The sequence below is a fragment of the Micromonospora sp. NPDC023888 genome (assembly GCF_040639415.1).
Lineage (GTDB): Bacteria > Actinomycetota > Actinomycetes > Mycobacteriales > Micromonosporaceae > Micromonospora.
The window spans coordinates 1-56,043 of the sequence record NZ_JBEZZW010000030.1; the positions used below are offsets into that span (position 1 = coordinate 1).

At 72.1% G+C, this 56,043-nt stretch carries 53 protein-coding genes and 1 riboswitch (1 of these 54 only partly in view); of the genes, 28 read left to right on the forward strand and 25 right to left on the reverse strand.

Going from position 1 to position 56,043, the window contains the following annotated elements:
* The first annotated feature begins 229 nt into the window (after positions 1-229).
* A complete protein-coding gene (locus AB0F61_RS24190; RefSeq protein WP_357813497.1) occupies positions 230-649 on the forward strand; it encodes a protein-tyrosine phosphatase family protein in 420 nt (139 codons plus the stop codon).
* A 10-nt stretch (positions 650-659) separates the two neighbouring features.
* On the opposite strand, the gene AB0F61_RS24195 is transcribed toward AB0F61_RS24190, so the two are convergent.
* Positions 660-2,942, reverse strand: a complete 2,283-nt coding sequence (locus AB0F61_RS24195) for an excinuclease ABC subunit UvrA (RefSeq protein WP_357813500.1) — start codon at positions 2,940-2,942, stop codon at positions 660-662.
* A 166-nt stretch (positions 2,943-3,108) separates the two neighbouring features.
* Here AB0F61_RS24195 and AB0F61_RS24200 point away from each other — a divergent pair, with 166 nt between their 5' ends.
* The 3 genes from AB0F61_RS24200 to AB0F61_RS24210 all read left to right on the forward strand — a co-directional run bounded on the left by AB0F61_RS24200 (position 3,109) and on the right by AB0F61_RS24210 (position 6,000).
* Positions 3,109-3,837: a MerR family transcriptional regulator gene (locus AB0F61_RS24200; protein ID WP_357813503.1), complete on the forward strand. Its 729-nt coding sequence runs from the start codon at positions 3,109-3,111 to the stop codon at positions 3,835-3,837.
* Between the two features lie 53 nt (positions 3,838-3,890).
* Positions 3,891-5,102 carry a D-alanyl-D-alanine carboxypeptidase gene (locus AB0F61_RS24205; protein WP_357813506.1) on the forward strand — a complete coding sequence of 404 codons (1,212 nt, stop codon included), beginning with the start codon at positions 3,891-3,893 and terminating at the stop codon, positions 5,100-5,102.
* 70 nt (positions 5,103-5,172) lie between these two features.
* Positions 5,173-6,000, forward strand: a complete 828-nt coding sequence (locus AB0F61_RS24210) for a peptidylprolyl isomerase (RefSeq protein ID WP_357813509.1) — start codon at positions 5,173-5,175, stop codon at positions 5,998-6,000.
* Positions 6,001-6,135: 135 nt separating this feature from the next.
* Here AB0F61_RS24210 and AB0F61_RS24215 read toward each other — a convergent pair whose 3' ends face one another.
* Positions 6,136-7,170, reverse strand: a complete 1,035-nt coding sequence (locus AB0F61_RS24215) for a LacI family DNA-binding transcriptional regulator (RefSeq protein ID WP_357813512.1) — start codon at positions 7,168-7,170, stop codon at positions 6,136-6,138.
* A gap of 184 nt (positions 7,171-7,354) precedes the next feature.
* On the opposite strand from AB0F61_RS24215, the gene AB0F61_RS24220 reads away from it, so the two are divergent.
* The 3 genes from AB0F61_RS24220 (at position 7,355) to AB0F61_RS24230 (ending at position 9,809) form a co-directional block, all read left to right on the forward strand.
* Positions 7,355-8,323 carry an acetylxylan esterase gene (locus AB0F61_RS24220; RefSeq protein ID WP_357813515.1) on the forward strand — a complete coding sequence of 323 codons (969 nt, stop codon included), beginning with the start codon at positions 7,355-7,357 and terminating at the stop codon, positions 8,321-8,323.
* 80 nt (positions 8,324-8,403) lie between these two features.
* Positions 8,404-9,252 (forward strand): M15 family metallopeptidase, encoded by an 849-nt coding sequence (locus tag AB0F61_RS24225; RefSeq protein ID WP_357813518.1) that lies wholly within the window; start codon positions 8,404-8,406, stop codon positions 9,250-9,252.
* A gap of 50 nt (positions 9,253-9,302) precedes the next feature.
* On the forward strand, positions 9,303-9,809 hold the full coding sequence (locus tag AB0F61_RS24230) for a DinB family protein (RefSeq protein WP_357813521.1): 507 nt from the start codon (positions 9,303-9,305) through the stop codon (positions 9,807-9,809).
* Positions 9,810-9,885: 76 nt separating this feature from the next.
* Here the strand turns inward: AB0F61_RS24230 and AB0F61_RS24235 are convergent, their stop codons facing one another.
* Complete coding sequence (locus AB0F61_RS24235) at positions 9,886-11,604, reverse strand: cellulose binding domain-containing protein (protein WP_357813524.1); 1,719 nt, start codon at positions 11,602-11,604, stop codon at positions 9,886-9,888.
* 381 nt (positions 11,605-11,985) lie between these two features.
* Positions 11,986-13,173: a spore photoproduct lyase family protein gene (locus AB0F61_RS24240; RefSeq protein WP_357813527.1), complete on the reverse strand. Its 1,188-nt coding sequence runs from the start codon at positions 13,171-13,173 to the stop codon at positions 11,986-11,988.
* A gap of 160 nt (positions 13,174-13,333) precedes the next feature.
* Here AB0F61_RS24240 and AB0F61_RS24245 point away from each other — a divergent pair, with 160 nt between their 5' ends.
* Positions 13,334-14,641 carry an RICIN domain-containing protein gene (locus AB0F61_RS24245; RefSeq protein WP_357813530.1) on the forward strand — a complete coding sequence of 436 codons (1,308 nt, stop codon included), beginning with the start codon at positions 13,334-13,336 and terminating at the stop codon, positions 14,639-14,641.
* A gap of 64 nt (positions 14,642-14,705) precedes the next feature.
* A complete protein-coding gene (locus AB0F61_RS24250) occupies positions 14,706-15,254 on the forward strand; it encodes a hypothetical protein (protein ID WP_357813533.1) in 549 nt (182 codons plus the stop codon).
* A 147-nt stretch (positions 15,255-15,401) separates the two neighbouring features.
* Here AB0F61_RS24250 and AB0F61_RS24255 read toward each other — a convergent pair whose 3' ends face one another.
* Complete coding sequence (locus AB0F61_RS24255) at positions 15,402-16,805, reverse strand: glycosyltransferase family 39 protein (protein ID WP_357813536.1); 1,404 nt, start codon at positions 16,803-16,805, stop codon at positions 15,402-15,404.
* 350 nt (positions 16,806-17,155) lie between these two features.
* Between AB0F61_RS24255 and AB0F61_RS24260 the strand changes: the two genes are divergently transcribed.
* The 3 genes from AB0F61_RS24260 to AB0F61_RS24270 all read left to right on the forward strand — a co-directional run bounded on the left by AB0F61_RS24260 (position 17,156) and on the right by AB0F61_RS24270 (position 20,690).
* Positions 17,156-19,153: a translation factor GTPase family protein gene (locus tag AB0F61_RS24260; protein WP_357813539.1), complete on the forward strand. Its 1,998-nt coding sequence runs from the start codon at positions 17,156-17,158 to the stop codon at positions 19,151-19,153.
* Positions 19,154-19,238: 85 nt separating this feature from the next.
* Positions 19,239-19,364, forward strand: coding sequence for a hypothetical protein (locus tag AB0F61_RS24265; RefSeq protein ID WP_357813542.1), 126 nt, complete (start codon positions 19,239-19,241; stop codon positions 19,362-19,364).
* A gap of 126 nt (positions 19,365-19,490) precedes the next feature.
* Positions 19,491-20,690, forward strand: a complete 1,200-nt coding sequence (locus AB0F61_RS24270) for an RtcB family protein (RefSeq protein ID WP_357813544.1) — start codon at positions 19,491-19,493, stop codon at positions 20,688-20,690.
* Between the two features lie 41 nt (positions 20,691-20,731).
* On the opposite strand, the gene AB0F61_RS24275 is transcribed toward AB0F61_RS24270, so the two are convergent.
* The 6 genes from AB0F61_RS24275 to AB0F61_RS24300 form a co-directional block, all read right to left on the reverse strand.
* On the reverse strand, positions 20,732-21,523 hold the full coding sequence (locus tag AB0F61_RS24275) for a maleylpyruvate isomerase family mycothiol-dependent enzyme (protein WP_357813548.1): 792 nt from the start codon (positions 21,521-21,523) through the stop codon (positions 20,732-20,734).
* A gap of 109 nt (positions 21,524-21,632) precedes the next feature.
* Complete coding sequence (locus AB0F61_RS24280) at positions 21,633-23,126, reverse strand: MFS transporter (protein WP_357813551.1); 1,494 nt, start codon at positions 23,124-23,126, stop codon at positions 21,633-21,635.
* A gap of 33 nt (positions 23,127-23,159) precedes the next feature.
* Positions 23,160-23,789 carry a TetR/AcrR family transcriptional regulator gene (locus tag AB0F61_RS24285; RefSeq protein WP_357813554.1) on the reverse strand — a complete coding sequence of 210 codons (630 nt, stop codon included), beginning with the start codon at positions 23,787-23,789 and terminating at the stop codon, positions 23,160-23,162.
* A 141-nt stretch (positions 23,790-23,930) separates the two neighbouring features.
* The gene (locus AB0F61_RS24290; protein ID WP_357813557.1) at positions 23,931-24,839 is read right to left on the reverse strand and encodes a Gmad2 immunoglobulin-like domain-containing protein; all 909 of its coding nucleotides are present in this window, start codon (positions 24,837-24,839) and stop codon (positions 23,931-23,933) included.
* The gene (locus tag AB0F61_RS24295; protein WP_357813560.1) at positions 24,836-26,284 is read right to left on the reverse strand and encodes a HAMP domain-containing sensor histidine kinase; all 1,449 of its coding nucleotides are present in this window, start codon (positions 26,282-26,284) and stop codon (positions 24,836-24,838) included. Before AB0F61_RS24295 ends, AB0F61_RS24290 begins: the two co-directional genes overlap by 4 nt.
* 14 nt (positions 26,285-26,298) lie before the next feature.
* On the reverse strand, positions 26,299-26,979 hold the full coding sequence (locus tag AB0F61_RS24300; protein WP_357813563.1) for a response regulator transcription factor: 681 nt from the start codon (positions 26,977-26,979) through the stop codon (positions 26,299-26,301).
* Between the two features lie 166 nt (positions 26,980-27,145).
* On the opposite strand from AB0F61_RS24300, the gene AB0F61_RS24305 reads away from it, so the two are divergent.
* From AB0F61_RS24305 to AB0F61_RS24325, 5 genes are all read left to right on the forward strand, one after another.
* Entirely contained in the window at positions 27,146-27,472 is a 327-nt protein-coding gene (locus AB0F61_RS24305) for an L-rhamnose mutarotase (RefSeq protein ID WP_357813566.1), read from the forward strand.
* A gap of 247 nt (positions 27,473-27,719) precedes the next feature.
* Positions 27,720-28,133 carry a DUF6069 family protein gene (locus tag AB0F61_RS24310; protein WP_357813569.1) on the forward strand — a complete coding sequence of 138 codons (414 nt, stop codon included), beginning with the start codon at positions 27,720-27,722 and terminating at the stop codon, positions 28,131-28,133.
* Positions 28,134-28,172: 39 nt separating this feature from the next.
* Positions 28,173-28,526 (forward strand): YciI family protein, encoded by a 354-nt coding sequence (locus tag AB0F61_RS24315; protein WP_357813572.1) that lies wholly within the window; start codon positions 28,173-28,175, stop codon positions 28,524-28,526.
* A gap of 20 nt (positions 28,527-28,546) precedes the next feature.
* Complete coding sequence (locus AB0F61_RS24320) at positions 28,547-29,746, forward strand: RNA polymerase sigma factor (RefSeq protein ID WP_357813574.1); 1,200 nt, start codon at positions 28,547-28,549, stop codon at positions 29,744-29,746.
* Entirely contained in the window at positions 29,743-30,321 is a 579-nt protein-coding gene (locus tag AB0F61_RS24325) for a dihydrofolate reductase family protein (RefSeq protein ID WP_357813576.1), read from the forward strand. The genes AB0F61_RS24320 and AB0F61_RS24325 overlap by 4 nt, the downstream gene beginning before the upstream one ends.
* Positions 30,322-30,348: 27 nt before the next feature.
* Here the strand turns inward: AB0F61_RS24325 and AB0F61_RS24330 are convergent, their stop codons facing one another.
* The gene (locus tag AB0F61_RS24330; protein ID WP_357813579.1) at positions 30,349-30,912 is read right to left on the reverse strand and encodes a hypothetical protein; all 564 of its coding nucleotides are present in this window, start codon (positions 30,910-30,912) and stop codon (positions 30,349-30,351) included.
* Between the two features lie 232 nt (positions 30,913-31,144).
* Between AB0F61_RS24330 and AB0F61_RS24335 the strand changes: the two genes are divergently transcribed.
* The gene (locus AB0F61_RS24335) at positions 31,145-31,798 is read left to right on the forward strand and encodes a hypothetical protein (protein WP_357813582.1); all 654 of its coding nucleotides are present in this window, start codon (positions 31,145-31,147) and stop codon (positions 31,796-31,798) included.
* A gap of 18 nt (positions 31,799-31,816) precedes the next feature.
* Here the strand turns inward: AB0F61_RS24335 and AB0F61_RS24340 are convergent, their stop codons facing one another.
* A complete protein-coding gene (locus AB0F61_RS24340) occupies positions 31,817-32,650 on the reverse strand; it encodes a DUF3152 domain-containing protein (RefSeq protein WP_357813584.1) in 834 nt (277 codons plus the stop codon).
* Positions 32,651-32,788: 138 nt separating this feature from the next.
* On the opposite strand from AB0F61_RS24340, the gene AB0F61_RS24345 reads away from it, so the two are divergent.
* Both AB0F61_RS24345 and AB0F61_RS24350 read left to right on the forward strand, forming a co-directional pair.
* Entirely contained in the window at positions 32,789-33,289 is a 501-nt protein-coding gene (locus AB0F61_RS24345) for a SigE family RNA polymerase sigma factor (protein WP_357813586.1), read from the forward strand.
* Positions 33,286-34,041: a hypothetical protein gene (locus AB0F61_RS24350; protein WP_357813589.1), complete on the forward strand. Its 756-nt coding sequence runs from the start codon at positions 33,286-33,288 to the stop codon at positions 34,039-34,041. The genes AB0F61_RS24345 and AB0F61_RS24350 overlap by 4 nt, the downstream gene beginning before the upstream one ends.
* A 40-nt stretch (positions 34,042-34,081) precedes the next feature.
* Here the strand turns inward: AB0F61_RS24350 and AB0F61_RS24355 are convergent, their stop codons facing one another.
* Positions 34,082-36,847, reverse strand: a complete 2,766-nt coding sequence (locus AB0F61_RS24355; RefSeq protein WP_357813591.1) for an ATP-binding protein — start codon at positions 36,845-36,847, stop codon at positions 34,082-34,084.
* A 203-nt stretch (positions 36,848-37,050) separates the two neighbouring features.
* Here AB0F61_RS24355 and AB0F61_RS24360 point away from each other — a divergent pair, with 203 nt between their 5' ends.
* Positions 37,051-38,502, forward strand: a complete 1,452-nt coding sequence (locus tag AB0F61_RS24360; protein ID WP_357813594.1) for a M28 family peptidase — start codon at positions 37,051-37,053, stop codon at positions 38,500-38,502.
* Between the two features lie 60 nt (positions 38,503-38,562).
* Here the strand turns inward: AB0F61_RS24360 and AB0F61_RS24365 are convergent, their stop codons facing one another.
* Positions 38,563-39,261 (reverse strand): SDR family oxidoreductase, encoded by a 699-nt coding sequence (locus AB0F61_RS24365; RefSeq protein WP_357813596.1) that lies wholly within the window; start codon positions 39,259-39,261, stop codon positions 38,563-38,565.
* 162 nt (positions 39,262-39,423) lie between these two features.
* Between AB0F61_RS24365 and htpG the strand changes: the two genes are divergently transcribed.
* Positions 39,424-41,340 carry a molecular chaperone HtpG gene (gene htpG / locus AB0F61_RS24370; protein ID WP_357813598.1) on the forward strand — a complete coding sequence of 639 codons (1,917 nt, stop codon included), beginning with the start codon at positions 39,424-39,426 and terminating at the stop codon, positions 41,338-41,340.
* A 59-nt stretch (positions 41,341-41,399) separates the two neighbouring features.
* Here the strand turns inward: htpG and AB0F61_RS24375 are convergent, their stop codons facing one another.
* Positions 41,400-42,053, reverse strand: a complete 654-nt coding sequence (locus AB0F61_RS24375) for a response regulator transcription factor (RefSeq protein ID WP_357813726.1) — start codon at positions 42,051-42,053, stop codon at positions 41,400-41,402.
* 52 nt (positions 42,054-42,105) lie between these two features.
* Positions 42,106-43,266 carry a histidine kinase gene (locus AB0F61_RS24380; RefSeq protein ID WP_357813602.1) on the reverse strand — a complete coding sequence of 387 codons (1,161 nt, stop codon included), beginning with the start codon at positions 43,264-43,266 and terminating at the stop codon, positions 42,106-42,108.
* A 109-nt stretch (positions 43,267-43,375) separates the two neighbouring features.
* Here AB0F61_RS24380 and AB0F61_RS24385 point away from each other — a divergent pair, with 109 nt between their 5' ends.
* Positions 43,376-44,821 carry a nitrilase-related carbon-nitrogen hydrolase gene (locus AB0F61_RS24385; protein ID WP_357813605.1) on the forward strand — a complete coding sequence of 482 codons (1,446 nt, stop codon included), beginning with the start codon at positions 43,376-43,378 and terminating at the stop codon, positions 44,819-44,821.
* On the opposite strand, the gene AB0F61_RS24390 is transcribed toward AB0F61_RS24385, so the two are convergent.
* Positions 44,766-45,119 (reverse strand): nitroreductase family protein, encoded by a 354-nt coding sequence (locus tag AB0F61_RS24390; protein ID WP_357813608.1) that lies wholly within the window; start codon positions 45,117-45,119, stop codon positions 44,766-44,768. The two genes, AB0F61_RS24385 and AB0F61_RS24390, sit on opposite strands and share 56 nt — an antisense overlap.
* On the opposite strand from AB0F61_RS24390, the gene AB0F61_RS24395 reads away from it, so the two are divergent.
* Positions 45,105-45,503, forward strand: coding sequence for a ThuA domain-containing protein (locus tag AB0F61_RS24395; protein WP_357813729.1), 399 nt, complete (start codon positions 45,105-45,107; stop codon positions 45,501-45,503). The genes AB0F61_RS24390 and AB0F61_RS24395 overlap by 15 nt on opposite strands.
* A 154-nt stretch (positions 45,504-45,657) precedes the next feature.
* Positions 45,658-45,829, forward strand: a riboswitch (cyclic di-AMP (ydaO/yuaA leader).
* Positions 45,830-46,501, forward strand: a complete 672-nt coding sequence (locus AB0F61_RS24400; protein ID WP_357813610.1) for a transglycosylase family protein — start codon at positions 45,830-45,832, stop codon at positions 46,499-46,501.
* Between the two features lie 96 nt (positions 46,502-46,597).
* On the opposite strand, the gene AB0F61_RS24405 is transcribed toward AB0F61_RS24400, so the two are convergent.
* The 3 genes from AB0F61_RS24405 to AB0F61_RS24415 all read right to left on the reverse strand — a co-directional run bounded on the left by AB0F61_RS24405 (position 46,598) and on the right by AB0F61_RS24415 (position 48,764).
* Complete coding sequence (locus AB0F61_RS24405) at positions 46,598-46,957, reverse strand: hypothetical protein (protein WP_357813612.1); 360 nt, start codon at positions 46,955-46,957, stop codon at positions 46,598-46,600.
* A gap of 123 nt (positions 46,958-47,080) precedes the next feature.
* Positions 47,081-48,268 (reverse strand): DNA polymerase IV, encoded by a 1,188-nt coding sequence (gene dinB / locus AB0F61_RS24410; RefSeq protein WP_357813615.1) that lies wholly within the window; start codon positions 48,266-48,268, stop codon positions 47,081-47,083.
* A 58-nt stretch (positions 48,269-48,326) separates the two neighbouring features.
* Entirely contained in the window at positions 48,327-48,764 is a 438-nt protein-coding gene (locus AB0F61_RS24415) for a VOC family protein (protein ID WP_357813732.1), read from the reverse strand.
* A 95-nt stretch (positions 48,765-48,859) separates the two neighbouring features.
* Here AB0F61_RS24415 and AB0F61_RS24420 point away from each other — a divergent pair, with 95 nt between their 5' ends.
* Entirely contained in the window at positions 48,860-49,834 is a 975-nt protein-coding gene (locus AB0F61_RS24420) for a YafY family protein (RefSeq protein WP_357813618.1), read from the forward strand.
* Here AB0F61_RS24420 and AB0F61_RS24425 read toward each other — a convergent pair.
* The 4 genes from AB0F61_RS24425 to AB0F61_RS24440 form a co-directional block, all read right to left on the reverse strand.
* Positions 49,729-50,316 carry a GNAT family N-acetyltransferase gene (locus AB0F61_RS24425; protein ID WP_357813620.1) on the reverse strand — a complete coding sequence of 196 codons (588 nt, stop codon included), beginning with the start codon at positions 50,314-50,316 and terminating at the stop codon, positions 49,729-49,731. The genes AB0F61_RS24420 and AB0F61_RS24425 overlap by 106 nt on opposite strands.
* Complete coding sequence (locus tag AB0F61_RS24430; RefSeq protein WP_357813623.1) at positions 50,313-50,837, reverse strand: N-acetyltransferase; 525 nt, start codon at positions 50,835-50,837, stop codon at positions 50,313-50,315. The genes AB0F61_RS24425 and AB0F61_RS24430 overlap by 4 nt, the downstream gene beginning before the upstream one ends.
* A gap of 202 nt (positions 50,838-51,039) precedes the next feature.
* Entirely contained in the window at positions 51,040-52,614 is a 1,575-nt protein-coding gene (locus AB0F61_RS24435) for an FMN-binding glutamate synthase family protein (RefSeq protein WP_357813626.1), read from the reverse strand.
* Positions 52,615-52,697: 83 nt separating this feature from the next.
* Entirely contained in the window at positions 52,698-53,828 is a 1,131-nt protein-coding gene (locus tag AB0F61_RS24440; protein ID WP_357813628.1) for an N-acetylmuramoyl-L-alanine amidase, read from the reverse strand.
* A 211-nt stretch (positions 53,829-54,039) separates the two neighbouring features.
* Here AB0F61_RS24440 and AB0F61_RS24445 point away from each other — a divergent pair, with 211 nt between their 5' ends.
* Both AB0F61_RS24445 and AB0F61_RS24450 read left to right on the forward strand, forming a co-directional pair.
* Positions 54,040-55,155, forward strand: a complete 1,116-nt coding sequence (locus AB0F61_RS24445) for a hypothetical protein (RefSeq protein ID WP_357813631.1) — start codon at positions 54,040-54,042, stop codon at positions 55,153-55,155.
* 226 nt (positions 55,156-55,381) lie between these two features.
* Positions 55,382-56,043, forward strand: the start of a protein-coding gene (locus tag AB0F61_RS24450) for an MFS transporter (protein WP_357813633.1). It continues 679 nt past the right edge of the window; the window shows 662 of its 1,341 coding nt (coding positions 1-662); it begins with the start codon at positions 55,382-55,384; the stop codon falls past the right edge of the window.

Sequence of the window (56,043 nt, forward strand, 5' to 3'; positions counted from 1 at the left end):
TGGGGAACAACGCGCGGGCCTGGCTGGTTGTGGAGGGTGTCGGTGTGACTCAGTGTCCCCGGGCCTCACCTAATATCGCCTTCGCGGAATACCGTTCGGCTGGAGCCGCGTAGCGCCACTCGCCGAGAGGCGACCTGCACACCGACACCAGCGTCGCCCCCGGTCCACAAGGCCGGGGGCGGCGCTGTCTGTACCCACCGGTGGGGCCGGGAGCGGCACAATTGCTCGGGTGACTGGTTCTCAGCCCTGGTCGGAGCAGCCTGGTTTGCTCGTACTCCCCAGCGGGATGACGGTGCGCGGGCGTCGCGTCGCCGCGGTGACCTCGCCCGCCGACTTCGCCCTGCTGTTGGCGCCCGGCCCGGCTCCGGCGTGGCCGCACCGGCGGATCCGGTGGCCGGATTTCTGGGTGCCGACCGATCGGGCGGATGCGCTCGATGCCCTGCGGGCGGCGTTGCGGCGTGCCCACGACGGTGCGCGCGTCGAGGTGGCCTGTCGGGGTGGGGTGGGGCGTACCGGGACTGCGCTTGCCGCGTTGGCGATCCTCGACGGCTTGCCGGCCGAGCGGGCGGTGTCGTGGGTCCGGGAGGGTTACCACCCGAAGGCGGTGGAAACGCCCTGGCAGCGGCGCTGGCTGCGCCGCGTCGCCTGAGCGCCACCGCCTACCCCTGTCGGGTCACCGCCGGTTCGTTGACGTACTCGCGCAGGTGGGTGGCAGTGAGCGTGTCACCGTGGGCGACCAGGTCGGCGGGCGTGCCGGTGAAGACGATCCGGCCGCCGTCGTGGCCGGCGCCCGGACCGAGGTCGATGAGCCAGTCCGCGTGGGCCATGACCGCCTGGTGATGCTCGATGACGATCACCGTGTTGCCGGCGTCGACCATCCGGTCGAGCAGGGCCAGCAGTTGGTCCACGTCGGCCAGGTGCAGGCCGGTGGTGGGTTCGTCAAGCACGTACGTGGTGGTCTTCTCCGCCAGGTGGATGGCGAGTTTGAGTCGTTGCCGTTCCCCGCCCGACAGGGTGGTCAACGGTTGGCCGAGGCTGAGGTAGCCCAGCCCGACGTCGACCAGCCGACCGAGAATGGGGTGCGGAAAGAAGGCGTACGCCTCGGTGACCGACATGGCCAGCACCTCGCTGATGTTCTTGCCGCGCAGCGTGTACGTGAGCACCTCGTCGGTGAAGCGTCGCCCCTCGCACCGTTCGCAGACGCTTGCGACGCCGGCCATCATCGCCAGGTCCGTGTAGATCAGCCCGATCCCCTTGCAGGCCGGGCAGGCGCCCTCGGAGTTGGCGCTGAACAGGGCCGCCTTGACCCCGTTGGCCTTGGCGAAGGCGGTACGGATCGGGTCGAGCAGGCCGCTGTAGGTGGCCGGGTTGCTGCGTCGTGACCCGCGGATGGGGGACTGGTCCACGATGACCACTCCGGATCGGCCGCGCAGCGAACCGTGGATCAGTGAGCTCTTGCCGGAACCGGCCACGCCGGTGACCACGGTGAGCACGCCGAGCGGGATGTCCACGTCGACGTCGCGCAGGTTGTGCAGGTCGGCCTGGCGGATGGTGAGCTGCCCGGTCGGTGGGCGTACCGCCTCGCGCACTGTCACCCGGTGGTCCAGGTGCCGGCCGGTGAGGGTGTCGGAGCGGCGCAGCGCGGGCACGTCGCCGGTGAAGCAGATCCGGCCGCCGTCGGTGCCGGCCCCCGGCCCGAGGTCGACCACGTGGTCGGCGATCGCGATGGTTTCCGGCTTGTGCTCGACCACGAGCACCGTGTTGCCCTTGTCGCGCAGCCGCAGCAGCAGGTCGTTCATCCGGGCGATGTCGTGCGGGTGCAGGCCGACTGTGGGTTCGTCGAAGACGTACGTGACGTCGGACAGGCTGGAGCCGAGGTGCCGGACCATCTTGACCCGTTGCGCCTCACCGCCGGACAGGGTGGCCGACTCCCGGTCCAGGCTGAGGTAGCCCAACCCGATCTCGACAAGGGACTCCAGCAGGTCCCGCAGGTTGACGATGAGTGGTGCGACCGCCGGGTCGTCGATGCCCCGGACGAACGTCGCCAGGTCGCTGATCTGCATCGCCGAGCAGTCGGCGATGGTGCGTCCGGCGATCCGCGACGACAGGGCCGCCGCGTTGAGCCGGGTGCCGCCGCAGTCGCCGCAGGTGGTGAAGGTGACCGCCCGGTCGACGAAGGCGCGGATGTGCGGTTGCATCGACTCGCGGTCCTTGGCGAGGTAGAGCCGCTTGACCTTGACGGCCAGACCCTCGTACGTCCAGTTGTTGCTGCCCACCTTGATCTTCGTGGACGGTTTGTGGAGGAAGTCCTCCCACTGTTGGGGGGTGAAGTCCTGGAGTTTGACGTCCGGGTCGAACAGGCCGGAGCCGACGATCGTCTGCCAGTACCAGGAGTCGACAGCGAAGTTGGGCACGGTGATGGCGCCGTCGTTGAGGGAGCGCTCGACGTCCACCAACTCGTTGATGTCGAGGTCGGAGACGCGGCCCAGCCCTTCGCAGGTGAGGCACATCCCCTCGGGCAGGTTGAAGCTGAACGCCCCGGCGCCGCCGATCGACGGCTCGCCGAGCCGGCTGAACAGGATCCGCAGCATGGCGTACGCGTCGGTGGCGGTGCCGACGGTGGAGCGGGAGTTGACGCCCATCCGCTCCTGGTCGACGACGATGGCCGCGCTGAGGTTGCGCAGCGAGTCGACGTCCGGCCGGTTGAGGTTGGGCATGAACGACTGGAGGAACGCGCTGTAGGTCTCGTTGATCATGCGCTGGGACTCGGCGGCGATGGTGCCGAAGACAAGCGACGACTTGCCCGATCCGGAGACGCCGGTGAAGACGGTCAACCGGCGTTTGGGGATGTCGACCGAGACGCTCGCGAGATTGTTCTCCCGCGCTCCGCGTACCTCGATCATGTCGTGGCTGTCGGCGGCGGACCATGCTGGCTGCGACATGCGAACCCTTCACGGAGTCGTGGCGGGACTCCTGCCCCGCCGATGCTGGCGGGTTCCATTGTCTCATTCATCCCCATGTAGAGACTTTTCGCGAGTTTCCAGCGTTGCCTGGGGTGGGACCTCCGGTTAAGTCTCAAATCACGTCGTAAGCGGTACGGTGGCTCGCGTGGACGTCGCCCCGCAGGATCGGCTCCGCGCCGTGGACCTGGCCGCCACCGTCGGGATCTCGGTGCAGCAGGTGCGCAACTACGTCGAGCAGGGTGTGCTGCCGCCGGCCCGGCGTACCCCGAGCGGCTACCGGATCTTCACGACGGAGCACGCCCGGGCGCTGACCGTGGCGCGGCGGCTGGCCGAGGGACACGGCTGGAGCCGTACCCGGGAGATCATGGCGGCGGTGCACAGGGGCGACGTGCCGGCGGCCCTCGCGGCGCTCGACGGCGGCCACGCCGAGTTGGACCGGGAACGCGCCGAGATCCGCCGGGTGCTCGGCGCCTTCGAGACCGTGCTGGCCAGCCCACCGGCGGCCCGGCCCGCGCCGCGCCGCGCCGTCCGCATCGGCGAGGTCGCCGCCCTGGTCGGGGTGCGAACCTCCCAGCTACGGCTGTGGGAGCAGCGCGAACTGCTGCGGCCCGGCCGCACCCCGGGCACCAACTACCGGGTGTACGACGAGGCGGAACTACGGGCCGCGCAGGTCATCACGCTGCTCCGCCGGGGCGCGTACCCGTTCGAGATCATCGAGGCGGTGCTGGGGGAACTGCGGACCACCGGCAGCCCGCAGCGGGTCCGCGCCGAACTTGCCCGCCGCGAGCAGGACCTGCACATCCGCAGCCTGCGCCGGCTACGGGGCAGCGCCGCCCTGCACGACTACCTGCACGGTCGCGGCGAGGCGGACTGACCGACCGGCGCATCCCGTCCCGCCGTGCGATCTTGTTGACTAGGGTCGGGCACATGAGGACTGCGCTGCTGGCGGCCACGGTGTCCGCCGCCCTGCTCGCTCCCGTGCCCGTCGCCGCCGCGGGAGTGTCCGCCGGGCCAACCGTGCGCTGCCCGCGGGCGCCGGCCCCGGCGATGTCCCGCCCGCCCCGGCCCTCGCCCCCGCCCGCTGTGCCCGAGCAGCGGGTGGTCGGCGGCCCGGCGTTGGACACGACCGGCCTGGTCGTGCCGGCCGACGCCGCCGCGCCACCGGCGATCACCGCCACGTCGTGGCTGGTCGCCGACCTGGACAGCGGCCAGGTGCTCGGCGGTTGCGGCCCCCACGAGTACGGCACCCCGGCCAGCGTGCAGAAACTCCTGCTGGCGGCCACGATGCTGCCCCGGTTGGACCCGAAGCAGACGGTCACCGTCACCGAGGACGACATGAACATCGAGCCCGGCTCCTCCGCCGTGGGTCTGGTCGAAGGCGGTCGCTACACGATCGAGACGGTCTGGCTGGGTCTGCTGCTCAACTCGGGGAACGAGGCCGCGAACGTGCTGGCCCGGCTGGGTGGCGGGGCGGACGGCGCGGCCGGCGGCGTCCGCGCCATGAACGAGCAGGCGCACCGGCTCGGCGCGCTGCAGACACACGCGGTCACCCCGTCGGGGCTGGACGGCAGGGGGCAGTTCACGAGCGCGTACGACCTGGCGCTGATCGCCAGGGCCTGTTTCGCCGAGCCGACCTTCCGCCGGTACGCGCTCACCGAGCAGGCGGAGATTCCCACCCAGCCGGCGCAGTACACGAAGGGTTTCCAGATCCAGAACGAGAACCAGCTCATCTACCGGTACCCGGGTGCGCTCGGCGGCAAGACCGGCTTCACCGATCTGGCCCGGCACACCTACGTGGGTGCGGCGGAACGCGGCGGGCGACGGCTGGTGGTGACCCTGCTGGGTGCCGAATCGGCGCCGCTGCGGGGCTGGCAGCAGGGTGCGGCCCTGCTGGACTGGGGCTTCACGCTGCCGCGGGACGCCTCCGTCGGCCGGCTGGTCGAAGCGGGGGAGTTGACCGCCACCGCGTCGGCGGCGCCGTCCGTGCTGGCCGGGCCCGGTGCGCCCCGGCCGGCGGCGGCAAGTGGGCCCGCGCGTACCGGCTCGGGGTGGTTGTGGTCGGTGACCGCGGTGAGCGGCGCGGGGGTGCTCGCGCTGTTGGGCGGGCTGTTGTGGCGGCGTCGCCGTCGGCTGCCCTGACGGATCGACATCGGGCGCCGACGTCCATAGACTCCGGTCTTTCTGGCACCACGAGTCCAGGAGGATCACAGTGTCGAGTGAACTCGAACCGCGCCCCGGCGGGGCGGCACCCCGCCGGCCGGTGCGCGCCCTGTCCCGCCTCGCGGGGGTGACCGCGCTCGCCGGGGCGCTCGTCGTCGGGGCGTCCGCCAGCGCGGTCGCCGCGCCAGCCGACCTCAGCAGCGCCTCCACCGCCGCTGACGCCGCCACCCGACCGCCGCGCACCACCCACGGCCCGTGCGCGTACACCGAGACACCCGACGAGCCCGCGGCCCGGCCGGTGCCGCTGCCGCCCGACCCGCGGCGCACCCCGGCCCGGGGCAGCGTCCGGGTGACCCTGACGACCAACCACGGACCGATCGGGTTGACGCTGGACCGGACCGCCGCGCCGTGCACCGTACAGAGCTTTCTGCACCTGGTCGGCAAGCGTTTCTACGACCGCACCCCGTGCCACCGGCTCACCGCGTACCCCACGCTGAGCGTGCTGCAGTGCGGTGACCCGTCCGGCACCGGGGAGGGCGGCCCGGGGTACCGGTACCGCGACGAACTGCCGACCGGCCTGCCGCCGGCGCCCACCGACCCGACCGGGGAACGACGGGTGTACGCAAGGGGTGTGCTGGCCATGGCCAATGCGGGGCCGGACACCAACGGGAGCCAGTTCTTCCTGGTCTACGCCAACTCGGCGCTGCGCCCCAACTACACGATCTTCGGCGAGGTCGACGCGGCCGGGCTGGCCACCCTGGACCGGATCGCCGCCGGGGGAGTGGCGCCGACCGCCGAGGACCCGGCGCCGGTCGACGGCGCGCCCGCGCTGCCGGTGACCATTCGAAAGGCCATCCGCGCGCACCACCACCACTGATCAGGCGGCGCGGTGGGCGGCCCTCGGTCGCTCACCGCGGCGGCGGGAACGCAATCCCGGGGGCCACCCGGCAGCCCGAAATTTCCGGGAGCGGATCGGAAGTGGTCCGACCGGTCTCCGACCCAGTTCCGACCGTCACGACGGGCCGGACGACCCGGACGGTGGGGCGGTGCTGTCCCGGACGACCAGTTCCGTGGCGAGTTCCACCCGCGGTGAGTCGATGCCCTCGCCCTGGGCCAGGCGCAGCACGGTCCGTGCCGCCAACCGTCCCATCTCGACCAACGGTTGCCGCACCGTGGTCAGCGGTGGCGACGCCCAGCGGGCCTCGGGCAGGTCGTCGAAGCCGACGACGCTGACGTCGTCCGGCACCCGCAGCCCGCGGCGCCGGATGGCCTCGTAGACGCCGAAGGCCATCTGGTCACTCGCGGCGAAGATGCCGGTCGGCGGGTCTTCGAGGTCGAGCAGCGCGGTCGCGCCGGCGAACCCGGAGGCGTGGTAGAAGTCGCCCGGGTAGATCAGCGCGTCGTCCACCGGCACCCCGGCGCTCTCCAACCCGGCCCGGTAACCGTCGAGCCGCGCCCGGCTGCACAACAGGTGCGTCGGCCCGGCCACCAGGCCGATGCGCCGGTGCCCGATCGCGAGCAGGTGTTCGGTCGCGGCCATCCCGCCGGCCCAGTTGGTGGCACCGATCGTCGGGACGTCCATGGCCGGCACGCCGGCCGGGTCGACGACCACCACCGGCACGTTGAGGCGGCGCAGTTGCGCGTGCAGCGGCGGGCTCAGGTGCGAGGTCACGAAGATGACGCCGTCGGTGGCCCGGGTGCGCAGGTTCTGCAGCCACTGCCGGGCCGCTGTGGGTTGCCGGTGGATCGCGGAGACCACGGTGCCGACACCCGCGCCGTGCCCGACATCCTCCACGCCCCTGATGATTTCCACGGCCCAGGGGCTGTCCAGGTCGTTGAAGACCAGGTCGACGAGGCCGGCGCGGCGCACGCTGCGGCTGGTGCGTCGCCGGTAGCCGTGGTGGCGCAGCAACTCCTCGACTCGCTCCCGGGTGTCCGGGGCGACATCGGAGCGACCATTGAGTACCCGTGACACGGTCGGCACCGACACCCCGGCTTCCCGTGCGATCGCGGTGATGGTCACCCTGCGTCCGTCGTCCGCGCCCACCCGCGTCTCCTTCACCGAGCCGGAAGAACGACCACGAGACGTCGTCAACCGAGGATCCCGGAACGGTGTGCCCGTTCCACGCGTCATCTTGCCTCACCGACGGGGGTTGACGACATGCCAGGTCGGTTCTAGCGTTCGGCGAAGTTGCGGAATCTTTCCGGAAATTCGTCGGACCGAGGACGGCATGTACACCGATCTACCTGAGGAACAGCTGCGGGACTACCGCGGCGTCGTCCAGGAACCGGCGGACTTCGACGATTTCTGGGCCGAGACCCTGGCCGAGGCGCGGCGCGCCGGCTGGCCGGTGCGGGCCGAGCCGGTCGCGACCGAGCTGGACACCATCGACGTGTTCGACGTCACCTTCGCGGGTTTCGCCGGCCAGTCCGTGCGGGGCTGGCTGCGGGTGCCTCGCGGTGCCGCCAGGGCGTTGCCGACGGTGGTCCAGTTCGCCGGCTACGGCGGCGGGCGGGGGCACCCGCTGGAGAACCTGCTCTGGGCCGCGGCCGGCTTCGCGCACCTGCAGATGGACACCCGGGGGCAGGGCTCGGGATGGAGTCGAGGCGACACCCCGGACCTCGGCGCGGCCGGCCCGGAGGCGCCCGGCGTCACCACCCGGGGCATCGCCGACCCGAAGACCTACTACTACCGGCGGTTGATCACCGACGCGGTCCGGGCGGTGGACGCCGTCCGGACCCTGCCGCTTGTCGACCCGACCCGGGTGGCGGTGCTCGGGCACAGCCAGGGCGGCGGATTGGCGCTCGCGGCCGGCGCGTTGGCACCCGGGGTGCGGGCGGTGGTCGCGTTCGTGCCGTTCCTCTGCGACATCCCGCGCGCGGTGGTGACCACCGCCGCCCGCCCCTACCGGGAGATCCGCGACTACCTGGCGATCCACCGGAGCGCCGAGGAGCGGGTGCTGACCACCCTCGCGTACGTCGACGGGGTCAACTTCGCCCGGCGCTGCCGCCGCCCGGCGCGGTACTCGGTGGCGTTGATGGACGAGATCGTGCCGCCGTCGACGGTCTACGCGGCGGTGAACGCGCACGCCGGGCCGACCGAGTTGGCGGTGTGGCGTTACAACGGCCACGAGGCCGGCGGGATCGACGACGACGAGTCGGCGCTGGTCTTCCTGCGCGCGCACCTGACCGAGAGCTGACCAGGCCCGCGACGTCGGGCGGCTGACCCGGAACGGGCGCATCCGGCCCGCGGTGCCGGCCCGGCTGATAGACAGGAGGGGTGGGTCACCGGGTCGCCGTCGTGCTCGCGGTCGCCGCGCTGCTCGGCGGTTGCTCGCGGCCGGAGGCCCGCCCCCCGCCGGTCGCGCCGCAGTCGACGCCGGTGAGTCCGACGCCCCGGCCCACCCCCGCGACGTCCAGCACCGGCACGAGCCGGCTGCCGGGGTTCGTGGTGCTCACCGACCTCGACCCGCGCATCCACGCCGACATCCGCTACGCCACGGCGCACAACTTCGTGGGCCGCCCGATCACCGGCTACCCGGAGCCGCTGTGTCTGCTCACCCGGCGGGCCGCCGAGTCGCTGCGCCGGGTGCAGGACGCCGCGCTGGCCGGTGGACACAGCCTCAAGGTGTACGACTGCTACCGCCCGCAGCCGGCGGTCGACGACTTCGTCGCCTGGTCGAAGCGCCCCGGCGAGCAGCAGACCAAGGCGGAGTTCTACCCGGACGTGGCCAAGAACCGGCTCTTCGCCGACGGCTACATCGGGACGCCCACCGCGCACAGCCGGGGCAGCACCATGGACCTGACGCTCGTGGACGATCCCGCCGCCAGCCAGCCCGCGTACCGGGCCGGGCAGCCGCTTGTCGCCTGCACCGGGCCCCGGGGGCGGCGCTTCGCCGACAACAGCATCGACATGGGTACGGGCTTCGACTGTTTCGACTCCCGGGCGCACACCGCCGACCCCCGCATCACGGCGACGGCGCGGGACAATCGGCGGTTGTTGCAGCGGCTCATGACCGACGCCGGCTTCGTCAACTACGACCGTGAGTGGTGGCACTACAGCCTCCGCGACGAGCCGTACCCGGACACGTTCTTCGCCGCGCCGGTCGCCCGCTCGTCGGTCGGCTGACGCGCCGCCCGATCGCACCGCCAACGGCACGATCAGGCACGATCACTCCCATGAGCATCGAACGGATCGGCCCTCCGGTGACCGGTGACGAGCGGGAGACCCTGCGCGCCTTCCTCGACTTCCACCGCGCGACGTTGGCCCTCAAGTGCGAGGGTCTCTCCGACGAGGACCTGCGCCGGCAGTCGATGCCGCCTTCCACGCTGTCCCTGCTGGGCCTGGTGCGGCACATGGCCGAGGTGGAACGCGCCTGGTTCCGGCGGGTCATCGACGGCGCGGACGTCCCGTTGGTCTGGTCCGAGACGGGCGACTTCCAGCAGGCGTACGACGCCAGCTCGGCCACCCGGGCCGAAGCCTTCGACGCCTGGCAGCGCGAGGTCGAGCACGCCCGCCAGATCGAGCGGGCGGCGGCGTCGCTCGACGTGACCGGCCGCAACGTCCGCTCCGGCGAGACGGTGTCGCTGCGGCTGGTGATGCTGCACCTGATCCACGAGTACGCCCGGCACAACGGTCACGCCGACCTGCTGCGCGAGGGCATCGACGGCACCGTCGGCGTCTAGTGGCCGTCGTGCCGGTGGGTCGTGTGGGTGCGGATGCGCGATCCACACCCACACGCCCGGCTGGGCGGCGAGGCCCTCAGAGGGTGAACACCACCGTGGAGATGCTGCGGGCGCCGACGTTGACGGTGGCCTGACCGCCGTTGACGCTCGTCGGTTGGCTTGCCGCGTTGGCGTTCTGCGAGGTGAGGTAGTGCTCGGCCCGGGTGACGTTCTGCGGTGCCTGGATCACGGCGTTGTTGACCGCGCTGTTCGAGCGGTTGAGGATCACCAGGGTGATCTTGCCGTCACCCTGGTAGGCGGTCACCTCCAGCGGTGAGGCCTTGGAGCTCTTCGTCAGCGCGACCCGCTGGTAGCCGGGGCGGACGTACTTGGCGTACTGCGAGAACGCGTACCCGCGCTTGAGCGGAGCGCCCGCGACGGTGCCGAACGCCGACTCGCCGTCGCCGATGAAGGAGTAGTAGCGCTTGCCGTACCACCAGATGTAGGCGTTCCAGTTGGCCTCCATCGACTTGTGCACGGTGCGCATGATGTCGTCCAGGGTCTCGTTCCACACCGCGGCGTTGGCGGGGTTGCCCCAGATGTTGGAGCCGCCACCGTCGGCGGCGTGCAGGTTCCACTCGGTCATCCACACCGGCTTGTTGTACTGCTCCGCCAGGGAGTACGGCCGCAGCCGGCCCGACTCCTCGGTGCCGTAGAGGTGCCCGCCGATGTAGCCGATGTTGTTGCGGGCGGTCGCGTCGTTCAGGGTCGGATCGGTGAAGCCGTAGTTGAGGTTGACCGCCTCGGCGACCATCAGCTTGGTGTTCTGCACTCTCGTGCCCTGGTCGCGGACGAAGGTGCGCAGCTCGGTGCCGCTCCAGTCCATCGAGTCGTAGTCCGGGTGCCAGTCGGGCTCGTTCTGCACCGAGGTGACGTCGATGGTCACGCCCTGGCCCCGCATGTACTGGACGTAGCTGTTCAGGTGGTTGGCGTAGTCGTCGTAGTAGTCGGTCTTCAGCTTGCCGCCGTTGACCCGGCTGTTGTTGGTCTTCCACGCCGCAGGCGCTGTCCAGGGCGAGGCGAGGATCTTGACGTTCGACCCGTACGACTTTGCCGTCTTCAGCGAGTTCACGTGCGTCGCCCACTCGCTGGACTCCGGTGACAGACCGGTCCGCACGATGGACAGCCCCAACTGGTTGGCACCCATCCCGACAAGCGTCTGCGTGTCGGTCGTCGACCAGGCGCTGCCCCAGATCGACTGCGCGGCCCCGAACCCGTCGACGGTCTGGTATTTGGTGGCGCTGTTCACCGTGATGTCCGCCGGCCCGTTCGGCGGCGGAGTGGTCGGTGGTGGGGTCGTCGGTGGTGGCGTGGTCGGCGGTGGGGTGGTCGGCGCGGGGTCGCCGGTGCAGGCCACCCCGTTGAGCGTGAAGCTGCTCGGAGCGGGGTTGCTGCCGGTCCAGGAGCCGTTGAAACCGAACGAGACAGTGCCGTTGGTGGCGATGGCCCCGTTGTAACTGACGTTCTTGGCGGTGACCGCGGCGCCGCTCTGGGTGAGTGTCGTGTTCCAGGCCTGTGTGACGGTCTGTCCGGCGCTGTAGGACCAGGCCAGCGTCCAGCTGCTAACCGGATCGCCGAGATTGGTGATGGCGACGTTGGCGCCGAAGCCGCCCTGCCACTGCGACGACACGCTGTAGTCCACCGAGCAACCAGCGGCTGCCGCGCCGGCCGGCATCGCCACGGCGACCGCGGTCGACGCCAACAGCATCGCGCCGGCCGACACCGACGCGGCCTTGATGACTCTGGGTCTCCTCATAGGTCATTCTCCTGAGATCGGGGGGCCACCATGGTGGCCGATCAGCGGTGCGGCACATTGTTAGCGTTAACAGGTGCCGCCCGTCGCACCCGACAACGAATCGCCTCAATGCCCGTTGGCGGCCGTGCTCCCGACGGCCCGCCCGGTACGCCCACATCGACTTTGATAGATGGGCGTGGCTCCGTCAAGCCGCGACGGCGATGTTCGCGAAAGTTTTCCGAAACCAGCCAGGACGGCTCAACCGGTCAGCCGACAGGGCCGTCGCCGAGGTCGGCACGTCGGTCGCGGTCGGACCCCGGCACGTCGAACGCTGATCCTCGCCAGGTGCGGTCGTGAACATTTCCGAAAGTGCCGGCCGGGCTGGTGGCGGCCCGCCACACCTCAGGTCCAGTAGAGGATCCGGCAGGCCGGCACCCGCGAGGCGAGTTCGGCGGTGAACCAGCCGCGCAGCTCGGCCATGGTGTCGCGCGGGTAGACGTACTTCACCGCGCCGAACCTGCCGTGTTTACGGCTGCGCGACTCCTCGTCCATCTCCAGCCGGGTGCGCGGGTACCAGCCGAGGAGCACCTCCTTGCTGCCCGGGGTGAACCGGTGGGTGATCAGCTCGGCGGTCAGGTCCAGCTCCGGCACCCCGTCGACCGCCGCGCGGATCTGGTCGAGCAACTCGCCGTAACGGTCCCGCCAGTCGGGCAGCGCGATGATCGGAGCGATGGTCAGCCCGACCGGGTAGCCGTCGAGCGCGAGCCGGCGCAGCGCGGCCAGCCGCTCCGGTACCCGGGCGGTGCCGCCCTCGAACCGTTCGCTCACCGGGGCGCAGTTGACGCTGAGCCGGACCCGGGTACGGCCGGCGTGCGGCAGCCCGACGAAGGTGTCCACGTCGGCGTACTTGGTGGTCCAGCGCAGTTGTACCGGCGCGTCCCACCCGGCGAAGTGCTGCACCGCCTGCCGCCAGCTCCCGGTCAGGTGCTCCAACGCGAGGGGGTCGGTGTAGCAGGACGCCTCGAAGGTGGTGCCCTCGTCGGCGCGTCGCGCGTTGCGGCTGGTCACCGTCCCGCGCCCGGCGTACCCGGCAAGCCCGGCCAGGATGTCGTCGAGGTCCGCGTACACCCGGGTCACCGGCGGGCCGGACAGTGAGCCGGCGAGGTAGCAGTACTGGCAGTGCGCCGGGCAGCCTTCGGCCAGGTCGACCCGCCAGTCGGCGCTTGGCGCGATGGGTTGCAGGGTGCGCCGCGAGGGTGGGCTGACCACGATCGCCATGGTGGCCTTGGCTCGGGCGTAGGTCTCCCGGTCGGTCTCTCCGCGTACTCCGGTGAGCCGGTTGGAGCGCAGGCGTTCGACCTCGATGCCCTGTGCCTGCACCCGTTCGACGATCCGCTGGCCGTGCGGGTGCTCCAGCGCGGCCGGGGTGGCGACCACCCGGCGCGGGGTCCAGCGGCGGGCCGGTCGGGCCGCGGGTGCGAGCCCGGCGAGGTCGCGGGTCGGCACCCACTCGCCGCTGGCGTCGTGCGGCGCGGCGGGCACGTCGACGGCGAGGGGCTGGTCGACGTCGACGGCATCCGGGCTGGTCATCGGGCCGGGGTACCCGTTGTCGCCGGAATCCCACCCGATCGGCCGACCCATGATTGACGTCACCGGTGCCAGCGCATAACCTTTCGTCTATCTGTAAACATTGTGAACAGATGGTTCAGGTCGACGCGGCGGCGCGCGTCCCCACCGAAGGGACGATCAGGTGATCACAGAACTCTCCTCCCGTACCAGACGAATCCTGTCGTTGCTCGTCGCCCTCGTGGTCGCGTTGACCGCAGGCCTCACGGTCAACGCCTCGCGTTCCGCGCAGGCGGCGCCGACGTTCAAGGTCCTGGCCTTCTACAACGGCACCTGGGACGCCGCGCACATCGACTTCGTCAAGGACGCCCGCGCCTGGTTCCCGCAGGCCGCCGCCCAGTACGGCTTCTCCTGGGAGTCCACGAACAACTGGAGTCTGCTGAACACCGCCAACCTGGCCCAGTACAAGGTCATCATGTTCCTGGACGACGCACCGCCCACCGCGCAGCGCGCCGCGTTCCAGCAGTACATGCAGAACGGCGGGGCGTGGCTGGGCTTCCACGTCAGCGCGTGGACCGACAACCCGTCGAGCTGGAGCTGGTACTACAACACCTTCCTCGGCACCGGCTCGTTCCAGACCAACACCTGGGGGCCGACCCGGGTCACCATGCGCGCCGACAACCGCACCCACCCGGCCACCCGGAACCTCCCGGCGACGTTCCCGTCGTCGATCAGCGAGTGGTACTCCTGGAGCAACGACCTGCGGCAGAACCCCAACATCGACATCCTCGCCTCGATCGACGCGTCCAGCTTCCCGGTCGGCACCGACCCCAACCAGTCCTGGTACGGCGGGTACTACCCGCTGGTGTGGAGCAACCGGCAGTACAAGATGCTCTACGCCAACTTCGGCCACAACGCCATGAACTACAGCACCAACACCGGGCTGTCGTCGACGTTCGACAGCGCGCAGCAGAACCAGCTACTGATCGACGGACTGCACTGGCTCGCCGGCGCCGGCACCGTCCCCCCGACCACGCCTCCGCCGACCGACGGCATCTCGCCGACCGCCTGGCACACCGCTGTCAACCGGGCCAGCGGAAAGTGCGTGGACGCCCGCGCCGCCGCCAGCGCGAACGGCACCGCCATCCAGCAGTACGCCTGCAACAGCAGCGCGGCGCAGCAGTACCAGTTCGCGCCGACCAGCGGCGGTTACCTGCGGGTCAACAACCGCACCAACAGCGCGCAGGTGCTCGACGTGACCGACCGGTCGACAGCCGACTCGGCGCCGATCCAGCTCTGGTCCTACAGCGGCGGCAACAACCAGCAGTGGCGTGCCGAATCGGAGGGCGGTGGCTACTACCGCCTGGTCAACCGGCTCAGCGGCAAGTGCCTCGACGTGCCGGGAGCGTCCACCGCGGACAGCGTCCAACTCATCCAGTACACCTGCAACGGCACCGCGGCGCAGTCGTTCCGGCTGGTGCCGCAACCCTGAGGGGGAAGTCCACTCCCTCGCCGGAGGGAGGTGCCGCTCACGCCCGTTTCCTAGCGTGAGCGGCATGACTTCAGGCGATCAGCTAGCTGTGGCATGGCGGCGTGCCCACGCCCCCGTGGCGGGAGTGCCCCGATGGGCCCGAATCGCCGCCTACGCCATCCCGTTCACCGTGCTGCCGTCGGGCCTCTGGCGGCTTCCGGTCGCGTTCCGCGACGGCATCGGGTTCGACGGGCGGGTGTACATCGTCTGCCTCTCGATCGTGGCGGAGCTGATCGCGTTCACCGCCGTCGGGCTCGTCGCCGGCTGGGGAGAGCGGTTCCCGCGCTGGGTTCCCGGGCTGGGTGGCCGCCGGGTGCCGACGCCGGCCGCCCTCATTCCCGCGACGCTCGGCGCGACGGTCCTGACCGTCCTGTGGACCAGCGCCTTCGCCCGGATATTCGCCGGGGTCACCATGGCCGGTACGCCGCTCCCGGCGGACTTTCCCACCCAGCGCGGCGCCTGGGAGGCCGCCATCTTCTACGCCTGCTACCTGCCGCTGCTGCTGTGGGGACCACTGCTCGCCGTGGTGGCCTACGCCTATCACCGGCGACGCCGGGGCAGCTACGACACCTGAGCGGCCCGACCGAACCGGGCGGCGATGGCACCTACGACGGCGCGCGGCGCTGTGGAACCGCCCCACCCGCTGGGCAGCTCCACAGCGCCGCGAGGGTGACATCCGCCCTGTTCAGGCCCCGGCGAACGCGCCCGCGAGCCGGGGACCTCACGTCGTGCGCTCCAGGAGGGTGATGCTCAGCAGCGGGTACCGCCAGCGCTGCGCCTCCCGGTAGCCGGCGCTGATCCGGTCCCGCTTGCCGGGCGCCATGTCCGACAGCGGGTCGGCCGAGGGGTCGGCCCCGACGACCCAGATGCGCGGTGGTGTGCCGAGGCAGGTGGCGTCCGGGCACTCCGTTGCCAGGAACCTGCCGTCGCTGCGCTGCGGGGCGACGCGCAGCACGTCCGGGGGGCGTGGGGCGGGCAGGTAGCGCTCGTAGATGTCCCGTGGTGACCAGGGGATGCTCGGGTGGCTGTCCGGGAACACCACGACGTCGCCGGGTCGGTAGCGGGAACCGATGACCGACGCGATGCGGTACGAGTCCTGGCTGTGACCGGCGTGGGCGCGAATGGTGACGTGTGCGGGAAGGGCCAGGACGGCCGCCAGGCTGACCGCGCCGATTGCCGACGACCGTCCGACGCGGACCAGGGCGGACGCGGCGAGGACGGCCAGCGCCGGCAGCACGACAAGCACGTAGCGGGCCACCCAGACGTGCAGCTGGGTGCCGGCGAGCAACAGCAGTGCCATCGGGACGAACGCCGCGCCGGCCAGGCAGACGTACGCCGGGGCACGCCGTACACCGAGAACCGCGAGGACGAGAACGAGCCCGCCGACGGCCGCGGAGTGGAAGAGCCGCTCCGGGAACGCCTGCAGGGCGGTCAGGTTGACAAGCGCGATCCAGGACACCTGCTCGGTCTGCCCCCAACCCCAGACGGACAGCGCGAGCGCCGGCAGCGCCCCCACGCCGGCCGCCGTCACCCACCGCCGTACGGTCGGCCAGCCGTCGGCTCGGCGGGGGAGCTGGCACCAGCCGACCGCGACGGCGTGACCCGCGAGCATCAGCAGACCGTTGAGCGGATGCAGCAGCCCCACGACGCCGACGGCGGCGGCGTACCCGGCGAGGTGACGGCGCGCGGGCTCCGCCAGCAGCCGGATCAGGCACCACACGGCGACAGCGGCACCGAGGATCACCAGGGCGTAGGACCGGGCTTCCTGGGCGTAGCGCGACGTCACCGGCAGGATCGCGAAGAGCAGCCCCGCCAGCAGGCCGGTCCCGGCGCCGCCGAGTCGACGCCCGAGCGCGGTCACCACCACCGTGGCGACGGCGCAGGCGACGACCGAGGGCAGCCGCAACGCGGCCGTGGACGTGCCGGCCACCGCGGTGTACACCTTCATCAGGGCGTAGTAGGGGGTCAGGACCGCGTCCACCGAACCGGCGAGTTGCCACAGCTGCGACCAGCTCAACCGGACCGCGCCCCAGGTGGCCAGCTCGTCGGCCCACAGCGCCGGGCCGGTCAGCCGCCACCGGCCCAGCACCACCGCGACAAGCGCGGGGACCACCCAACTCGCCACCGACCAGCCGGACCGGGTGTCGCTCGGTTCCCGATCCGCGCCCGACCGAGGCAGGTCCGGCGGGGTGGCGACGGTGCCGGCGTGGTGCGACGGCCGGGTGGCGGTGATGGTGGTTCTCCCTGAACAGGGGCGGAAGTGCCCGCGCGAACCTAGCCGCGGCAGGTGAGCACACGGCGTCGCGGAGCCGGACAGCAGGTGAACGGCAGCGCGCCGGGTAAATCGGTTGCCCGACCCGCGACGGCCTGCTGAACTGCCCGAAACCGCCACCAACAGTCAGGGAGCACCAATGCGCGCTGCGTCGATGTCCAACCAGAAGGGATCTGTCGCCTACCTGAAGGACCTGACGCTGCGTGAAAACCCTGAACCTCGGCATCCTGGCTCACGTCGATGCCGGTAAGACCAGCCTGACCGAACGGCTGTTGCACGACGTTGGCGTGACCGACCGGCTCGGCAGTGTCGACGAGGGCAGCACCCGCACGGACTCCCTGGCCCTGGAGCGGCAACGCGGGATCACCATCCGCTCGGCTGTCGTCTCCTTCGTGCTGGACGACGTGACAGTCAACCTGATCGACACGCCCGGCCACCCGGACTTCATCGCCGAGGTCGAGCGGGTGCTCGGTGTGCTCGACGGCGCAGTGCTGGTGATCTCCGCGGTGGAGGGGATACAGCCGCAGACCCGGGTGCTGATGCGGACCCTGCGCCGGCTGCGCATCCCGACGCTGATCTTCGTCAACAAGGTCGACCGGGCCGGGGCGGACCCCGAGCGGGTCGTGCGGGCCGTCGCGGAGAAGCTCGCTCCGGCAGTGGTGGCGATGGGCTCGGTGGCGATGCCGGGGACTCGTGGCGCCCACTGCTCGCCGTACGGCCCCGCCGACGTGGCCTTCACCGACCGGCTGCTCGACGTGCTCGCGGAGCAGGACGACGGGCTGCTCGCCGACTGGGTGGCGGACACGTCCGCGGTGCCGTACTCGCGACTGCGCCGTGCGCTGGCGACGCGGACCGGCTCGGCGCTGGTACAGCCCGTGTACGCCGGCTCGGCGATCACCGGCGCCGGCGTGGACGCGCTGATCGCCGGAATCACCGAACTGCTGCCGACCGCCCAGGGTGACGTCGACGCCCCGGTCTCCGGCACCGTGTTCGCCATCGAGCGGGGCCCGGCGGGGGAGCGCATCGCCCTGGTGCGGCTCTTCGCCGGCACGATCCGGGTCCGCGACCGGGTCCGCGTCGGCGCGACCGACGCCGCGCTGGTCACGGCCATACGTGTCGCCACCATGGGCGCCGACGTGGTGGCGTCGTCGGTCGGTGCCGGCCACATCGCCCGACTGTGGGGTTTGACGGACGCGCGGATCGGCGACCCGGTCGGCGTACCCCCGCGACGTGCCGGCGCGGACCGCCACTTCGCGCCACCCACGCTGGAGACGGTGGTGGTGCCGGAGCGCCCCGTCGACCGGGTCGCGCTACACGCGGCGCTGAGCCAGCTCGCCGAGCAGGACCCGCTGATCAACCTGCGGCAGGACGACCGGCAACACGAGATCAGCGTGTCGCTCTACGGCGAGGTGCAGAAGGAGGTCATCCAGGCCACCCTGGCCGACGACTTCGGCGTGCGGGTGACGTTCCGCGAGACCAGCGTGGTGCACGTGGAGCGGGTGTGCGGCGTCGGCGGGGCGGTCGAGGTGATCGCCGTGGCGCCCAACCCCTTCCTGGCCACCGTCGGGCTGCGGATCGCGCCGGCGCCGACCGGCGCCGGGGTGAGTTTCCACCTCGGCGTCGAGCTGGGTTCGATGCCACCGGCCTTCTTCGCCGCCGTGGAGGAGTCGGTGCGCCGGACCCTGCGCCAGGGTCTGCGCGGGTGGGAGGTCCCCGACTGCGAGGTGACGATGACCCACGCCGGCTACTGGGCGCGGCAGAGCCATTCCCACGGCAGCTTCGACAAGAGCATGTCCAGCACGGCAGGGGATTTCCGCAGTCTCACTCCGTTGGTGCTGATGGCCGCGCTCACCCGGGCCGGCACCCGGGTCCACGAGCCGGTGCACCGCTTCCGGCTGGAGGTGCCCGGTGACGTCCTCGGCACGCTGCTGCCCGCGCTCACCCGACTGGACGCGGTGCCGACCGACACCATCGGGCGGGGCACGTCGTACCTGGTGCGGGGCGAGATCCCGGCGGGCCTGGTGCACGAGCTGGAGCGTCGTCTGCCCGCGCTGACCCGGGGTGAGGGCGTGTTGGAGACCGAGTTCGACAGGTACCGCCCGGTGTCTGGTCCCGCCCCCACCCGGGCCCGCTGGGACCACAACCCGTTGGATCGCAAGGAGTATCTGCTGGCGGTCGCCCGCCGGGTCGGCGGTCAGTGACGGCGATATCCATTGCGGACGCGCGGGGATCCTCCTACTGTCGTCGACGCAAGGTCAACCGAGCACACCCCGGAGGGAGTACGCCGTGCCACGACGCATCCGCACCGATGCTGCCTGGCGTCTGCTCCCTGCCGGCGCGGCTCTGCTCGGCACCACCAAAACCTGTGTGTATCGGGCGCTGCGGCGCAACGAGCCGGGGTGGCGCGACTGACGCGACGCTGACGCGTCCGCCGGCCGCCCATCCCACCGGGATCGGGCGGCCGTTTCGTATCCGCCCACCGCCGCTGGCGACCAAATCTGATCAATGACGGTCACCGCACGACATAAGGAGCCCACTATGGGATTCACCCCTCTCGCCGGCACCCGGGCACCGGTCCGGGTCTGGACCGACCCGTACGCCATCGAGCCGCAGGCCGCCAAGCAACTGCGCAACATCGGCGCGCTGCCCTGGGTGCAGGGCGTCGCCGTCATGCCCGACGTGCACTTCGGCAAGGGCGCCACGGTCGGCTCGGTGATCGCGATGCGGCAGGCCGTCTCACCGGCGGCGGTCGGCGTCGACATCGGCTGCGGAATGTCGGCGGTGCGCACCTCGCTGACCGCCACGGACCTGCCGGACGACCTGGCCGGGCTGCGCTCGGCGATCGAGGCCACCATCCCGGTCGGCTTCGCCCAGCGGCAGGAGGCGGTCAACCCGCGCCGGGTCCGTGGCCTGGAGCAGGCTGGCTGGGACGACTTCTGGAGTCGGTTCGCCAGCCTGGACCGGCGGGTGGCGCAGCTGGAGACCCGGGCACAGCGGCAGCTCGGGACGCTCGGCGGCGGCAACCACTTCATCGAGGTCTGCCTGGAGCAGGGCGGCGCCGACGAGGGCCGGGTGTGGCTGATGCTGCACTCCGGGTCGCGCAACATCGGCAAGGAGCTGGCCGAGCGGCACATCGGGGTGGCCCGAGGGCTGCCGCACAACGCCGACCTGCCCGACCGGGACCTGGCGGTGTTCCTCGCCGGCACGCCGGAGATGGACGCCTACCGGCGGGACCTGTGGTGGGCGCAGGAGTACGCGCGGCGCAACCGGGCCGTCATGCTGGCCCTGCTCTGCGGTGTGGTGCGCGAACACTTCCCGCAGGTCGGCTACGACGAGCCGATCTCCTGTCACCACAACTACGTCGCCGAGGAGAGCTACGACGGGATGGACGTGCTCGTCACCCGCAAGGGCGCGATCCGGGCCGGCCGGGGCGACCTGGGCATCATCCCCGGCTCGATGGGCACCGGGTCGTACATCGTGCGGGGCCGGGGTAACCCGGACGCGTACTGCTCGGCCTCGCACGGGGCCGGGCGGCGGATGTCGCGGGCGCAGGCCAAGCGGACGTTCAGCACGGAGGACCTGGCCACCCAGACCGCCGGGGTGGAGTGCCGCAAGGACGCCGGGGTGGTCGACGAGATCCCCGGCGCGTACAAGGACATCACCGAGGTGATGGCCCAGCAGGAGGACCTGGTCGAGGTGGTCGCGCACCTCAAGCAGGTGGTCTGCGTGAAGGGTTGAGAGGCCGCGCGGGTCGGGTCACCGGCCCGCGCGGCACCGTCTCAGAAGCCGACGAAGACCCGGCGCAGGTCGTCGAGGGTCACCGGGCCGGTCACCCGTACCCCGTCCGGGGTGTGCTGGGGGCCCAGCCGTCCGGTGGCCAGCCGCAGCCACGCCTCCGCGGGGGCGGTGAACTCGCCGTCGGGCTGCTCCGGCGCGTCGACGACCTCGACCTTCTCGCCCAGCCGCAGCCCGAACGTCCGCTCGGGCGCGTGCAGTCGGACCGCCAGGGTGGCCTCCCGCCCGGCCAGCTCCTGCGGTCGGCTGGTCCAGGCCAGCATGCCGCCGATCTGGTCGAGCAGCAGCGCCACCGCCCCCGGCGTCACCGCCGCGAACGGGTTGAACGCCACCTCGGTGTCCCACTGGTGCAGGGCGAACTCGCTGAGTCGGAACCGGGCCGCGGTGGCCACGTCGACCGGCTCCGGCAGGAAGCCGAGGTCGATCCGCAGCGTGGCCCGGGTCTCGGCGTCCAACGCCTCGTACGCCTCGACCAGCCGTTCGTTGGCGGCGAGGAACCCGGCGGCGTGCTCGGCCGGGGACATCGCGTCCCACCGCGCCCAGACGCCACGGTTGAAGTCCCCGTCCGGGCCGGGCGCGCCGGTGCGGGCGGCGGTGAGCGTCGCCAGGTTGATCTCGGCGCCGCTGCCCAGGTGGCTCAGCACCTGGGACACCTGCCACTCGCTGGCCCCCGACGGCCGGAGCAGGTCGTCTTCCTTGAGGTCCCGGACGAGCGCGGCAAGTTCCTCGTGGCCCGCGCGTAGAGCCGTGATGATCTGGTCAGCAGGGGTCGACATGGATCTCCTCAAACGGACTTTCGACGATGGTCGGGACGTTACCGGAGATGGCCGCCGGCCGGCCCACCCCACGCTCGGGATGATCCGGCCGACGGCCGCGTCGATCAGCTCAGCCCATGTGCACGGTGCCGCCGGTCGGGACGTCCTCCTTGCGCACCTTCACCAGGACCAGGGTGGCCAGGCCGGCGAGCACGATCAGCGCCGCGCCCCAGGCGAACGCCACCCGGTAACCGTGCACGAGCGCCTCGACCTGGGTGACCGGGTTCGGCGCCCGGCCGACCAGGTAGGCGGCGACCGCGCTGGTGTAGAAGGTGTTCAGCAGCGCGGTGCCCAGCGAGCCACCGATCTGCTGGGTGGCGTTGAGCGTCGCGCTTGCCGCGCCGGCGTCGTGCTCCGGCACCCCGACCAGGGCGAGGCTGGACAGCGGGACGAAGGTGAAGCCCAGCCCCAGGCCCAGGATGACCTGGGCGGGCAGCAGGTGGGTGAGGAACGAGGTGTCCGCGTCGATCTGGGTCAGCACCAGCATGCCCAGGGCGGCGAGCACGGCACCGGCGACCATCAGCGGCTTGGCACCCAGTCGCGGCATCAGCTGGCTGGCGCCACCCGCGGCGATGAGCACACCGACGGTGACCGGCAGCGACGCGAGACCCGCCTCCAGGGGCTTGTACTGCAGGACCACCTGGAAGTAGAAGGTCAGGAAGAGGAACGCCCCGAACAGGCCGGCGCCGACCAGCGTCGAGGTGAGGAACGCCCCGCCCCGGTTGCGGTCCAGCACGATCCGCAGCGGCAGCAGCGGGTGGCTGGAGCGCAGCTCGATCACCACGAAGGCGGCGAGCAGCACCACGCCCGCGGCGATGAAACCGAGCGTCGCGGTGGCGTCCCAGCCGTCCTCGGCGGCCTTGGTGAAGCCGTACACCAGGGAGACCAGGCCGGCGGTCACCACGATCGCGCCCGGCACGTCGTAGCGGGTGTTGCCGTGCGCCCGGCTCTCCGGCACCAGTGGGAGCGCGAACGCGATGGCGATGGCGGCGACCGGGATGTTGACGAGCAGGCACCAGCGCCAGTCGGCGTACTCGGTGAGCACCCCGCCGAGCAGCAGACCGACCGCCGACCCGCCGCCGGCGATCGCGCCGTACACCGCGAACGCCTTGGCCCGCTCGGTGGCCTCGGTGAACAGCACGGTGAGCAGCGCCAGCGCGGCCGGGGCGAGCAGCGCGCCGAAGGCGCCCTGCAACGCGCGGGCGGCGAAGAGCATCCCACCGGTGGTGGCCAGGCCGCCCAGCGCGGAGGCGAGCGCGAAGCCGGTCATGCCGACGATGAACGTGCGCTTGCGGCCCCAGTAGTCGGCGATCCGGCCGCCCAGCAGCAGCAGCCCGCCGAAGGCCAGCGTGTAGGCGGTGATCACCCACTGTCGGTTCGCGTCGGTGATGCCCAGGTCGACCTGCGCCTGCGGCAGTGCGATGTTCACGATGGTGGCGTCCAGGACGACCATCAGCTGCGAGACCGCGATGACCGCCAGCGCGATCCAGCGCCGCGGGTGCGGCGCGCTTGTCGACGTCCCGGCGCCGGGTGCGCCAGGTGCGGTCGAGGTGGTTCCGGGCATGGTGAAGCCTTCCGTGTTGCGGATGTCGGTGAGTCAGGCCTGAGACGGGCGGTCGGGCTGGTAGCGGAGTACCGGGATCAGCACCTGGTCGACGACCTGGGTGAGGAACGCGTCATCGGCGGGTAGGCCGTGCGCGACGATGCGGGACAAGGTGAGCGCCGGCGCGAGGTCGTGGAACAGCTCCCGTTCGCCGGCCTCCGGCGGGATCTCCCCGCGGGCGGCGGCACGCACCAGGATGGCGGTGCTGGCCACCCGCCCGGCCGGCAGCACCTGGTGGCGCACCAGGCGTTCCAACTCGGGGTTGGTCCGCATGGCGAAGGTCAGCGCCTGCATCAGGTCGCAATCGGCCACGCAGATCGCGGCAGTGGCGCGCAGTAGCTCGACCAGGTCACCGCGCAGGCTGCCGGTGTCGGGCGGGTTGTGCACACCCACGTGCCGGTCGCGCAGGGCGGCGACGACCAGTTCGGCCTTGCCGTCCCAGCGCCGGTAGATGGTGGCCTTGCTGACGTGGGCACGGGCGGCGACGCCGTCGATGGTCATCCGGTCGAAGCCGACCTCGCGCAGCAGGTCGATGACCACGGCGAACAGGTCGCTGTCGGTGCACCGGGGGACCCGGGCCGCCGGGACCCCGGCACCCGCTCCCACCTGCTGACCACCAAGCATCCCCGTAACCCCCCCCGCGAAACGATGTCGTACCGACACTAGTTCCGGAATGGTGAAGGTGCAGGGTTTCGTGAGTTGCGTCGCACCGCGTAGGCGAAACGATTACGTTTCCGTCAGGGGTCCGGCGGGTGAACCTGGTGGTCAGCCGACGGGTGCCAGGACCACCGGCACGGCCATCGTGTTGATCCGGGTGCCGTCGCGGGCGGACACCTCGTACACCTCGACGGTGCCCTGCTGCTCCCGGACGGTGCGCCAGGCGACCACCACCCGGTACCCGCCCCGGCAGCCGCTGCCGCAACCGGCAGTGCCGAACCCGGCGGCCACCTCCCGGCCGGCCGCGTCCAGCACGCGGACGCTCACCGTGGCCTCGAACACGTCGGCGGTACCGGTGACGACGAGCGGGGCCGAGACGCGGTCACCCGGGGCCGGGCCGCTGACCACGATCGGCGGCAGCAGGTCCGCGTAGTCCGTCCGGTCCACGGCTGCGGCGCCGTCGACGCGGACCTGCCGCACGGTGGGGAACTGGGTGAGCGTCCAGACCACCTGCGCCTCGCGCAGCCGCCGGGTGGCCGGGCCGCCGGCGGACGGCACCCGCAGCGTCGCCACGCCGTCGACGATGTGGGTGACCTCGACGCCGGCCGGAAGCAGGGTGCTCATCCCGGTGGCGGCCTCGGCCGGGCTCGGCCCGGCGGCCAGTTCGGTAAGGGCCAGCCGGGACGTCGCGACAGTGGCCGGCCGGGTGCGCCGGGTCGGCACGAGCAGCCCGGCGCGGACGAACCACAGCTCGACCGCCACGGTGTCCCGGGCGGTGGCGCTGGCCGGCGCGGGCGGGGGTGTCGTGGCCGCCGGTGGTGGTTCCGTCGGCGGATCCGGATCCGGGCGTTTGGTCGGTGCGGCACTCGGCGGTGCGCCGCTCGACCCGGTGGCGCTCGACGGCGCGGCGGTGGGCGCCGGACCGAGCACGCCGGAGCGCGGGGCGCCGCAACCGCCGATCAGCAACACGGCGACGAGCACCGGCGCGGTCACCCCGGCGGCACCGTGCCGGCTCATCGCGCGCCGTCCGCCGCCGTCGCGGCCCCGGTCTGCCGCCGCACGCCGTCGTCGCGCTGCGGCTCGACCCGGGCGGACGCCGGCAGCTCCAACCGGAAACAGGTGCCGGAGTCAGACCCGCTGCGAACGCTCAGCACCCCGCCGAGCAGCGCCGTGTGCTCCCACGCGATGGCCAGCCCGAGGCCACTGCCCGGCGCGGAGCGGGACGGGTCGACCTTGTGGAACCTGTCGAACACCCGGGACAGGTGCGCCGCCGGGATGCCCGGCCCGTGGTCGCTGACCTCGAAGACGACAAACGGCCCCGAACCGCTCACCGAGGCCCGGATCTCTCCGCCGCCGTGCTCGATCGCATTGCTGACCAGGTTGGCCAGCACCCGCTCCAGCCGACGTGGGTCGGTGCGCAGCGCGACCGGATCTCCGTCGACAAGCACCCGGTCCGACCAGCCGCGGGTGGCGACGATCCCGCCCAGCAGCGCCAACGCGTCGACCGGCCCGACGGCCAACTGCTCCCGCCCGGCGTCCAACCGGGAGATCTCCATCAGGTCCTCGACCAGCCGGCGCAGCCGGACCACGTCGCCGACCAGCAACCGGGCGGCCGGCCGGGCCTCGTCGGGCACCTGGTCGAGGTGCTCGCGTAGCAGCGACGCAGCGGCCACCAGTGCGGTCACCGGGGTACGCAGCTCGTGCGCGACGTCGGCGGTGAACCGCCGCTCGCGGGCCTGCGCGGCCGACAGCGCGTCGATCTTCGACTCCAGGGCCGCGGCCATCTCGTTGAACGACGCGGCCCAGGCGCTGAACTCGTCGCGCCCGCGGACCGGCAGGCGGGTGGCGAGCAGGCCCTCGGTGAGCGCCTGGGCGGCCCGACTGGCTCGACCCACCGGCTCCAACGTACGCCGGGCCAGCGCGTGACCCACCCCGGCCGCGAGCAGCACCACGAGGACCCAGCCAGCCAGCAGCGCGGTGCGAAGCTGGCCCAGGTCGGCGGCGACGTCGTCCTCCACGGTGAGCACGTACAGCTCGGCGGTCGAGCCGGGAATCCGGCCGCCGACCACCAGCAGCCGAGGGCGTTGCGTCGGCGCGCCGCGCTGGTAGCCGAGCTGCCCGCCCGCGACGGTGGCCCGCAACCGGGTGCCCAGCACCGGGGCGTACGCGGGGTGCGAGGCGCGGGGCGTGCCGTCGACGAGCACCACGTGCCGACCGCTGGCCTCGAAGCTGGTGAGCAGTTCCGTGCGGCGCTGCTCGGTCAGCGGGACGAACTGCCCGGCGAGGACGAGCTGGTAGCGGGCGTCGGCGGCCGCCTCGTGCAGGGACGCGTCCCACCAGGACTGTCGCAGCAGCAGCCCGGTCCCACCGGCGAGCAGCCCCGCCGATACCCCGGCGACCAGGACGAACGCGATGGTCAGCCGGCGCCGCAGGCGGCCCGGGGTCACCGCGCGTCCGGCCATCGCAGTCCCTCCCGTCAGCCCGTGGACAACTTGTAGCCGGCACCGCGCACGGTCCGGACCAGCCGTGGCTGCGCGGGGTCGTCCTCGATCTTGGCGCGCAGCCGCTGCACCGCCACGTCGACAAGTCGGGAGTCGCCGAGGAAGCCGTGGTTCCAGACCAGGTCCAGCAGCAGCTCCCGGGTGAAGACCTGACCCGGTCGGCGGGCCAGCTCCAGCAACAGGCGGAACTCGGTGGTGGTCAGCGCCACCTCCCGACCGTGCCGACGGACCACGAAGCCGCCCGGGTCGATCTCCAGGCCGCCGACCTCGATGACGCTCGACGCGACCGGCGCGCTCACCCGGCGCAGCACCGAGCGGACCCGGGCCACCAACTCGGGCAGGTCGAAGGGCTTGCGCAGGTAGTCGTCCGCGCCGCACTCCAACCCGACCACCACGTCGATCGTGTCGGTGCGTGCGGTCAGCATCAGGATCGGCACCTGGCTGGTGCGCCGGATCTCCCGACAGACCTCCAGGCCGTCCAGGCCGGGCAGCATGACGTCGAGCACGATCAGGTCGACCGGGTGGGCTCGCCACGCCGCGAGGGCGTGCCGCCCGTCGACGGCGGTGTCGACCCGGAAGCCGGCGCGGCGCAGACCGAGGGCGGTGACCTCCCGGATGGAGGCGTCGTCCTCGACCACCAGCACGCGGCCCTCCATCACCCGAGGGTAGACCCGGGGCCACGGTGCGTAGTCCTGGCAGAACGGTCGACATCGGCGGCCGGCTGGCCCCCTTCCCGGCACCGTCCAACCGCTACGGTCAGGTGCCTTCGGCACCCCTGAACCAGCTCACACGAAAGGGCACGACGTGAAACGTCATGGCTGCGTGATCCGACTCCGCCCGGAGCAGCGGGAGACCTACCTGCGGTTACACGCCGCCGTCTGGCCGAGCGTCGAGAAGACGCTGCGCGAGGCGAACTTCCGCAACTACACCATCTTCCTGCACGACGACCTGCTCTTCGGCTACTACGAGTACGTCGGCGACGACTATGAGGCCGACTTACGGCTGATCGCCGCGGACCCGCAGACGCAGGAGTGGTGGAAGCTGACCGATCCGTGTCAGGAGTCGATCGCCGAGCCCGGCTCGGGGGACTGGTGGGCCCCGATGCGCGAGGTCTGGCACCTGGCCGACGAGGCACCTGACCGAGCCTAGATCCGGGCGGTGAACGGGCCTTCCGTCCGATCGCCAACCAGCGCGGAGACAGCCCGGCGTACGGGTCCGGTCACGGTGCCGGACGCCGGGTTTCTTCGGCTGGCGCGTCCCGCGACTGCCTGGTCTGACGCCGGAGTCGAAAATCTTCGACAAAATGTGGGCGTGCCTGTCGATTGGGGTCGGTTCAGTTCGTAGCCCTGGTGAGAGCCCGGCACCGCGACGGGCCACACACCCGATGGAGGGCACGATGACCACCACAGCGACCACCACCCCCGCCGGCACGTCGACAATCGGCGCGCTGATCCGTACCGGGGCCGTCGCCACGGTCGCCGCGAGCGCCGCCACCATGGCCGTCGCCGCCGTCGGCCACGCGGCGGGAATCAGCCTCGACGTGGCCGACGCGCCGATTCCGGTGTCGGGGTTCGGCGTGCTGACCGCCACCTTCTCGCTGGTCGGGGTGCTCCTCGCCGCGCTGCTGTCCCGTTTCGCCGGGCGTCCGCGGCGCACGTTCGTCCGCACCACGGTGGCGCTGACGGTCCTGTCGCTGGTGCCGGACGTCATCGTCGACGCCGGGGCCGGCACCAGGGCGCTGCTGATGCTCACCCACCTGGTCGCGGCCACGATCGTGATCCCCGCTCTCGCGCGCCGCCTGGCCGCCTGAACTGCCGTCATCTCAGCATCGAAGCGTTGGAGGACCGTCATGAAGCAGTACCTGCTGTCCGTGCACTCCGTCGAGGGCGCGCCGGAACCGTCCGACGAGGAGACGCAGACCATGTTCGCCGAGACCGACCGGATCAACGACGAGATGCAGGCAGCGGGCGCCTGGGTCTTCGGCGGAGGACTCCGCTCGCCGGACAGCGCCACCGTCGTCCGGATCGAGAACGGCGCCACCACCATGAGCGATGGACCGTTCGTCGAGACGAAGGAGCACATCGCCGGGTTCTGGGTCATCAGGTGCGCCGACCTGGACCAGGCGCTCGCCTGGGCCGAGAAGTGCGCGGCGGCCTGCGGCCCGATCGAGGTGCGCCCCTTCGACGACCTGTCCCAGGGCTGACCGCGATCCGGTACGCCGAGATGGACCTGGCGAGCATCTACCGCGCGGAGTACGGCCGCTGCGTGGCCACCCTGGCCCGCCTCCTGGGTGACATCAACCTCGCCGAGGAGGCGGTCCAGGACGCCTTCACCACGGCGTTGCAGAAGTGGCAGACCCCGCCGCCGAACCCCGGTGCCTGGATCGTCACCACCGCCCGCAACCGGGCCGTCGACCGCCTCCGCCGCGAGTCGACCCGCGAGGCGCGGCACGCCCAGGCTCTGCTGCTGCACCACCAGGACGAGCCCCGAGAGGTGGGACCTGTGAAAGACGACCAGTTGCGACTCATCTTCACCTGCTGCCACCCGGCGCTCGGTCCCGAAGCGCGGACGGCCCTCACGCTCCGCCTGCTCGGCGGCCTCGAAGTGCCGGAGATCGCCCGGGCCTACCTGATCCAGGAGTCGACAGTCGCGCAGCGGATCGTGCGTGCGAAGAAGAAGATCCGGGACGCCGGCATTCCCTACCGGGTACCCGCCGAACACGAGCTGCCGGACCGACTGCCCTACGTGCTCACCGTGCTCTACCTGATGTTCAACGAGGGCTACGCGTCCACCGCCGGACCGCTCATCAGAACGGACCTGTGCGCCGAGGCGATCCGGCTCGCCCGCGAGCTTGCCGCGTTGATGCCCGACGAGCCCGAGGCGCTTGGCCTGCTCGCCCTGCTGCTGCTGACCGAGGCGCGCCGGCCGGCCCGGCTCGACCCGTCCGGCGAGCTGGTGCTGCTGGCCGACCAGGACCGGTCACTGTGGAACCGGGCCCTCATCACCGAGGGGCACGACCTGGTCCGGCGTTGCCTGCGGCGCAACCAGCCGGGCCCGTACCAGATCCAGGCCGCGATCGGCGCGGTGCACACCGACGGCGCCGCCACCGACTGGCCGCAGGTCCTGGCACTGTACGACCAGCTCCTCGTGCTCACACCGAGCCCGGTCGTCGCGCTCAACCGTGCGGTCGCCGTCGCCGAGGTGTACGGCCCGGCGCAGGCCCTCGCCGGGTTGGCGGATCTCGACCTCCCGGGCTACCACCGGCTGCCGGCCACCCGCGCCGAACTGCTGGTCCGGCTCGGCCGCGACGAGGAGGCCCGAGCCGCCTACGACCAGGCCATGGCACTTGCCACAAACGAGACCGAGCGGGCCCATCTGCGGGCCCGTCGTACCGAACTCACCAGTGAACGGAGCACATCATGACCGCCACCTACACCGTCGACGTCTTCTCCAGCCTTGACGGCTTCGGCACCTCCAGCGGCAACTGGGGCGGCTACTGGGGTAAGCAGGGCCCCGAGCTGCTCGCGCACCGCCTTGCCGTCTACGACGACGAGCAGCGCATGGTCTTCGGGGCCCGCACGTACCGGGTGTTCGCGCAGTTGCTGGCGGCCAGTACCGAGGAGTCCGGGATCCTCGACGCCTGGGTCACCCGGATGAGGAGCCTCCCGGCGACGGTGGTGTCGAACACCCTGCGAGGCCCTCTCGACTGGCCGGACGCGACAGTCGTACCCGGTGACGCCGTGGACGTCGTCGCCCGGCTCAAGGAGGAGTCCGACGTGCCCCTGCGATCGCACGGCAGCCTGTCGATGAACCGGGCGCTGATGGCCGCCGGTCTGGTCGACCGCGTCCAGGTGACGATCTTCCCGGTGCTCACCGGTCAGACCGGCACGGAGCCGATCTTCTCGGGGGCGGCCGACTTCGACCTGGAGCTGATCGAGAGCCGGACGCTCGACGGTCGCTCCCAGGAACTCGTCTACCGCCCCACCCTGCACGTCTGAGTCGCGCCGGCAACCGTCGGGGTCCGATCACCACTGGTGGGCCACGTCGAGCACGATCCGGCTGTGGTTGCCCGGTCCGGCCAGCACGAACGTGCGGAACGGCAACCGCGCCCGGACGCCGACGGCGAAGGTGCTGTAGCCCTCGAAGCTGCCGCCGAAGACGACGTCGCGCAGGGTCGGGTAACGCAGCAGGTTCGCGACGTGTTCGCCGACCGCGTACGGCACGGTGCCCTGGTGGGCGTCGTCGTACGCCGGTGCCCGCAGCGAGACCCGCAGCAGCGCGCCTCCGGCGGTGTACGGCGACAGCGCCAGCCCCTCACCCTCGGTCCAGGTCTCGCCGTAGCCGACGGCGTAACCGTCGACCGGGCCGGCGAACTCGAACACCACCCGGTCGTAGCAGTCGTGTCGGCCGGTGCGGACGTCGACCAACGGTGCACTGCTGAGCGCGCCGGCCGACTTCTCCGAGCTGCCCCAGGTGGTGCCGCAGGACGCCGACCCGGTCGTGGTGCCGGCCGCGGCGCTGGCGCCCGCGCCGACGACCAGTCCGGCGAGGACGACCACCAGTGCTGTCAGTGCGCTTCTGATCCTCATCGTGGTTCTCCGTTCGAGAGTCGGGGTCACGGGGCGGCGGAGTTGCCGGTGACCCTCTGCCGTCACCGTCGTCCTGCCTCGGCACTGGCACTTCGCCGTGGCGTAACCGCTGAGTAACAGCCATCGGGTAAGCCCGTATGACGCTCCGCCGCTGTCCGGGTGCCGGCGGTACCCCACGCGATCCCACCATGCGGTACGGTGCGGGACGTATCGACATATCGGAGGTGGATTGATGCCTGCCGTCGTCGTCCTCGCGCTGACCCTCGCCCTCGCGCCCGCGCCGACCCCGTCGACCACCTCGGGGCCGGTCGCTGATCTCCTCGGTGGCGTCGGCCGGATCGTCGACGACCTCCTCGACCTAGGCGGCACGCCGAGCGCGCCGCCAACCGCGACCCCCACGCCGACCTCCACCCCGAGGTCGCCAGCGGTCCCCGACCAGGCCAACCCGGCGCGGCCCACCGCGGCTCCCACCCCGGCCGGGCCGTCGGCCGCGGTCCGCGCCCCGGGCGCTCCGGTGGCCTCCGCTCGCCCCGCCGGTGGCGAGACCACGGGCTCCCGTGCGACAGCCGTGCCCCGCCGAGACGGTCCGGCTCCCGCTCCGGTTGCCCCGCCGACGCTCGCCAACCCGGCCTTCGACGGCTGGCCGCCGGTGTCCTACCTCCTGGTCCTGGCCGTCCTGGTGGTGCTGGCGCTGCTGCTCCTGCGCCGCCGCCGGCCCGCCGCCGTGCCTGCTCAGGACCCCGTTCCGGGGCCGGCTCCCGCTCCGGGGCCGGATCCCGGCCCTCTGCCGGACAATGTCAGCCGGTTGCCGACCAGCCTCAACGCCGTCTACGAGCTGGGCCGGCTGGACGAGCGGCTCGCCCGCGAGCGCGGTCGCCCCACCTGAGGCACGGCCCCGGGCTCACTACGCCGGGTACGCGCCCTCGCGCCGCGGGATGTCGTCGTCGTACGCCCCGACCGGCCCGCTGTAGCGGTCGGTGCCCGTCGGGTACGGCCAGGCGTTCGCGGTGCAGCCGTGCAGGCCCAACGTCTGCTGCTGCATCACCGGCGCCGGCCGGCCCCGCCTGGGGCACCGCTCGTGACCGAACCCCAGTTTGTGCCCCACCTCGTGGTTGACCATGTACTCCCGGTAGGTGGCGAGACTCGCGCCGTAGCCGGGCACCCCCTTCACCCAGCGCGCCACGTTGAGCACCACCCGGCCACCGTTGCGGCACGAGGTGTAGGCGTCGGGCACGTCCTGGCAGAGCGTGTCGCGGGTGCCGGGGGTCGCCAGGTAGATGGTGAAGTCGGTCGGATCGCCGGCGCCCACCCGACGCAGCCGCCACGTCCCGCCGGCCGTCCAGCCGCGGGGGTCGTTCAACGTCGCGGAGATCGCCGTCGCGATGTCGCCCACCGGCAGACCCCGGATGTCGCGTTCCACGGCGATCCGGTAGCGCAGCAACCGACCGCCGGGCGCGCCTGTGGGTGCCGCCTCGGCGGGTGCCGTCGTCCAACGGTTGCCGCCGGTGGCGGGGTAGGTGACGTCGACGACGGGCGCGGAACTGGGCGGCACACCGGCGACTCCGGTCGGCCGACCGGAGGCGGTGACCGCGGCCGGCCCGGCGGGCGGCTGCCCGGCGGCGACGGGATCGGTGCCGGTCCGCCCGGCGGCCGGCAGCCCACACCCGGTGAGCAGCGCCACCACCAGCGGTAACGCCACTGAGGCGGTACGCCACCGGCGGGTAACCTTCGTCGGCATGTCTCTCCCCTCGGGCGCCGATCGGCGGCGGCGCGGAGGAGAAGACGGGTGACCACTGGGAAAAGTTGAGGCGATTTCGGCTCAACCTTTTCGTGGCCTCGCCCGTCCCTAGCGGTGTGGCACGGGGGAGGGTTCAGGGTGGCGCGGGGTGACGCGGAGTTCGTCGAGTTCGCGAGAGCGGCGTCCGCGCGTCTGGTGCATGCCGCGTTCCTCATGACCGGCGACCACCACCAGGCCGAGGACGCCGCGCAGACCGCCCTGGCCCGCACCTATGCGTCCTGGTCGCGGGTCCACGACGACGACGCCTACGGGTACGCCCGCCGCACCCTGGTCAACCACCTGGTCGACGGGTGGCGACGACCGATACGGGAGTACCCGACCGACGAGGTGCCGGAGCAGCGGCACGGCGACGTGGCCGACGAGGTGACCACCCGGCGCTGGTTGATCACCATCCTCGGCGCGCTGAGCCCTCGTGAGCGAGCCATCGTCGTGCTGCGCTACTACTTCGACCTTCCGGAGGCGCAGGTGGCCAGGGAACTCGCCGTATCCGTGGGCACGGTCAAGAGCACCAGCTCGCGAGCCTTGGAGAAGCTGCGCACCGCCGCGCCGCGGACGGCTGACACGGAGGCGCGCCGATGAGCGAGTGGGAACAGCTCCGCGACGCCATGCGGGCGACCGAGCGCCCCGAGACCATGCTCGACCTGGACCTGGTCATGCGCGAGGGGCGGCGGCTACGGATCCGTCGGCGGGTTGCCGGAGCGGGGGCGGCGACGCTCGCGGTCGGGCTGGCCGCCGTCGTCGCGGTGGGGGTCGTCGCCCGGCCGGGCGATCCGCCCGCACCCGAGCGCCCACCGCAGGTCGCCGTCGCTCCGCCATCGGTCGCCGTCTCGCCGACGGTCCCCGACCCGGTGGCGGCCACGCCACCGCCGACGGTGGCCCGCGACGTGCCGCCCCCGAAGCCGCTGGGCCAGGTGATCGACAGTGGGGTGCGACACGGCACCGACCGGCGGGTGTACTACGTCGTCGGGGTGTCCGTGCCCGGTGCGCCGAAGGTGACGACCGGGCTGGCCGCCGGTCGCCAGGCTCCGGACGGCGCACTGACCACCGACATCCTGGTCAACGACGTCGAGGGGTCCGACCGCAGGCCGGGGTTCCACGAGATCGGCTACGACGAGCGCTCCTCGACCGCGCCGGTGCCGACCTTCGGTTACTTCGTCGGCCCCGCCCAGCGGATCATCGGCACTGTCGACGGCCGGCAGGTCGACGCCCGGCTGGCCCGGTGGAGTCTCGACAAGCAGGTGGTGGTGTTCTGGTTCGAGCCGACCCAGTTGGCCCCGGGGGAACGGCTCGACGGCATCATCGCCCGCGACGCCAGCGGCCGCCGACTCTGACGCACCACCTGGTCGCTCAGGCCGGGCCGGTAAACGTTGCTCAGGCCGGGTCGGTCAGCCGGCGCTCGATGGTCACCGTGGTCCCCTCGGCGGTCGAGACCAGCCGCACGTCGCCGTAGGCGTTCATCAGCAACGCGCCGCGTCCCCGGTCCATCGCCGGCCGGCGGTCCCGCCAGGTGCCGAAGTCCCGCACCGAGATCCGGATCAGCCCGCCGCCCATCTGAAGCCGGACCCGCACCTCCGGACGGCTGGGCCGCTGCGCGTGCTCGACCGCGTTGTTCATCGCCTCGGACGCGGCGAGCTGGAGGTCCTCCAACACGTCCGGGTCGACGTCGAGGTCGCCGAGCGTCAGCCGGACGTCCCGACGCATGGCCGCGGCCGAGGTGGGTGCCGACGGGTAGGTCCACCCGACGTCCAGGAGGTCGCCCAGCCGGCTCCGGTCGGTCGGGGCCTGCGTCAGCACCGGCGCGTCCCGCCCGGGCGCGACGGCCGGGGGCGGCGCGACGGTGGTGACCGGCTCGGGCCGCGCCGGCTCGGCAGTCGGTGCGGTGGCGTCGCCGGTCGGGCGGCTGCGGGCCCGCCGAATGCCGGCCCGGACCCGGGCGATCAGCTCCGCCGCGGCGAACGGCTTCACCAGGTAGTCGTCCGCGCCCAGGTTCAGGCCCTCCACGCTGGCCTGCCCGCCGGCCCGGGCGGAGAGCACAAGCACCGGCAGGGCCCGGGTCGCCGGGTCCGCGCGTAGCCGGCGGACCAGGTCGAAACCGTCGAGCACCGGCATCATCACGTCGGTGAGGACCAGGTCCGGCGGTTCGCGGTGGACCTCGTCGAGAGCCTGCCGGCCGTCGGTGACGGCCCGCACCCGCCAGCCCTGCCCGGTGAGCAGCCGGCTGAGGTACGCCCGCATGTCGGCGTTGTCGTCGGCGATGAGGATCCGTGCGCCGGCCAGCTCGTCCACGGCCGGACCGGACACGTCGTCGGGCACTGTCGGGTCGCCGCCCGGCTCGGTGAGCCAGCCCATCGCCTCCTCGACAGTGGCGCGGGCCGCGTCGCCCCGTCCGGCCGGCGACGGCCCGGTCCCCGCCGTGCGGCCCGCCGCCGACCAGGGCAGCGCCACGGTGAACGTGCTGCCGACACCCACGCTGCTCGTCACCCGGACCGTGCCACCCTCCAGTCGGGCCAACTCGTACGCCAGGGCCAGGCCGATGCCCGTACCCTCGTGGCTGCGGGCGCGGGCCCCCCGGACCCGGTGGAAGCGTTCGAAGAGTTTCGGCAGGTCCGCTTCGGCGATGCCGATGCCGGTGTCCGCGACGGTGAGGCGGACCTCCTCGTCGTCGGCTTCCAGGGCCACCCGGATACGGCCGATGAACGTGTACTTCAAGGCGTTGGACAGCAGGTTCGTGACGATGCGTTCCCAGTTGACCGGGTCGACCGCCACCGGCCGGGGCAGCGGCGGGCAGGCCACCTCGAGAGTGAGCCCGGCCCGCTCGACGGCGGACCGGAACACGCCGGCGAGTTCGGTCGTGAGCGCCGCCAGATCGACCACACGGGCGTCGCTGCGGGCCCGCCCGGCCTCCAGGCTGGAGAAGGTGAGCAGGCTGTTGACCAGGGTCAACAGTCGGGTGGCGTTACGCCAGGAGGTTTCCACCCGGTCCCGCTGCACGGCCGGCAGCGGCGCGCTGGCGTCGGTGAGGGCGTCGGTGAGCGGGCCGAGGATCAGGGTCAGGGGGGTGCGGAACTCGTGGCTGACGTTGGCGAAGAAGTCGGTCTTCACCCGGTCCAGTTCGGCGAGCGCCTCGACCCGGCGCCGCTCCTGCTCGTACTCCTGCGCGTTGCGCAGCGCCACGGCGATCTGCTGGGCCAGGAGTTGGTAGAAGGATCGGTACGCCTCGTCCAGCCCTCGGCTGGGGCTGACCCCGGCCAGCAGGACGCCGAGCGGCTGATCCTCGCCGCCCGCGGGCAGCGGCAGCGCCAGCGCGGTCCGGACCGGGTCGCCCCACGGGCCGCCGGGCAGTGACAGCCGGTCGGCGGCGTCGGGCACCGCGGTCGGTCGGCCCCGCGCCGCGTCCGCCAGCCCCCACGCGTCCGCGACCGGGCCGGGCTCGGCCAGCTCGACGCTGTCCGGCAGGGCGCGCGCGTACCCCTGGTCACCGCCGGTGCAGGCGACGCGCCGCAGCATCGTGCCGTCCCGCAGGTAGATGGCGGTGAACGGCACGTCCAGCGGGTGGTTCTCGATCGCGTCGGTCAGCCGGGCGCTGGTGGCGTGTACGTCGACGGTGCGTCCGTCGCCGAGAACGGACAGGTCACGCAGCAGTCGCAGCCGGCGTTCGCCGACCACCTGCTCGGTGACCTCGCTGCACACGGTGAGGATGCCGACGGTGCGGCCGTCGTCGTCGCGGACCGGGGCGTGCGAGACGCTGAAGTACGCCTCCTCGCGGTAGCCGGCCCGCTCCAGCAGCAGCCGCAGGGCGGGAACCCAGCTCGCGACTCCGGTCGCCGTGGCCTGCTCGATGAGCGGGGCGAGGACGTCCCAGCCCTCGGCGAGGGTCACCCGGACGTCGTCGCCGAGCGCGGCCGGGTGTTTGTCGCCGATCAGCGCGGAGTACGCGTCGTTGTAGAGCTGGGAGAAGCTCTCCCCCCAGAGCAGCAGCATGGGGTACCGGGACGAGAGCACCATGCGGACCGCGTCGCGCAGGCTCTGCGGCCAGCCGGTCACCGGCCCGAGTGGGGTGCGGGCCCAGTTCAGCTCTGCCATCAGCCGGCCGGTGTCACCTCCGCCGGTGAACAGGTCGGTGCCGGGTCCTGTCACGCTTGATCCGGCCCCATCGCAAGCCCCCGTTCCGGGCCCAACGACCCCTGCTGGCGTTACCTACCCATCCTGGCACCTCTACTCACCTGTGCCGCCGCCGGTACCTACCGTCGAAGCGGTGGCGGTTCGGGACGAACGACCGATGCTCTCCACATCGACATCTGTAAGTGTCTCGGGTATCTCTCCAACCCCGAGGAGCTCCCATGAGAGGCAGAACGCTGAGCGCGGGTGTCGCGCTCGCCGTGTTCGCCGGGATGACGGTGACGCTGGCCGCCCAGCCGGTGACCGCGTCGCCCACCACCACCGCGACAGTGGCCCGGCCGATCGCCGCGTCCGCCGCCGCGTTGGCCGCACCGGACATCTCCGTCACCAACGTCCAGGCCCACCTGGCCCAGTTCAACTCCATCGCCAGCAGCAACGGTGGCAACCGGCGGGCCGGCTCGGCCGGCTACACCGCCTCACTCAACTACGTCAAGACCAGGTTGCAGTCGGCCGGCTACACCGTCACCGAGCAGTACTGCTCCACCTGCACGTACCCCTCGAACAACCTGATCGCGGAGTGGCCGGGTGGCCCGACCGACCAGGTGGTCATGTTCGGCGCGCACCTGGACGGCGTCTCGGCCGGACCGGGCATCAACGACAACGCCAGCGGCTCGGCGACCCTGCTGGAGAACGCGCTGGTCCTGGCCGCGCAGAACCCGACAATGACGAAGAAGGTGCGGTTCGCCTGGTGGACCGACGAGGAGCAGGGGCTCAACGGCTCCCGGTTCTACGTCAACTCGCTCACCGCCACCCAGCGCGGATACGTCAAGGGCTACTACAACTTCGACATGGTCGGCTCCATCAACGGCGGCTACTTCATCAACCGGGTCACCTCGACCACGGCGGCGCCGCTGAAGGCGTACTGGGACTCGTTGGGTCTGTCGCCGGAGGAGAACGTCGAGGGCCAGGGTCGCTCGGACGACTACTACTTCCAGCAGGCCGGCATCCCCACCTCCGGCTACGCGGCCGGCGCCAGCGCCCGCAAGACCAGCTCCCAGGCGGCCAAGTGGGGCGGCACGGCCAACTCCGCGTACGACCCGTGCTACCACCGGGCCTGCGACACCACCGCCAACGTCAGCGCCACAGTGCTGAACCGGGCGGCCGACGGTGTCGCGTACGCGCTGTGGCAGCTCGCCGTCGGCGGCGGCACCCCGAGCTGCGCCGGCGGTCAGGTGGTCGGAAACGGCGGGTTCGAGAACGGCAGCACGCCGTGGACCGCGTCCTCCGGCGTGATCACCAACGCCAGCGGCCAGCCGCCCCGGACCGGGTCGTACAAGGCGTGGCTCAACGGGTACGGCAGCATTCGCACCGAGAACCTGGCGCAGTCGGTGACCCTGCCGGCCGGCTGCTCCAGCTACACGCTGTCGTTCTGGTTGCACATCGACACCGCCGAGACCACCGGTTCCACGGCGTACGACCGGCTCACCGTGCAGGTGGGTTCGACCACGCTGGCGACGTACTCGAATCTCAACGCCGCCGCCGGCTACGTCCAGCGCAGCCTCAACGTGGCCGGGTTCGCCGGGCAGACGGTGACGCTGCGGTTCACCGGCAGCGAGGACTCGTCGTTGCAGACCAGCTTCGTGCTCGACGATGTGACGTTGCTGGCGAGCTGACCGGGTAGCCGACAAGGGGCCGCCACCGGTTCTCCCGGTGGCGGCCCGTCGCGGCGTGGGTCAGGGGAGCTGTGGGTAGAGCGCGGCGACGCCACCGGCCAGCCCGGCCTGCACCTGGCGGCTGAGGTCGTCGGCGAGGATCTCGTACGCGTCGGCCTCGATGCCGTCCACGCCGATCCGGGCGATCGCCGCCGGGTCGGACTTCGGGCCGGTGATGTCGGCGGCCATGTCGGTGTCCAGGTAGCCGACGTGCAGGCCGGAGACCCGGACGCCCCGGTCGGCGAGTTGGACGCGCAGCACGTTGGTCATCGCCCACTCGGCGGACTTGGCGGCGCTGTAGGCCGCGTGGGTCGGGGAGCCGAACCAGGACAGCACGGAGAGCACGTTGAGGATGGTTCCGCCGCCGTTGCCGGCGATGACCGGCGCGAACGCCCGGATGGTCGACAGGGTGCCGATGTAGTGGGTCTCCAGCTCCAGCCGGACGAGGTCCAGGTCGCCGTCGAGGAGGTCGGTCCGGGTGTCGATGCCGGCGTTGTTGATCAGCAGGTTGACGCCGCCGGCCAGCTTGGCGGCGGCGGCCACCGAGGCGGGGTCGGTGATGTCGAGGCGGACCGGCGTCACACCGGGCAGGTCGACGGTGTCGGGGTTGCGGGCGCCGGCGTAGACGGTGGCGCCCCGGGCGAGGAGTTCGGCGGCCAGGTGTCGGCCGAGGCCACGGTTGGCGCCGGTGACGAGGGCGGTGCTTCCAGCGATCTTCATGGCGGTGACGCTATCCCACCTGACTTCTGTATGCCAAAGTCAGCCATCTCACGCCGGCGACCCGTCCCGATCGGGAATACGACCGGGATGCGGTCACCACGCGGCCGGTGACGGCTCGTATCCTTTCCGCGAACATCCGCACGAGCCGAGAAGGGAGACGGTGTGAGCAATCAGGCCGAGACGTTGGAGTTCCAGGCCGAGGCGCGTCAGCTCCTCCAGTTGGTGGTCCACTCGATCTACTCGAACAAGGACGTCTTCCTGCGGGAACTCATCTCGAACGCGTCCGACGCGCTGGACAAGCTGAGGCTTGCCACGCTCGTCGACAAGGACCTCGTCGCCGACACCGACGACCTGCACGTCGCCCTGGAGGTCGACCGGGACGCCCGCACCCTCACCGTGCGGGACAACGGCATCGGGATGACCCGCGACGAGGTCGTCCAGTTGATCGGCACCATCGCCAAGTCCGGCACCGCCGAGCTGCTGCGCCAACTGCGCGAATCCGCCGACGCCCACGCCTCGCAGGACCTCATCGGCCAGTTCGGCGTCGGCTTCTACGCCGCGTTCATGGTCGCCGACCGGGTCACCCTGCTGACCCGCAAGGCCGGCGAGACCGGCGGCACCCGGTGGGAGTCCACCGGCGAGGGCACGTACTCGATCGAGGCCGTCGACGAGGCGCCGCAGGGCACCACCGTGACCCTGCACCTCAAGCCCGTCGACACCGAGGACAACCTGCACGACTACACCGCCGAGTGGACCATCCGCGAGATCGTCAAGCGGTACTCCGACTTCATCGCCTGGCCGATCCGGATGAGCGTCGAGCGCCCCGGCGCCGACGGCGAGGCCGCCACCCGCGAGGTGCAGACCCTCAACTCCATGAAGGCGCTCTGGGCGCGGCCCCGCGACGAGGTCGACGCCGCCGAGTACAACGAGTTCTACAAGCACGTCAGCCACGACTGGGCCGACCCGCTCGAGGTCGTGCACATGAAGGGCGAGGGCACCTTCGAGTACGAGGCACTGCTCTTCCTGCCCAGCCACGCCCCACTGGACCTGTTCTCCCCGCAGGGCCGCCGAGGCGTCCAGCTCTACGTCAAGCGCGTGTTCATCATGGACGACTGCGAGGCGCTGGTCCCCACCTACCTACGCTTCGTCAAGGGTGTCGTCGACGCGCACGACCTGTCGCTGAACATCTCCCGGGAGATCCTCCAGCAGGACCGGCAGATCCAGATCGTCCGCCGCCGCCTGGTCAAGAAGATCCTGGCGACGGTCAAGGACCTGAAGGCCAACCACGCCGAGCGCTACCGCACCTTCTGGACCGAGTTCGGCGCGGTGGTCAAGGAAGGGCTGATCGACGACACCGACAACCGGGACACCCTGCTGGACATCCTGTCGGTGGCCTCCACCAACGACCCGGCCGAGCCCACCGACCTGGCCGGCTACGTCGCGCGGATGAAGGACGGCCAGAGCGACATCTGGTACGCCACCGGCGAGTCCCGCGCCGCCATCGAGAACTCTCCGCACCTGGAGGCGTTCCGGGCCAAGGGCCACGAGGTGCTGCTGCTCACCGACCAGGTCGACGAGGTGTGGGTCGAGCGGGTCGGCACGTACGACGGCCGGCCGCTGCGCTCGATCGCCAAGGGCGAGATCGACCTGGACACCGACGAGGAGAAGCAGCAGGCCGAGGCCGAGCGCGAGCAGCAGCGACAGGAGTTCGCGGCGCTGCTCGACTGGCTGGGCACCACCCTGACCGACAGTGTCCGGGAGGTCCGCCTGTCGTCGCGGCTGACCACCTCGCCGGCCTGCGTCGTCGGCGACGCCCACGACCTCACCCCGACCCTGGAGAAGATGTACCGGGCGATGGGGCACGAGATCCCCGCGACCAAGCGGATCCTGGAGATCAACCCCGGTCACCCGCTCGTCTCCGGGCTGCGCAAGGCCCACGAGCAGGGCACCGACCCCACCGCCCTGACCGAGACCGCCGAGCTGCTCTACGGCCTGGCGGTGCTCGCCGAGGGCGGCGAGCTGACCGACCCGGCCCGCTTCACCAGGACGCTCGCCGACCGGCTGGCGCGCACCCTGTAACCGGCGCACCCCCTCCGGCCGGCGGGCCTCCCGCGCAGCGGACCCGCCGGCCGGTCACGTCAGTGGCCGGGAATCACCAGACCTGACTCGTAGGCGACCATCACCGCTTGGGCACGGTCGCGCAGGTGCAGTTTGGCCAGCAGGTTGCCGACGTGCGTCTTCACCGTGTGCTCGCTCAGGTGGTGGTGGGCGGCGATCTCGGCGTTGGACAGACCGGCCGCGATCAGGCGCAGCACGTCCGTCTCGCGAGCGGTGAGCGCGGTCACCGCGGCGGCCCGGGCCGGATCCGGGTGACCACGCCTGTGCAGTTCGCCGATCACGCGGGCGGTGACGCCGGGGGCGAGCAACGCGTCGCCGGCGGCGACCACGCGGACCGCGTTCACCAGCTCGGCTCGGGGGGCGTCCTTGAGCAGGAAGCCACTGGCGCCGGCGCGCAACGCCGCGTACAGGTAGTCGTCGGTGTCGAACATGGTCAGGGCGAGGACCCGGCTCCGCGTACTGGCGCAGACCTGGCGGGTCGCGGCGACGCCGTCGAGGACCGGCATCCGCATGTCCATCAGGACGACGTCGGGTCGGTGTTCGACTGCGGCACGCACGGCGTCCGCGCCGTCGGCGGCCTCGGCGACCACCTCGATGTCCGGCTCGGCGCCGAGGATCGTCGCGAATCCGGCCCGGAACAGGTCCTGATCGTCGGCGAGGACGACGCGCAGCATCAGCACGGCACCGGCGTCGAGGGCGGCGGGGCGATGACGGCGACTCCCGGCATCAGGCCACCGCCGGTGCCCGCAGCGGCAGGGTGGCGGTGACGGTGAAGCCGCGACCGTCCGCGGCGGGACCGGTGCGCAGGGTCCCGCCACAGGCCTGGGCTCGCTCGCGCATGCCGACGATCCCGTAGCCGGGCCGGTCGGCGCCGGAGGCCCGATCGCCGTGACCGTCGTCGGTGATCGACACGGTGAGCGCCTCCGCGGTGTGGGCCAACAGGACGCGGACCGATCCCGCCCCGGCATGGCGGACCACATTGGTCAGGGACTCCTGCACGATCCGGTAGGCGGCGACCCCGACGTCCGCGGGCGGTTCGACCGGCACCCCGCCGTCAGGTCCGGCCGGCGGCTCGGAAGGCGCTCCGCCGACGGACTGCGACGGTCCGGACGCGACGGTGAGGACGGCGTCCAGCCCGGTGGCGCGCACGCGGTCGACGAGGGCGCTGAGGTGAGCCAGGCCCGGCTGGTCGAGCGGGTGGTCGGCGGGCTCGCGCAGGCTGCCGACCGCGCGACGGAGTTGGACGACCGCGTCGCGCCCGGTGGCGGCGATCGTGGCGAACGTGGCGTCGGCGCGGTCCGGGTGGGGGCGGACCAGCAGCGGCCCCGCCTCCGCTTGGACGATCATGACGCCGACCGCGTGGGTGAGGATGTCGTGCAGGTCGTGGGCGATGCGGGCCCGCTCCCGCAACACGGCCGCCGCCCGCTCACCAGCGACCCGACGATCGCGTTCGACGAGGGCGGTGGCCTGGGTGCGGCGGGCGCGGGCGCTGGTGCCCAGGGCGTACGAGAAGACGTAGGCGACCGACAGGTACCGCAGCACCTCCACGTCCGGGTGCGGATGGAGCAGCGACACCACCAGGCCGGCCGCGGTGAGCACGATGCCGAGCAGGCGGATCGGCAGGGACGACCGCGCCGCGAACGTGTAGAGGCAGACGAGCGGGCCGACCGGCAGCAGCGGGGGTGCGCCGAGCGCGGCCGAGACGGTCGTGGCGACGCCCACGACGACGGCGACGGGAACCAGCGCCCGGTCCCGCCACAGCACCGGGACCGACGACAGCACCGCGAGCGGCAGCACCCACCAGGCGCGTGGTCCACCGGCCAGCGCGGGCAGCACCGTCGCGGCGACGGCGGCCACGGTGACGGCGAGGTTGACGTACCGCTTCACGTCGGCAGTATCGTCCGGCCCGACGCTTGCTCGCCTCCCTCCACGGGACCAGATCGAACCCGGTTCGTACGGCGATCCGCCCCCGCCGCTGCGGCCGCACGATCGACGCATGATGACGATCGTCGCCGCTCTCCTCAGCGGCCTGCTCTGGCTCGGTGGCTCCGGGCTGCACCCCGTCGCCGCACTGACCTGGCTCGCCCCGATTCCGCTGATCCTCGCCTCGCTGCGGGTACGCCCGCGCACCGCGCTCGGCGCGACGAGCCTCGCCTGGTCGATCGGCCAGCTCGGCATGGTGGGGTACTACCTCGACACCCTGCGCCTACCGGTCGGCGTGGTGGTCGCTGTGCTCGGCCTCGGCCTCGGCCTGGCGGGTGGCACCGTCCTGCTCGCCCGGGAGCTGCTGCTGCGCGGGCGAATCGTGACCGCCGTCCTCACCGTGCCGTCCCTGTGGGTGCTCGGCGAATACGCCGCGTCCCGCCTGTTCCCGAACGGTGCGTGGTGGAGCCTCGCCTACACGCAGGCCGACGTCCGGCCGGTCATCCAGGTGACCGCCCTCACCGGCGTCTGGGGGGTCACCTACCTGCTGCTCGCCGTCCCGATCGCCCTCGCCGCAGTGCTCGGCGGCGTACGACCGATCCGTGTCGGCCGGCTCGCCGACCCGCGCCGCGCCCTGGCCTGCCTGCTCGCCCTCCTGGTCAGCACGGGCGCGTGGTCGGCCTGGTCGCTGAGCCGTTCCCCGCAACCGGCCGCGCCGTTGACCGTCGGCCTGGTGGCCCTGCGGCAGCCCGAGGACGGGCTCCCGATCGACGAACCGGTCGGCCGTGACCTGCTCACCCGCTACGTTCCGCGGGTGGCGGGCCTGGTCGACCGGGGGGCGCGCGTCGTCGTGCTACCGGAGAAGGTGTTCGCCGTGACGGACTCGACGCTGCCCCTGCTCGTGGACGCGCTCCGGCAGGCCGAGGCCCGGGTGGTCGTCGGCGCGGTGCTCTGGCGGGCCGGCACGGCGTACAACGTCGCGCTGGTGCTTGACCCGTCCGGGACGGTCACGACGTACACCAAACAGCACCTGGTCCCCGGCCTGGAGGACTGGTTGACGCCGGGCGACGAGGCGCTCGTGGACGGGCGGTTCGGCGTCGCGATCTGCAAGGACCTCGACTTTCCGGGCCTGGTCCGGCGGTATCGGGCGCAGGGTGCCACCATGCTGCTCGTCCCCGCCCTGGACTTCACCTCCGACGGCTGGCTGCACGGCCGGATGGCCCTGGTTCGCGGGGTGGAGAACGGCCTCACCGTGGTCCGCGCCGCCGCGCTCGGCCGGCCGACGGTCACCGACCCCAGCGGGAGGATGTTGGGTGAGGCCACCGCCGGTGACGCGGAGTTGCTGGTCACCGCCGCTCCGACGACCGGCTGGGGCACTGTCTACTCGCGTACCGGGGACTGGTTTCCGTTGTTGTCCGTGGCCCTGTTGGTCGTCGCTGTCGGTGGCCTGTGGCGGCGGCCCGCTACCAGCGGTCCCAGTGGGCGAACGAGTCCGCGTCGGCCCGCGGACCGGGCTTGAAGTCGGTGGCGAAGTCCATCCGGCTGAAGGCTGGCCCGGTGCCGCCCGACGCCGGTGGCGGGGCCATCAGGCCGAGTCGCCACAGCCGGGCGACGGCGGCCCGGGTCTGCGGGTCCTCGACGAAGATGAAGTCCCACCGTTGCCTGTTGCGGCCGCTGGGTGCCTGGAGCGCGATGCGTAGGCAGTCCTCGATCACGTCACGGGGGACCGGGCGTACCAGGTCGAGACGCTGGACGCGGAGTTCGGTCGCGTCCTCGACGACTTCCTGGCCCGTGGCGGCAGCCTGCTCGCCATGCACAGCGCGACGATCGCGTTTCCCCAGCTCGCGACCTGGCGGTCCACGATCGGCGCCGCCTGGGGCCACGGCCGGACCTTCCACCCGCCGATCGGGTCGAGCCTCATCCGACGCACCGACGTCGAGCATCCGATCACTACCGGTCTGGTGGACTTCGAGGTGCACGACGAGCGCTACACCGACCTGGAGCTGCTCGACGGCGTCGACGTCGAGACCCTCTACGTCCACGACGAGGGCGGCGCGACCCACCCGCTGGTCTGGGCGCGCACGGTCGGGAGCAGCCGGATCGTCTACAACGCACTCGGTCACGACGCCCGGTCGTACGAGTCGCCGGGGCACGTGGAGCTGCTGCGGCGCATCGTGCTCTGGCTCCGTCACGGCGTCTGATCCGCAACGGTCCACCGTGGTCACTGCACACTGTCCACCCGTCCGCAACCGCTGCGGGTGACGCCCCGCGTGGCCCGGTGAAGAACTTCACACGGGTTGGGCGATCGTCACCGGCCGTGCCTAACGTCGGTCGGGTTCGCCACTGCGGACACCACGGCCGGCAACGCCAAATCCTGCCCCCGGTCGTCGGAACCCAGTCACCCGGGCAGGAGCGGGGGACCCAACGTTCCTCGGTGCACGTCACCTCGGGGTGAAGCCGCCACCGTGCGGCCGGGCTCCTCGGCCCGAACCCGACAGCTCACCTCGCCGGCGTGGAGGAAGTTCACATGACGTCTGTCTACACGCCCCGTCATCGACGGGTCACCACCCGCCGTCTCGCCGTCGGCACCCTGGCCGTCGGTGCGGTCACCGGTGCGGTCGCCCTCTTCGGCCCGGCCGCCCCCGCGCAGGCTTCGGTCAACTGGGACGCGGTCGCCCAGTGCGAGTCCGGCGGCAACTGGAAGATCAACACCGGCAACGGCTACTACGGCGGCCTGCAGTTCTCCCAGAGCACGTGGGCCGGCTACGGCGGCAAGAAGTACGCCGCCCGCGCCGACCTGGCCAGCCGCGGCGAGCAGATCGCCATCGCCGAGAAGGTGCTCGACGGGCAGGGCATCGGCGCGTGGCCGACCTGCGGCAAGAAGGGCGGCTCCACCACGAAGCCGTCGACGAAGTCCACCGCGAAGCCGTCGACGAAGTCCACGCAGAAGACCACCGCAAAGCCCACCGAGCAGCAGGAGCGGCCGTCGCGGCGGGAACAGCCGGCGACCCGCAACCACGAGCGCACCGCGCCGACCACGGGCGGCCAGACGTACCTGGTCCAGCCGGGCGACACCCTGTCGGAGATCGCTGACGGCCACCGGGTGACCGGCGGTTGGCAGGCGCTGTACGAGCACAACCGGCAGCTGATCGGGGCCGACCCGGGGCTGATCTTCCCGGGTCAGCGGCTCAGCCTCTGACGGATGACGACACGCGAACGCTCGGCCGGGTCACCGGCCGAGCGTTCGTGCGTGTGGTGCGGATCAGCCCGAGCGTTCGTACCCCACGGGACGCCGTCACGCCGCGGAGGCGGCCGCCTTCGACCCTCGCTGCGACGCGACCGGGCCGGCGTTCCAGCCCCAGCGGGGGGCCGGTGCGGTGCTCTCCCGGGGCCAGCCCTCGTCGCTGTGGCCCTCGTCGATGGTCATCTCGACCGACTCGGGGGTGCTGCGGGCCAGTCGGATCGACTGCTCGGCGCCGTTGCGGGCCGCGCACGGCCAGGACTGCCCGGCGCACTGGAGGTTGCGGCAGTGGCCCTCGTCGTCCGGCTCGTGGGCGCTGAGCACGTCGATCGCGAGCTGCCACAGCAGCGGGTCGGTCACGTCGTGCGGGCGTTCGGCGTTGCGGCTCGGTCGGTGGCTGGTGTCGTCGGACATCGTGGGTCCCCCCTTGTCAGGCTGTACCCCACAAGGGTCACCCGTCAGCCGTGGGTTAAACCGCCGACCTGCTGTGATGTGTCTCCGGTCGCAGCGGTCGCCGGGACGCCGCACGCAGATCGGTCAATCCGGCAGCAGCGGCATCTCCACACCCGGGTCCCGGCCGAGCAGCACCGCTCGGGTGAGCGCCGCCGATCCGAACCGGTCACGGACCGCGTCCACCGCGGCATCCAGCTCCGCACCCGGGTCGCGGTGGAACGGCAGCTCCGGCTGCACCGGATTGTCGTCCAGATTGCCCACCGAGACGCCGACCAATGTCACCCCACGGCGATCGATCTCGGTCAGTTCGGCCCGTAGCAGCGCCCGCGCGGCGGCGAGCAGCGGCACCGTGTCGGCGGTCGCCTTGCCCACGGTGTGCGAGCGGGTCGCCCGGGTGTAGTCGCCGAAACGTAGTCGCAGCATCACCGTGCGCCCGGCCCGCCCGGCCGCCCGCATCCGCCGGGAGACCCGATCGACCAGGCCGGCGAGGATGGCGTCCAGCTCCGCCGGGGCATGCGGGGTACGGCTCAGCGCGTGCTGCGCGCCCATCGAACCGCGACGGCGGCCGACCTGCACCGAGCGGGGGTCGTGGTTGTGCGCCAACGCGTGCAGGTGCCGTCCGGCGCCCGACCCGAGCAGCGACACCAACGCGGCCTCGCCCAGCCGGGCCACCTCGCCGACGGTACGGATCCGGTGCTCCCGCAACTTCCCCGACGTGACCGGGCCGACGCCCCACAGCCGCTCGACGGGCAGCGGGTGCAGGAACGCCAACTCGGCGTCCGGTGCGACCACCAGCAGCCCGTCCGGCTTCGCCACCCCACTGGCCACCTTCGCCAGGAACTTCGTACGGGCCACCCCCACCGTGATCGGCAGGTGGATCCGGGTCCGAACCTCGTGGCGCAGCCGCTCGGCGATCTCGGCCGGCGACCCGGCCAGCCGCCGCAGACCACCCACGTCCAGGAACGCCTCGTCGATGGAGAGCCCCTCGACAAGTGGGGTGGTCTGCCGGAAGATCTCGAAGACCGCACGGCTCGCCGCCGTGTACGCCGACATCCGGGGCGGCACCACTATCGCGTCCGGACACAGCCGGCGCGCCTGCTGGCCGCCCATCGCGCTGCGGACGCCCCGTGCCTTCGCCTCGTAGCTGGCCGCGAGGACCACGCCCCCGCCGACGATGACCGGCCGCCCGCGCAGGCGTGGGTCGTCACGCTGCTCGACCGACGCGTAGAACGCGTCCAGGTCGGCGTGCAGGATGTGGGCGCCGGACGACACGTACACATGTTCGCATGGCGTCCGGCGACGACGGTGGTGAGCTGGGCGAACGCCGGGGTCAGTCCAGGCAGAACTCGTTGCCCTCGGGGTCGGCCATGACGAGGTGACCGGCCCCCAGCGGGGGAGCGGGCTCGTGCCGATCGAGCCGGGTGGCGCCGTGCGCGACGAGCCGGTCCGCCTCCGCCTCCAGGGCCGTCATCCGTTCGTCGCCCTCCAGCCCGGGGGCGGCCCGCACATCGACGTGTACGCGGTTCTTGACCTGCTTGGACTCCGGCACCCGCTGGAAGAACAGCCGGGGACCCGTACCGTCGGGGTCGACCACCGCCGACGCGTCGTTGCGGTGCTCCGGCGGCACACCCATCGCTTCCAGCGCCTGGTCCCACGACTCGAAGTCGCCGGGGGGAGCCTGCACCTGGTAGCGGAGCGCCTCGGCCCAGAACGTCGCCAGCGCGGCCGGGTCGGCGCAGTCGAAGGTGATCTGTATGTCGCGGGCCATGTCGGCTCCCTGTTTCCTGGTCTGGTCGGTCATGATCCGAAGCCTCTCGCGGATAGCGGACAGGGTCGTTCCGCTATCCGTGCAACGATCGGCGCATGAGCGTCGAGGCGACCACCGAGCGGGTCCTTCGGCTGCTGGCGCTGCTGCAACGGCGACCGTCCTGGACGGCCAGCGAGCTCGCCGCCGAGCTGGGGGTGACCAGCCGTTGTGTGCGCCGTGACGTGCAGCGCCTGCGGGCGCTCGGTTACCCCGTCCATGCGACGGCGGGCGTGGGCGGTGGCTACCAACTCGGCGCGGGCACCCGGCTGCCGCCGCTGCTCCTCGACGACGAGGAGGCGATCGCGACAGCGGTCTCCCTGCGGCTCGCCTCGGGCGGCACGGTCGCCGGGGCCGGCGAGGCGGCGCTGCGGGCGCTCGCGAAGCTCGACCAGGTGATGCCGTCGCGGCTGCGCGCCGAGGTGCGGGCCGTGCACGGCGCCACAGAGACCCTGATCGGCCCGGTGGCCGAGATCGACGCGGAGTTGCTGGTGACTCTCGCACGGGCCTGTCGTGACGCCGTGCGGGTCCGGTTCAGCTACGCCGCCCGCGCCGGCGGGCAGGATGAGCGGACGGTCGAGCCGGTCCGGATGGTCACGACAGGTCGTCGGTGGTATCTGATGGCCTGGGACGTCGACCGCGACGACTGGCGTACGTTCCGCCTGGATCGGATGGCCGCCGCGGTGGCGACGACCTGGCGTTTCCGGGCGCGTGAACATCCGGATCCGGTCGCCTTCGTGCAGCGGTCGGTGACCGGGGCTCCGTACCGGTATGTCGCCCGGGCTCGGGTGCGCGCCCAGCCCGACCGGGTGCGGGCGTTGGTGCCGCCCCAGGTGGGGCGTGTCGAGGACGACCGCGACGGGTGGTGTGTGCTGGTCGTGGGCGGTGAGAGTCTGGACTGGCTCGCCGCGCACCTCGCCCGCCTGGATTACGAGGTGGAGGTGTTGGAGCCTCCGGAGCTGCGCGAGGCGGCCGGGCTGCTCGCCCGCCGCCTCGCGGCGATGGCCGCGGCGGCGTCGGAGCGCAGGGTGTAGTGCCGTAGCGACACCGGACCACCGTCCGGGGCGGTCCATGGTGCGGTGCTGACGCCGGTGCACCGCCACCCGGTGCGCTCGTAGAGAGCGGCGGCTGCGTCGTCGCCGGAGGTCACGTCGAGCACCAGGTCGGTGCCGCGCGCGCTCGCCCACTGCCGCGCCCGCGCCAGTAGCGCGCTGCCCAGCGCCAGCCCCCGGGCGGCCGGCACCACGAAGAGACGGGCGACCTCGGCCGTCGGTCGGGCGGGCAGCCCGTTCGTCGGGCCGGGCAGCCGGTGCACCGCGACGTGCCCCACAATGGCCGCGTCAGCGTCAGCGGCGACCGCCACCCAGGCGCGTGCCGGGCGCGGTTCGCGCAGCCAGCGGTGTGGGTCGGCGGGCCAGTTCAGCGGATACCTGTCGACCCGGTGGACCTCGGCGAGCGCCGCGACACATCCGTCGAGGTCGGTGGCGCGCCGTCGGCGGATGCGCGGTGGGATCACAGGTCGTCGAACGGGCGGGCGTAGCGGAACTCGCCCCGGATCGAGTCGCGCCACGCGTTCAGCGGCAAGGCCATGAAGTACCGCGGCCCCCACGGCTGCGGCGGGGTGACCCCCAGCTCGACGGCGGGCCGGAACCCGAAGCGCGGGTAGTAGTCGGGGTGCCCGAGCAGCACCACGAGGGGCTCGTCGCGGGCGTCGGCCGCGCCGAGCACCGCGTGCATCAACGCGCTGCCGACGCCGCGCCGCTGCCAGGCCGGGAGCACGCCGAGCGGACCCAGGCCCAACGCGACGGGGTCACCGGCCACCCGGGCGCGGGTGGCCACCACGTGCCCCACCACCTGGCCGTCCGGGTCGGTCGCCACCAGGGAGTACGCGGGCAGCCAGCCCTCGTCGGCGCGCAGCGCGTCGACAAGGGTCGCCTCGACCGGAACGCCATCACCGCCATCGGCGGCGGCGAAGGCGGCGGAATGGACCGCCCGGATGGCGTCGGCGTCGACGGGTGTTTCGCGTCTGATCAGCACCGCGCCACCATAAGGGGCGCTCGGGCGGCGGCCCCACGTGTTTTGTCACCTGGCAGCCGTCGGGCCGCACCGGCGGCCGTCCGGCAGGCAGGTCCGGAGAACCGGTGATGCCTGTGAGCCATCATGATGACTCACAGGCATCACGCTCATCGGCAACCTGGCCCCGGGATCCGGTCCGCGGCCAGGCAACGCCAACCGCGCCTCAGCCGACGGCGGTGGCCGAGGGCGGCGCGCTGCCGCCCCGTGGCGCCTCCGGCGCCATCAGCCGGACAATCTCCGCCTGGTCGGTGCGTGAGGGCATTCCCCAGTTCGGTTGGTAGCCGTACACCTCGTGAAGTGGGGTGGAGCCGGTGCGGCCGTCCAGGATCTCCACGGCGTCCGTGCCGATCAGGCCGGGGTGCTCCACGCCGCAGGCCTCGGCGACCTTGGTCAGGTCGCGGCGCAACGTCCGCAGGTAGTTGGCCGCCCGGACCGACTTCAACTCCGGGTCCAGGCCTCGGGCCAGCCAGGCGTTCTGCGTCGCCACCCCGGTGGGGCAGGTGTCGGTGTGGCACTTCTGGGCCTGGATGCAGCCGATCGACAGCATCGCCTCCCGACCCACGTTGACCAGGTCGCAGCCGAGCGCGAACGCCACGATGGCGTTGTCCGGCAGGCCGAGTTTGCCGCCGCCGACGAAGACCACCTGCTCGTGCAGATCGTGTTCGGCGAAGACCTTGTAGACCCGGGAGAAGCCCTGCTGGAACGGGAGCGACACGGAGTCGCTGAAGATCAGCGGCGCGGCACCGGTGCCGCCCTCGCCGCCGTCGATCGTCACGAAGTCCACGCCCCGACCGGTGTCGCGCATCAGGGTCGCCAACTCCCGCCAGAAGCCCAGGTCGCCGACTGCCGACTTGATGCCGACCGGCAGACCCGTCTCGGCGGCCAGCAGCTCCACCCAGTCGAGCAGGCTGTCACAGTCGGAGAATTCGGCGTGCCGGGAAGGGCTGACGCAGTCCTGCCCGGCCGGGATGCCCCGGGTGGCGGCGATCTCGGCGGACACCTTCGCCCCGGGCAGCAGCCCACCGAGGCTCGGCTTGGCGCCCTGGCTCAACTTGATCTCCAACGCCCGCACCGGTGCGTCGGCGACCAGGTCCTTCAGCCGGTCCAGGCTGAATCGGCCGTGCTCGTCGCGGCAGCCGAAGTACGCCGTACCGAGTTGGAAGACCAACTCACCACCGTTGCGGTGGTACGGCGACAGGCCGCCCTCGCCGGTGTTCTGCAGACAACCAGCGAGCGCGGCCCCCTTGTTCAGGGCGGCGACGGCGTTGCCGGAGAGCGATCCGAAACTCATCCCGGAGATGTTGACCACCGACTCCGGGCGGAAGGCGCGGGCTCGCCCCCGGGCCGCGCCGAGCACCTTCGCGCACGGCAACCGCACGTCGTGTCCGGCGGTCGGCGTCGACGGCGGCACCGCCCGGCCGAACGTGCGGTGCTTGATGATCGGGTAGCCGTGGGTGTGCTCGATGTCGTTGTCCGTGCCGAAGCCGAAGTAGTTGTTCTCCTGCTTCGCCGACGCGTACACCCAGCGGCGCTGGTCACGGGTGAACGGCCGCTCCTCGTCGTTGCCGGCCACGATGTACTGCCGAAGCTCCGGCCCGATGGCCTCCAACAGGTAACGGGCGCGGCCGAGCACCGGAAAGTTGCGCAGCAACGCGTGGTCGCGCTGGATCAGATCCCGCGCGGCGAGTGCCGCGACGGCGGCGGCGACGGCGGGTACGGCTCGACGGGCCCATCTCATACCGGCAGTCTTTCCGGCCGCGCCGGCTGCGAAACCGGCCCGGGCGGGTGGCGGTGCGGAAACACCCGCACCGCCACCACCGCTCAGCGGTGCTGGAACGACTGGCGGACCGACCCGCCGACGACGGTGCACCACGTGCTCGTGCTGATTTTGCCGTTGCGGGGCAGGCCGTGCAGCGCCTGCAGGTCCTGCACGGCTGCTTGGGTCGCGTGGTCGTACACGCCGGTCGCGGTGACCGCGTACCCCTTGGTGGCGAGGATTTCCTGCACCGCCGTGACGGGCGCGCCGGTGGCGTGCTTGTCGAGTTCCGGGGCCAGCGTCTCCCAGGTCGGCGTGGTGAGGGTGGCGTCCACGTCCACCGGAATGCCGTTGCGGGCCTGCCAGTCCTGCACGGCGGCCACCGTCGCGGCGTCGAACGTGCCGCTGACCGTCACCGGGTAGCCCCGGTGCGCGAGCAGGTGCTGCACCACGCGGACCGAGGGGGAGTTGACGAAGCGCCACAGGTCCGGCCACCGGCGGGCCGGCACCTCACCCAGCTTCGTGCCGAGGGCCGCGTGGACCCGCCGCCGCAGCTCGGGGAACTGCCGGTAGAACGCCGCCCCCGGGCACTCGGTGGTGCGGAAGTCCCAGTGTCCGAAGATGTCGTACGCGTGCAGCCCGTACTGCCGGCAGATGGCGACGCAGAGCGTGACCAGCGAGTCGGTAAGTGCCTTCGGCGGCGTCTCGGTGACGTAGGTGCCTTCGTTCTCGATGCCGATGGCCCGGCCGTTCTCGCCGGGGCAGTGCGCCGAGATCATCTGTCGGTCGCCGGCTTCGAGGCGCTCCAGGCTGCCCCGGCGGCCCTCCAGCACGTAGCCGCCGCGGCTCACCGTGAAGTGCTGGCCGGTGTCCGACCAGCCGTTGCCGTCCATGTGCAGGTCCTGGCAGTCGTGGGCCAGTTTGACCGCCTGCTCGCGGGAGTAGTCCGTGACGTTGGGAAAGGCCATGTGATGCACGATGATCTTGTTGGTGGCGATGGCGCTCACCGACAGCGGGTCCTTCGGCGGGCGGGCGGCCCACTCGTCACAGCTGATGATCCAGTCCAGGTCGGTGCCGGGCGCGGCCTGTGCCGTGGCGGGGAACGCGAGTTCGCTCCCGACGACGGCGACCGTGGCGGCGCCGAGACCGGCCCGCAGCAGTGTCCGGCGGTCCACTTCGGAATGGTCGACGTGCATGACATCTCCTCCTGCGGCCCACGGCGGGGGATGAAAAGTAGCTCCAGTGGCCGCACGCACTCCGGAGAATATTGCCAAGACTCGCTTGCGCGCTAGAGGGCCGAGCCCATGATCGAGTCGATCCGACCGTCAGCGGCCGGCGTTTCCCCACGTCGAGTCGAGGGTAGGTCGGGGACTGACCATCCCCGGCTGCGTGTAGAGGAATGACCAGATGAGTGACAACGTCAGCGACGCGGTGGGCGACGCCCTCCGCTCGGTGATGCTCTTCCTGCCCAAGGCCGTCGCCTTCCTGGCGATCCTGGTGGCTGGTTGGCTGATCGCCAAGGCCGTGTTGAAGATCGTGGAGAAGGTCCTGGAACGGGTCGGCTTCGACCGCGCCGTCGAACGCGGCGGCATCCGTCGGGCGCTGAGTCGCTCCCGGTACGACGCCAGCGACATCGTCGCGAAGCTCGTCTACTACGCGGTGCTGCTGTTCACCCTTCAGCTCGCCTTCGGCATCTGGGGGCCGAACCCGATCTCCGACCTGCTCGGCGCGGTGATCTCGTGGTTGCCCCGGGCCTTCGTCGCGATCGTCATCGTCGTGGTCGCCGCCGCCATCGCCAACGCCGTCAAGGACATCATCAGTGGCGCGCTCGGCGGCCTGTCGTACGGCCGGGTCCTGGCCACCATCGCCTCGGTGTTCATCCTCGGCCTCGGTGTCATCGCCGCGTTGAACCAGATCGGGGTGGCCACGGCGGTCACCACTCCGGTGCTGATCGCCGTGCTGGCCACGATCGGCGGCATCCTCGTCGTCGGTGTCGGCGGCGGTCTGATCCGTCCGATGCAGAGTCGTTGGGAGTCGTGGCTGACCCGCGCCGAGCAGGAGTCGCGGCTGATCGCCGAGCACGCCCAGGCCTACCGGGCCGGTCGCCGCGACGCCGAGGCCGAGCTGGCCCGCCGGTCAGCCACCACCGGCGGCGCGGAGGCCACCCAGGTGGTGCCCCGGCCGGCCGACGCCGACACCACCCAGGTGGTGACCCGACCCGCCGACCCGGAGGCCACCCAGGTCGTCCACTTCCCGGTCAGCTCCGACGCCACCCAGGTGGTCGGTCGCGGCACCCTCGACGACGACCCGACGCCGACGCCGGCCCGGCCCTCCACGACCGACGACACGACCCAGGTGGTCAGCGGCTCGGCCGGTTCGGACGTCACGCAGGCGGTGGGCACCGGTGTCGACCCCGACGCGACCCAGGTGGTCCGCGGCGGCACCGATCGCGCGGTGCCCGGGCCGCGCACCAGTGACGACAGTGAGACCACCACTGTCATTCCGCCGGTGGACCGGCGCTGACACAGCGGTACGGCGCGGGGCGGGATCGATCTGATCCCGCCCCGCCTCGCGTTGCCCGTACCGCCCCGCTCGCCTGGCACGCCGAAAGCGCTGGCCGCGGCCGCGTCGGTTGTCTAGCATCGCGGGCATGACCTGGCGACATTGATCCAGCAGTGTCGGCCGATCCCGTGGGCCACCACGGGCACCGCACGTCCGGTGTCCGTCTCCACTCCCACGGGAAGGCCCCATGATCCCCATCTCTTCGCGCGTGCCCGACCCGGCGGCCCGTCGGCTGACGGCGACCCTCTACGGGTACGCGTTCCTCAGCGATCTTGTCCTGCTCTACCCGCTGTACGTGGTGTTCTTCGCCGGCACCGGGCTGTCGGTGGGGCAGATCGCGTCGCTCTTCGTCATCTGGTCGGCCGCCGGCATCCTGTTCGAGGTGCCCTCCGGCGCGTGGGCCGACGTGGTGTCCCGCCGGCTGCTGCTGTGCCTCGCCCCGCTGGTGACCGCCGCCGGGTTCGCGCTCTGGGTGCTGGTGCCGTCGTACCCGGCGTTCGCTGTCGGTTTCCTGCTCTGGGGCGCTGGTGGCGCACTGGTCTCCGGTGCCCTGGAGGCGTTGGTCTGGACCGAGTTGGACCGGCTCGGCGTGGTCGGCCGGTACGCCCGGGTGCTCGGCCGGGCGCGGACGGCTGGTGTGCTGGGCGTGGTCCTCTCCGGAGTGCTGGCCGGCCCGGTGCTCGCGGCCGGCGGTTACCCGGCGGTCGGCGCGGCCAGCGTGCTCGCCTGCCTGCTCGCCAGCATCGTCGCCACCCGGCTTCCGGAGCACCGCACGCCGGCCGTCGCGCCCGTCCCGGTCGCCGAGTCGGCCATGGCCGCCCGGTCGGTGGGTGCCGCACCATCCCGTCC

Bases quoted from the DNA above. Each gene is read 5' to 3' on its own strand.
- AB0F61_RS24195 (WP_357813500.1), bottom strand. From the start codon at position 2,942: ATGTCGCAGCCAGCATGGTCCGCCGCCGACAGCCACGACATGATCGAG.
- AB0F61_RS24205 (WP_357813506.1), top strand. From the start codon at position 3,891: ATGAGGACTGCGCTGCTGGCGGCCACGGTGTCCGCCGCCCTGCTCGCT.
- AB0F61_RS24220 (WP_357813515.1), top strand. From the start codon at position 7,355: ATGTACACCGATCTACCTGAGGAACAGCTGCGGGACTACCGCGGCGTC.
- AB0F61_RS24230 (WP_357813521.1), top strand. From the start codon at position 9,303: ATGAGCATCGAACGGATCGGCCCTCCGGTGACCGGTGACGAGCGGGAG.
- AB0F61_RS24235 (WP_357813524.1), bottom strand. From the start codon at position 11,604: ATGAGGAGACCCAGAGTCATCAAGGCCGCGTCGGTGTCGGCCGGCGCG.
- AB0F61_RS24240 (WP_357813527.1), bottom strand. From the start codon at position 13,173: ATGACCAGCCCGGATGCCGTCGACGTCGACCAGCCCCTCGCCGTCGAC.
- AB0F61_RS24250 (WP_357813533.1), top strand. From the start codon at position 14,706: ATGACTTCAGGCGATCAGCTAGCTGTGGCATGGCGGCGTGCCCACGCC.
- AB0F61_RS24270 (WP_357813544.1), top strand. From the start codon at position 19,491: ATGGGATTCACCCCTCTCGCCGGCACCCGGGCACCGGTCCGGGTCTGG.
- AB0F61_RS24275 (WP_357813548.1), bottom strand. From the start codon at position 21,523: ATGTCGACCCCTGCTGACCAGATCATCACGGCTCTACGCGCGGGCCAC.
- AB0F61_RS24280 (WP_357813551.1), bottom strand. From the start codon at position 23,126: ATGCCCGGAACCACCTCGACCGCACCTGGCGCACCCGGCGCCGGGACG.
- AB0F61_RS24285 (WP_357813554.1), bottom strand. From the start codon at position 23,789: ATGCTTGGTGGTCAGCAGGTGGGAGCGGGTGCCGGGGTCCCGGCGGCC.
- AB0F61_RS24290 (WP_357813557.1), bottom strand. From the start codon at position 24,839: ATGAGCCGGCACGGTGCCGCCGGGGTGACCGCGCCGGTGCTCGTCGCC.
- AB0F61_RS24295 (WP_357813560.1), bottom strand. From the start codon at position 26,284: ATGGCCGGACGCGCGGTGACCCCGGGCCGCCTGCGGCGCCGGCTGACC.
- AB0F61_RS24300 (WP_357813563.1), bottom strand. From the start codon at position 26,979: ATGGAGGGCCGCGTGCTGGTGGTCGAGGACGACGCCTCCATCCGGGAG.
- AB0F61_RS24310 (WP_357813569.1), top strand. From the start codon at position 27,720: ATGACCACCACAGCGACCACCACCCCCGCCGGCACGTCGACAATCGGC.
- AB0F61_RS24315 (WP_357813572.1), top strand. From the start codon at position 28,173: ATGAAGCAGTACCTGCTGTCCGTGCACTCCGTCGAGGGCGCGCCGGAA.
- AB0F61_RS24320 (WP_357813574.1), top strand. From the start codon at position 28,547: ATGGACCTGGCGAGCATCTACCGCGCGGAGTACGGCCGCTGCGTGGCC.
- AB0F61_RS24325 (WP_357813576.1), top strand. From the start codon at position 29,743: ATGACCGCCACCTACACCGTCGACGTCTTCTCCAGCCTTGACGGCTTC.
- AB0F61_RS24330 (WP_357813579.1), bottom strand. From the start codon at position 30,912: ATGAGGATCAGAAGCGCACTGACAGCACTGGTGGTCGTCCTCGCCGGA.
- AB0F61_RS24335 (WP_357813582.1), top strand. From the start codon at position 31,145: ATGCCTGCCGTCGTCGTCCTCGCGCTGACCCTCGCCCTCGCGCCCGCG.
- AB0F61_RS24340 (WP_357813584.1), bottom strand. From the start codon at position 32,650: ATGCCGACGAAGGTTACCCGCCGGTGGCGTACCGCCTCAGTGGCGTTA.
- AB0F61_RS24350 (WP_357813589.1), top strand. From the start codon at position 33,286: ATGAGCGAGTGGGAACAGCTCCGCGACGCCATGCGGGCGACCGAGCGC.
- AB0F61_RS24360 (WP_357813594.1), top strand. From the start codon at position 37,051: ATGAGAGGCAGAACGCTGAGCGCGGGTGTCGCGCTCGCCGTGTTCGCC.
- AB0F61_RS24365 (WP_357813596.1), bottom strand. From the start codon at position 39,261: ATGAAGATCGCTGGAAGCACCGCCCTCGTCACCGGCGCCAACCGTGGC.
- AB0F61_RS24375 (WP_357813726.1), bottom strand. From the start codon at position 42,053: ATGCTGCGCGTCGTCCTCGCCGACGATCAGGACCTGTTCCGGGCCGGA.
- AB0F61_RS24385 (WP_357813605.1), top strand. From the start codon at position 43,376: ATGATGACGATCGTCGCCGCTCTCCTCAGCGGCCTGCTCTGGCTCGGT.
- AB0F61_RS24400 (WP_357813610.1), top strand. From the start codon at position 45,830: ATGACGTCTGTCTACACGCCCCGTCATCGACGGGTCACCACCCGCCGT.
- AB0F61_RS24405 (WP_357813612.1), bottom strand. From the start codon at position 46,957: ATGTCCGACGACACCAGCCACCGACCGAGCCGCAACGCCGAACGCCCG.
- AB0F61_RS24415 (WP_357813732.1), bottom strand. From the start codon at position 48,764: ATGGCCCGCGACATACAGATCACCTTCGACTGCGCCGACCCGGCCGCG.
- AB0F61_RS24420 (WP_357813618.1), top strand. From the start codon at position 48,860: ATGAGCGTCGAGGCGACCACCGAGCGGGTCCTTCGGCTGCTGGCGCTG.
- AB0F61_RS24435 (WP_357813626.1), bottom strand. From the start codon at position 52,614: ATGAGATGGGCCCGTCGAGCCGTACCCGCCGTCGCCGCCGCCGTCGCG.
- AB0F61_RS24440 (WP_357813628.1), bottom strand. From the start codon at position 53,828: ATGCACGTCGACCATTCCGAAGTGGACCGCCGGACACTGCTGCGGGCC.
- AB0F61_RS24445 (WP_357813631.1), top strand. From the start codon at position 54,040: ATGAGTGACAACGTCAGCGACGCGGTGGGCGACGCCCTCCGCTCGGTG.